This window comes from Shewanella sp. SM71 (assembly GCF_025653905.1).
Taxonomy (GTDB): domain Bacteria; phylum Pseudomonadota; class Gammaproteobacteria; order Enterobacterales; family Shewanellaceae; genus Shewanella; species Shewanella oncorhynchi.
This window is the reverse complement of record NZ_JAKKRW010000006.1, coordinates 57,672-115,342: the sequence shown is the minus strand read 5'-3', so window position 1 is coordinate 115,342 and position 57,671 is coordinate 57,672. Positions and strand designations below refer to the sequence as shown.

General features: G+C 46.1%; 49 protein-coding genes and 12 tRNA genes (2 of these 61 cut by a window edge). 28 read left to right on the top strand and 33 right to left on the bottom strand.

Features of this window, described 5'->3' with window-relative positions; all coding sequences use genetic code 11:
- The 12 genes from L5L97_RS07755 to L5L97_RS07700 form a co-directional block, all read right to left on the bottom strand.
- Positions 1–870 carry the 5' portion of a sigma-54-dependent transcriptional regulator gene (locus L5L97_RS07755; protein ID WP_028761092.1) on the bottom strand. The gene continues 510 nt to the left of window position 1, outside the view, so 870 of the gene's 1,380 nt are visible here — the first part of the coding sequence; its start codon is at positions 868–870; the stop codon falls past the left edge of the window.
- A gap of 4 nt (positions 871–874) precedes the next feature.
- Positions 875–2,671, bottom strand: coding sequence for an ATP-binding protein (locus tag L5L97_RS07750; protein WP_028761091.1), 1,797 nt, complete (start codon positions 2,669–2,671; stop codon positions 875–877).
- Positions 2,672–2,800: 129 nt separating this feature from the next.
- Positions 2,801–4,198 carry a TRAP transporter large permease gene (locus L5L97_RS07745; protein ID WP_028761090.1) on the bottom strand — a complete coding sequence of 466 codons (1,398 nt, stop codon included), beginning with the start codon at positions 4,196–4,198 and terminating at the stop codon, positions 2,801–2,803.
- Positions 4,198–4,854 (bottom strand): TRAP transporter small permease, encoded by a 657-nt coding sequence (locus L5L97_RS07740; protein WP_173497702.1) that lies wholly within the window; start codon positions 4,852–4,854, stop codon positions 4,198–4,200. The genes L5L97_RS07745 and L5L97_RS07740 overlap by 1 nt, the downstream gene beginning before the upstream one ends.
- A gap of 59 nt (positions 4,855–4,913) precedes the next feature.
- Positions 4,914–5,933: a TRAP transporter substrate-binding protein gene (locus L5L97_RS07735; protein ID WP_173497703.1), complete on the bottom strand. Its 1,020-nt coding sequence runs from the start codon at positions 5,931–5,933 to the stop codon at positions 4,914–4,916.
- A 467-nt stretch (positions 5,934–6,400) separates the two neighbouring features.
- Positions 6,401–6,631: a hypothetical protein gene (locus tag L5L97_RS07730; RefSeq protein ID WP_105252063.1), complete on the bottom strand. Its 231-nt coding sequence runs from the start codon at positions 6,629–6,631 to the stop codon at positions 6,401–6,403.
- A 166-nt stretch (positions 6,632–6,797) separates the two neighbouring features.
- Positions 6,798–6,873: transfer RNA gene (locus L5L97_RS07725), tRNA-Val, on the bottom strand.
- A gap of 28 nt (positions 6,874–6,901) precedes the next feature.
- Positions 6,902–6,977: transfer RNA gene (locus tag L5L97_RS07720), tRNA-Val, on the bottom strand.
- Positions 6,978–7,005: 28 nt separating this feature from the next.
- A tRNA-Val gene (locus tag L5L97_RS07715) sits at positions 7,006–7,081 on the bottom strand.
- 48 nt (positions 7,082–7,129) lie between these two features.
- A tRNA-Val gene (locus L5L97_RS07710) sits at positions 7,130–7,205 on the bottom strand.
- A gap of 37 nt (positions 7,206–7,242) precedes the next feature.
- A tRNA-Val gene (locus L5L97_RS07705) sits at positions 7,243–7,318 on the bottom strand.
- 44 nt (positions 7,319–7,362) lie between these two features.
- Positions 7,363–7,438 (bottom strand) — tRNA-Val (locus tag L5L97_RS07700).
- 608 nt (positions 7,439–8,046) lie between these two features.
- On the opposite strand from L5L97_RS07700, the gene gltX reads away from it, so the two are divergent.
- From gltX to L5L97_RS07665, 7 genes are all read left to right on the top strand, one after another.
- Positions 8,047–9,456, top strand: a complete 1,410-nt coding sequence (gene gltX, locus L5L97_RS07695) for a glutamate--tRNA ligase (RefSeq protein ID WP_105252064.1) — start codon at positions 8,047–8,049, stop codon at positions 9,454–9,456.
- 105 nt (positions 9,457–9,561) lie between these two features.
- Positions 9,562–9,637 (top strand) — tRNA-Ala (locus tag L5L97_RS07690).
- A 63-nt stretch (positions 9,638–9,700) separates the two neighbouring features.
- Positions 9,701–9,776, top strand: a tRNA-Glu gene (locus tag L5L97_RS07685).
- Between the two features lie 104 nt (positions 9,777–9,880).
- Positions 9,881–9,956 (top strand) — tRNA-Ala (locus tag L5L97_RS07680).
- Positions 9,957–10,086: 130 nt separating this feature from the next.
- A tRNA-Glu gene (locus tag L5L97_RS07675) sits at positions 10,087–10,162 on the top strand.
- A 118-nt stretch (positions 10,163–10,280) separates the two neighbouring features.
- Positions 10,281–10,356 (top strand) — tRNA-Glu (locus L5L97_RS07670).
- Between the two features lie 131 nt (positions 10,357–10,487).
- Positions 10,488–10,563, top strand: a tRNA-Glu gene (locus L5L97_RS07665).
- A gap of 576 nt (positions 10,564–11,139) precedes the next feature.
- Here L5L97_RS07665 and L5L97_RS07660 read toward each other — a convergent pair.
- Entirely contained in the window at positions 11,140–12,969 is a 1,830-nt protein-coding gene (locus L5L97_RS07660; protein WP_263181584.1) for an ABC transporter ATP-binding protein, read from the bottom strand.
- Between the two features lie 435 nt (positions 12,970–13,404).
- Between L5L97_RS07660 and L5L97_RS07655 the strand changes: the two genes are divergently transcribed.
- The 7 genes from L5L97_RS07655 to L5L97_RS07625 all read left to right on the top strand — a co-directional run bounded on the left by L5L97_RS07655 (position 13,405) and on the right by L5L97_RS07625 (position 20,668).
- Positions 13,405–15,096, top strand: a complete 1,692-nt coding sequence (locus tag L5L97_RS07655) for a DNA-3-methyladenine glycosylase 2 family protein (protein WP_263181583.1) — start codon at positions 13,405–13,407, stop codon at positions 15,094–15,096.
- A gap of 103 nt (positions 15,097–15,199) precedes the next feature.
- On the top strand, positions 15,200–15,757 hold the full coding sequence (locus tag L5L97_RS07650; protein WP_263181582.1) for a methylated-DNA--[protein]-cysteine S-methyltransferase: 558 nt from the start codon (positions 15,200–15,202) through the stop codon (positions 15,755–15,757).
- Positions 15,758–15,804: 47 nt separating this feature from the next.
- Positions 15,805–17,088, top strand: coding sequence for a DEAD/DEAH box helicase (locus tag L5L97_RS07645; protein WP_212601601.1), 1,284 nt, complete (start codon positions 15,805–15,807; stop codon positions 17,086–17,088).
- 72 nt (positions 17,089–17,160) lie between these two features.
- Positions 17,161–17,631: a dual specificity protein phosphatase family protein gene (locus L5L97_RS07640; protein WP_028761083.1), complete on the top strand. Its 471-nt coding sequence runs from the start codon at positions 17,161–17,163 to the stop codon at positions 17,629–17,631.
- A gap of 139 nt (positions 17,632–17,770) precedes the next feature.
- On the top strand, positions 17,771–18,670 hold the full coding sequence (locus L5L97_RS07635) for a chemotaxis protein CheV (protein ID WP_028761082.1): 900 nt from the start codon (positions 17,771–17,773) through the stop codon (positions 18,668–18,670).
- A gap of 171 nt (positions 18,671–18,841) precedes the next feature.
- Entirely contained in the window at positions 18,842–20,068 is a 1,227-nt protein-coding gene (sstT, locus tag L5L97_RS07630) for a serine/threonine transporter SstT (RefSeq protein ID WP_212601602.1), read from the top strand.
- 75 nt (positions 20,069–20,143) lie between these two features.
- Complete coding sequence (locus tag L5L97_RS07625) at positions 20,144–20,668, top strand: CIA30 family protein (protein ID WP_263181580.1); 525 nt, start codon at positions 20,144–20,146, stop codon at positions 20,666–20,668.
- Positions 20,669–20,856: 188 nt separating this feature from the next.
- On the opposite strand, the gene L5L97_RS07620 is transcribed toward L5L97_RS07625, so the two are convergent.
- Entirely contained in the window at positions 20,857–22,236 is a 1,380-nt protein-coding gene (locus tag L5L97_RS07620) for a Gfo/Idh/MocA family oxidoreductase (RefSeq protein ID WP_263181579.1), read from the bottom strand.
- Between the two features lie 591 nt (positions 22,237–22,827).
- On the opposite strand from L5L97_RS07620, the gene L5L97_RS07615 reads away from it, so the two are divergent.
- The 3 genes from L5L97_RS07615 (at position 22,828) to L5L97_RS07605 (ending at position 24,758) form a co-directional block, all read left to right on the top strand.
- Entirely contained in the window at positions 22,828–23,322 is a 495-nt protein-coding gene (locus tag L5L97_RS07615) for a DUF4279 domain-containing protein (protein WP_263181578.1), read from the top strand.
- A 143-nt stretch (positions 23,323–23,465) separates the two neighbouring features.
- The gene (locus L5L97_RS07610; RefSeq protein ID WP_263181577.1) at positions 23,466–23,933 is read left to right on the top strand and encodes a DUF3617 domain-containing protein; all 468 of its coding nucleotides are present in this window, start codon (positions 23,466–23,468) and stop codon (positions 23,931–23,933) included.
- A 384-nt stretch (positions 23,934–24,317) separates the two neighbouring features.
- Positions 24,318–24,758, top strand: a complete 441-nt coding sequence (locus L5L97_RS07605) for a hypothetical protein (RefSeq protein ID WP_131523165.1) — start codon at positions 24,318–24,320, stop codon at positions 24,756–24,758.
- A gap of 98 nt (positions 24,759–24,856) precedes the next feature.
- On the opposite strand, the gene L5L97_RS07600 is transcribed toward L5L97_RS07605, so the two are convergent.
- Both L5L97_RS07600 and L5L97_RS07595 read right to left on the bottom strand, forming a co-directional pair.
- Positions 24,857–25,528, bottom strand: coding sequence for an RluA family pseudouridine synthase (locus L5L97_RS07600; protein ID WP_028761077.1), 672 nt, complete (start codon positions 25,526–25,528; stop codon positions 24,857–24,859).
- A 75-nt stretch (positions 25,529–25,603) separates the two neighbouring features.
- Positions 25,604–26,227 (bottom strand): acyl carrier protein phosphodiesterase, encoded by a 624-nt coding sequence (locus L5L97_RS07595; RefSeq protein WP_263177475.1) that lies wholly within the window; start codon positions 26,225–26,227, stop codon positions 25,604–25,606.
- 207 nt (positions 26,228–26,434) lie between these two features.
- On the opposite strand from L5L97_RS07595, the gene L5L97_RS07590 reads away from it, so the two are divergent.
- The 10 genes from L5L97_RS07590 (at position 26,435) to L5L97_RS07545 (ending at position 34,912) form a co-directional block, all read left to right on the top strand.
- Positions 26,435–26,644 carry a hypothetical protein gene (locus L5L97_RS07590; protein WP_105252070.1) on the top strand — a complete coding sequence of 70 codons (210 nt, stop codon included), beginning with the start codon at positions 26,435–26,437 and terminating at the stop codon, positions 26,642–26,644.
- Between the two features lie 62 nt (positions 26,645–26,706).
- The gene (queA, locus tag L5L97_RS07585; protein ID WP_168824289.1) at positions 26,707–27,744 is read left to right on the top strand and encodes a tRNA preQ1(34) S-adenosylmethionine ribosyltransferase-isomerase QueA; all 1,038 of its coding nucleotides are present in this window, start codon (positions 26,707–26,709) and stop codon (positions 27,742–27,744) included.
- 161 nt (positions 27,745–27,905) lie between these two features.
- Entirely contained in the window at positions 27,906–29,030 is a 1,125-nt protein-coding gene (gene tgt, locus L5L97_RS07580; protein WP_006082277.1) for a tRNA guanosine(34) transglycosylase Tgt, read from the top strand.
- A gap of 27 nt (positions 29,031–29,057) precedes the next feature.
- Positions 29,058–29,390 carry a preprotein translocase subunit YajC gene (gene yajC, locus L5L97_RS07575; protein WP_007649452.1) on the top strand — a complete coding sequence of 111 codons (333 nt, stop codon included), beginning with the start codon at positions 29,058–29,060 and terminating at the stop codon, positions 29,388–29,390.
- Between the two features lie 17 nt (positions 29,391–29,407).
- Entirely contained in the window at positions 29,408–31,258 is a 1,851-nt protein-coding gene (gene secD, locus L5L97_RS07570) for a protein translocase subunit SecD (RefSeq protein ID WP_028761073.1), read from the top strand.
- Between the two features lie 12 nt (positions 31,259–31,270).
- Positions 31,271–32,218 (top strand): protein translocase subunit SecF, encoded by a 948-nt coding sequence (gene secF, locus L5L97_RS07565; protein WP_028761072.1) that lies wholly within the window; start codon positions 31,271–31,273, stop codon positions 32,216–32,218.
- Between the two features lie 235 nt (positions 32,219–32,453).
- Positions 32,454–32,771 (top strand): DUF2007 domain-containing protein, encoded by a 318-nt coding sequence (locus L5L97_RS07560; protein ID WP_028761071.1) that lies wholly within the window; start codon positions 32,454–32,456, stop codon positions 32,769–32,771.
- Positions 32,772–32,899: 128 nt separating this feature from the next.
- On the top strand, positions 32,900–33,259 hold the full coding sequence (locus L5L97_RS07555; protein ID WP_131523169.1) for a rhodanese-like domain-containing protein: 360 nt from the start codon (positions 32,900–32,902) through the stop codon (positions 33,257–33,259).
- Between the two features lie 19 nt (positions 33,260–33,278).
- Entirely contained in the window at positions 33,279–34,190 is a 912-nt protein-coding gene (locus L5L97_RS07550) for a bifunctional precorrin-2 dehydrogenase/sirohydrochlorin ferrochelatase (protein WP_263181576.1), read from the top strand.
- Between the two features lie 176 nt (positions 34,191–34,366).
- Positions 34,367–34,912, top strand: a complete 546-nt coding sequence (locus L5L97_RS07545) for a YaeQ family protein (protein ID WP_028761068.1) — start codon at positions 34,367–34,369, stop codon at positions 34,910–34,912.
- 83 nt (positions 34,913–34,995) lie between these two features.
- On the opposite strand, the gene L5L97_RS07540 is transcribed toward L5L97_RS07545, so the two are convergent.
- The 17 genes from L5L97_RS07540 to L5L97_RS07460 form a co-directional block, all read right to left on the bottom strand.
- Positions 34,996–37,452 (bottom strand): S8 family serine peptidase, encoded by a 2,457-nt coding sequence (locus L5L97_RS07540; RefSeq protein WP_263181574.1) that lies wholly within the window; start codon positions 37,450–37,452, stop codon positions 34,996–34,998.
- 721 nt (positions 37,453–38,173) lie between these two features.
- Positions 38,174–38,590 carry a rhodanese-like domain-containing protein gene (locus L5L97_RS07535; protein ID WP_263181573.1) on the bottom strand — a complete coding sequence of 139 codons (417 nt, stop codon included), beginning with the start codon at positions 38,588–38,590 and terminating at the stop codon, positions 38,174–38,176.
- Positions 38,591–38,705: 115 nt separating this feature from the next.
- Positions 38,706–38,918: a DUF2892 domain-containing protein gene (locus tag L5L97_RS07530; protein WP_105252075.1), complete on the bottom strand. Its 213-nt coding sequence runs from the start codon at positions 38,916–38,918 to the stop codon at positions 38,706–38,708.
- Between the two features lie 43 nt (positions 38,919–38,961).
- The gene (locus tag L5L97_RS07525) at positions 38,962–42,204 is read right to left on the bottom strand and encodes an efflux RND transporter permease subunit (protein ID WP_263181572.1); all 3,243 of its coding nucleotides are present in this window, start codon (positions 42,202–42,204) and stop codon (positions 38,962–38,964) included.
- A gap of 36 nt (positions 42,205–42,240) precedes the next feature.
- Positions 42,241–43,254, bottom strand: coding sequence for an efflux RND transporter periplasmic adaptor subunit (locus L5L97_RS07520; RefSeq protein WP_263181570.1), 1,014 nt, complete (start codon positions 43,252–43,254; stop codon positions 42,241–42,243).
- 176 nt (positions 43,255–43,430) lie between these two features.
- Entirely contained in the window at positions 43,431–44,147 is a 717-nt protein-coding gene (locus L5L97_RS07515) for an SIMPL domain-containing protein (protein WP_263181569.1), read from the bottom strand.
- 143 nt (positions 44,148–44,290) lie between these two features.
- Positions 44,291–44,677, bottom strand: a complete 387-nt coding sequence (locus L5L97_RS07510; RefSeq protein ID WP_263181568.1) for a VOC family protein — start codon at positions 44,675–44,677, stop codon at positions 44,291–44,293.
- 103 nt (positions 44,678–44,780) lie between these two features.
- A complete protein-coding gene (locus L5L97_RS07505) occupies positions 44,781–46,076 on the bottom strand; it encodes an OmpP1/FadL family transporter (protein WP_263181567.1) in 1,296 nt (431 codons plus the stop codon).
- 353 nt (positions 46,077–46,429) lie between these two features.
- On the bottom strand, positions 46,430–47,881 hold the full coding sequence (gene putP, locus L5L97_RS07500; protein WP_105253092.1) for a sodium/proline symporter PutP: 1,452 nt from the start codon (positions 47,879–47,881) through the stop codon (positions 46,430–46,432).
- Between the two features lie 157 nt (positions 47,882–48,038).
- Positions 48,039–48,743 carry a DUF3379 domain-containing protein gene (locus L5L97_RS07495; RefSeq protein WP_263181566.1) on the bottom strand — a complete coding sequence of 235 codons (705 nt, stop codon included), beginning with the start codon at positions 48,741–48,743 and terminating at the stop codon, positions 48,039–48,041.
- The gene (locus L5L97_RS07490; protein ID WP_173244017.1) at positions 48,736–49,299 is read right to left on the bottom strand and encodes a sigma-70 family RNA polymerase sigma factor; all 564 of its coding nucleotides are present in this window, start codon (positions 49,297–49,299) and stop codon (positions 48,736–48,738) included. Before L5L97_RS07490 ends, L5L97_RS07495 begins: the two co-directional genes overlap by 8 nt.
- A gap of 72 nt (positions 49,300–49,371) precedes the next feature.
- Positions 49,372–51,093 (bottom strand): BatD family protein, encoded by a 1,722-nt coding sequence (locus tag L5L97_RS07485; RefSeq protein WP_263181565.1) that lies wholly within the window; start codon positions 51,091–51,093, stop codon positions 49,372–49,374.
- Positions 51,087–53,105: a VWA domain-containing protein gene (locus L5L97_RS07480; RefSeq protein WP_263181564.1), complete on the bottom strand. Its 2,019-nt coding sequence runs from the start codon at positions 53,103–53,105 to the stop codon at positions 51,087–51,089. The genes L5L97_RS07485 and L5L97_RS07480 overlap by 7 nt, the downstream gene beginning before the upstream one ends.
- Positions 53,105–54,124: a vWA domain-containing protein gene (locus L5L97_RS07475; protein ID WP_131525283.1), complete on the bottom strand. Its 1,020-nt coding sequence runs from the start codon at positions 54,122–54,124 to the stop codon at positions 53,105–53,107. The genes L5L97_RS07480 and L5L97_RS07475 overlap by 1 nt, the downstream gene beginning before the upstream one ends.
- A complete protein-coding gene (locus tag L5L97_RS07470) occupies positions 54,118–54,762 on the bottom strand; it encodes a DUF4381 domain-containing protein (RefSeq protein WP_263181563.1) in 645 nt (214 codons plus the stop codon). Before L5L97_RS07470 ends, L5L97_RS07475 begins: the two co-directional genes overlap by 7 nt.
- A 2-nt stretch (positions 54,763–54,764) precedes the next feature.
- Positions 54,765–55,718, bottom strand: coding sequence for a DUF58 domain-containing protein (locus L5L97_RS07465; protein ID WP_263181562.1), 954 nt, complete (start codon positions 55,716–55,718; stop codon positions 54,765–54,767).
- Positions 55,719–55,742: 24 nt separating this feature from the next.
- The gene (locus tag L5L97_RS07460; RefSeq protein ID WP_028761051.1) at positions 55,743–56,699 is read right to left on the bottom strand and encodes an AAA family ATPase; all 957 of its coding nucleotides are present in this window, start codon (positions 56,697–56,699) and stop codon (positions 55,743–55,745) included.
- Between the two features lie 262 nt (positions 56,700–56,961).
- On the opposite strand from L5L97_RS07460, the gene fadI reads away from it, so the two are divergent.
- On the top strand, positions 56,962–57,671 hold the 5' portion of the coding sequence (fadI, locus tag L5L97_RS07455) for an acetyl-CoA C-acyltransferase FadI (protein ID WP_263181561.1). 601 nt of this gene lie beyond the right edge of the window; only the first 710 of its 1,311 coding nucleotides appear in the window; it begins with the start codon at positions 56,962–56,964; its stop codon lies off the right edge, out of view.

Genomic DNA, 57,671 nt, shown 5'->3' with positions numbered 1-57,671 from the left:
AGCCGCTATCACGCGAATATCTAAGTTGATGCTCTTGTTAGAACCTAAACGTTCAACCTTACGATCTTCAAGCACTCGCAGCAGTTTTACTTGCAGAGACAGTGGCGTACTTTCAATTTCATCTAAAAATAACGTGCCACCATTGGCATATTCAAATTTGCCAATGCGCATCTTATCGACGCCAGTAAAGGCCCCCGCTTCGGCGCCAAAGAGTTCACTTTCAATCAGGTTTTCGGGGATTGCACCACAGTTTATGGCGACAAAGTTGGCTTGGCTGCGGCTGCTGTGGTCGTGTAAATAGCGGGCGACAAGTTCTTTACCTGTACCTGTTTCGCCTTCAATTAACACATCCGCAGGCGTATCTATCACTTGCGTTATGATGTGGCGCATACGGTTGATGCCGACACTGTTGCCCAAAATACGAGGGCCCGGTACGCTTTGGCTTTCGAGATCCTTTTTAAGCTTGCGGTTCTCTAAGGTCAGACTGCGTTTTTCTAAGGCGCGTTTAACCACATCGAGTATATGTTCGTTATTAAAGGGTTTTTCGAGGAAGTCGTAGGCGCCTTGTTTTAACGCATTTACTGCCATGGCAATATCACCAAAACCAGTGAGTAGGACAACGGGGAGATCGGGATCTTGCAGACGGATTTGTTGCATTAAGCTGATGCCGTCTAATTGTGGCATGTTGACATCCGATATCACCATTCCCGCCCAATCTTTATGCAGCAACTTAGCGATACCTTTGGGTTCTGTGGTGGCGAGCGCCTTAATGCCCTCCAGTTCAAATAGTTGCACGAGAACTGTGCCTATGTGCGGCTCATCGTCGATGATGAGAACAGAATAATCTTGAATTGAATTGGGCACACTCATAAAACTAACGTTCCTCGAGCAAGTAAATAGGTAAAATAATCTGGAAAATAGCGCCACCCTCTTCGGCATTGGCAACGTTAATTTGGCCTTGCATGGATTCGATAATACGTTGTGAAATCGATAAGCCTAGCCCCAATCCGTGCCGTTCGTTGGTGGTAAAGTAGGGTTCGAAGATTTTCTCCATTTGGCTTTCACGTACACCCGGGCCTGAATCTTGGATGCTGATGCAAAACTTATCTTCACTGGTCACGCGGATAACCAATTGGCGTTTAACCGATTGTTGCATAGCGACAATGGCGTTGCTCATAATGTTGACAAACACTTGTTGTAATCTAACCTTATCGCCCCAAACCTGATAGTTGCCGTTGGGTAATTGCACATCGAGTTCAACACCCTGTTTATCAATTGCAGGTTGAACTATGGTCAGGGCTTGCTTGATACAGCGGCCAATATCGGTTGCGCTATCAGCGCCTTGGCTCTTGCGGGTAAAGCTTTTAAATTGCCCAACAATATCGGCTAATCTATCGGTAAGTTCAATAATAATCTTGATATTATCCAGTGCCTTATCTTGCATATCACGTGCGAGAAAAGTTTGGGTATTTTGGGCATAGCTGCGAAGTGCCGCGAGTGGTTGATTGAGTTCATGGTTAATACTGGCGGATAAACTGCCGATCACTGTCAGTTTTGCCGCTTGGATCAGCTCGTCTTGAGTATCTTTGAGCTGATTGTTGGCTTGCTGTAAGTCCTGAGTGCGTTCTTCAACTCGCTGTTCTAACAGGCTTTGCGCTAGTTGCATTCGGTGTAGATTGCGACGGCGCTCGGCGTTAAATAGGATGCTGAGTGCCAGCAAAAGATAAATACTAGCTGACAGTAACATCAGCGCGGGCAAAGAGGTCAGTAAAGGTTTGATTGGCGCTAAGATGTGTACTCGCCAGCCTGCCTTAGCCATTGATTGGTGGATGTCCATGTATTGTTCATGGTCTGTACCCGTTTGCAGTTGGTATAGCATAGCTTGACTACCACTTTCATAGGGCGGCTTCATCAACAACTCTCCTATGGGACGTTCTGCATAGCGTTTTGAGGCATTAAGGGCATATTGCTTGGCTTGGGTAAGCGGGGTTAGTGATTTTAACCGCCATTCATCGATACTGGAAATAAAGACGATATCTTCAGGATCACTGATAAGGAACTGATACTGACCCGCAATCGCGATACTGGTACTTTGTTGCTCTATGTCGGCAATATTAACTTTGACTATGATGGCTCCAAGTATGCCTTTACCACCTTGTTGATAAATAGGGTAAGAGAAATAAAATCCGCGCTTATCTGAGCTGGTACCCACTGCATAATAACGGCCTAGATTGCCCGAGATAGCATCTGTGTAATAGGGTCTAAAGGAGTAGTCCTTGCCAATAAAGGAAAAACTTTGTTGCCAGTTACTGGCGGCAATGGCGATACCTAAGGCATCAATCAGATAGATATCGGATGCTTCGGTGACATGCTGAATTTCTTCGAGATATAAATTAAGCTCTTGGACTTTATCAGGATTCTGCTGGTCGTTCAGGACATTGGCGAGCATTGGGTTAGTCGAGAGCACGTGGGGAATACTTTCGTAGCGCGATAGTGCACCATCGAGAAAACTGACTAATTCCTTTAGTTGTTTCTCCGATTGCTTTTGGATCTCGATTTTACCTTGATGCAAATGCACCCAGTAGGTCAGTTTGAGGGTTGCAAATAGGCCTGCAAGTAACACAACGGTCAGAAAGAGGCGTTTCTTGGCCTTAGGCGTCATGGGCAACATGGTGGTTATCCTGATAAAGCAACGGGATCAATAACTGATACTGCGCATAATAAAACAAAGCGAGCCTGACTAGGCTCGCTTAAAATCTATCTGTAATCAAGGGGTAATCTCACAACCTTGAATTGCAGACTAATATCCACGCATCGAATCCAACCATTCAGGTAAGAAGAGTGAAATCTGTGGTACATAAGTAATCAGGGCTAAGAAGGCTAGCATCACGAGTAACCAAGGCAGAACCGACTGAATCACCCAACCAATACTGCGCCCCGTGATCCCCGCGGTGACAAAGAGATTGAGTCCCACCGGCGGCGTTAGCATACCGATCTCCATGTTCACGACCATTATGATACCTAAGTGGATAGGATCTATGCCTAATTGCGTTGCAATAGGGAACAGAATTGGCGCCATAATGAGTACAATTGCCGATGGCTCCATAAAGTTACCGGCAGCAAGCAACAGTAAGTTAACGATGATCAGGAATCCCCAGGCGGGTAAACCCATGCTAACAATATACTCAGCAATAATGTGAGGGATACGTTCTGTGGTTAATACATGCGCAAATAGCATAGCGTTAGCTATGATAAACAGCAGCATGATACTGACCTTGGCACCATCGCGCACAACATGACGTATGTCTTTGTCGATAGGCGTTTTAATCAGTCCTAAGAACATATGGCCTAAGTTACGCGCAGTTGCTTTGGCTAAGTTTTCACCTTGATTACGCCATGCCACGTCTTTTAATGGCCCGATATCACGGTAGCCAAATACCGCAATAAGGTAAGCATATACACAAGCCACAGCTGATGCTTCGGTTGGGCTAGCGACGCCACCATAGATAGAGCCTAATACGATAAAGATGAGTGCTAATCCACCCATAGCCTTGGCACTTGAAATCCCCAGTTGTTTAACGCCAGGAAAAGGACGTGAGGGCAAGTTTTTAAAGCGGGCAACGATATAAATGACGATCATCAATATAAATCCCATCATTAAACCTGGGATTAAGCCTGCCATAAACATTTTTGCAGCCGACACTTCAGTTGCTGCGGCATACACTAACATGACGATTGAAGGTGGGATCAAAATCCCGAGAGTGCCAGAGGTCGTGATCACGCCTGCAGCAAATTTTTCGGGATAACCTGCTTTTACCATGCCGACTATGACGATAGAACCAATTGCCGCAACAGTCGCAGGAGATGATCCAGAAACTGCAGCAAACAGCATACATGCCATAACGGATGCCATTGCTAATCCACCACGGACATGTCCAATACTGTCCATGGCAAAATCGATAATCCGTCTAGCAACACCACCCGTTGATAGGAAGGCGGATGACAGAATAAAGAAGGGGATTGCGAGTAAAGTGTAATGCTCTGATGAAGACTCATACAGCTTGAGTGCAACTGAAGCTAAGGAGTCATTCGAGAACAATAAAATCGTCAGCATGCTGGAAAAACCTAATGCGATAGCGATAGGCATACCGAGAAACATACATACGAATAGGGCGGTAAATAGGGTTGCAATAGCCATTATTTAGCCTCCTTTTGGTCAGAGACTGGATCTACTTTAGCGTTTTTAGCGCTCTCATCGATTAAATGCATACTTTCTTTCGCTTCATCGGCAAATTGGAAGCCTGAGACTTGGTCACGCAGAATGGCGATAAAGAGTTCGACGAAACGCCAAGTCAACATAAAAAAGCCAATGATTAAAATACTTTGAGATAACCAAATCGGTATTGCGCCATCTTCAATATCGATTTTTAAAGTGTTCCAAGCAAAATCTGGATCGAGGCTTTTTAATATAAATTGTGGGAAATGTATGTCTTCCATAGGCAAACCGATTTGATACATCTGGCTTAAGTAATCCCAACTGCCTTTTAAAAAGAGTCCGCAATAGACGATACAAACAAAGGCGGTAATAAGAGATACTATCTTTTTAGCCTTTGGCGCTAAATTTTTAACAAACGCATCGACACCAATATGGGCACCGACTTTAACCCCATAGGACATACCAAATAACACAAACCAACCGCAAAAGGTTAATGTAAGTTCTTGGATCCAAAGAAAACCCGTGTTGAAGAAGAAGCGAGCGACGACTTCTGAAAACACTAACAGCGTCATCAGAGTGATCAATAAATTGAGCACACCTTCTTCAATATAACCAAATATTCGCGATATCACAGCCATAATCCCCTCGCTGAAATGGTCGCCTAAGCTCGGTTGAGCTTAGGCGACTATCATCATTATTATTTATTTGCAGCTACAGCAGCATCAATCACATCTTTACCGATTTGATCTTCAAACTTAGCCCAAACAGGTTTCATTACCTCAACCCATTTTTGACGTTCAGCAGGAGACAGAGTCACTAACTGTGAACGTTTAGAATCAAGGATTAACTTTTTGTCTTCATTGTCTTTTTCAGCGGCAATCTTGTTACCTAATGCGATAGATTCGTCTAAAGCTTCTTTGATGATCTTACGTTTGTCAGCAGGTAGACCTTTCCAGAAAGTGTCAGAGGTCACGACCATATAGTCGAGAACACCGTGATTACTTTCAGTGATTTGGCTTTGCACTTCATAGAACTTTTGTGAATAAGTATTTGACCAAGTGTTTTCTTGACCATCGATAGCGCGGGTTTGAAGTAGGGTAAATACTTCAGAGAAAGGTTTTTTCACAGGGATTGCACCAACAGCATCAAACTGGGCTGCTAGAACATCAGATGCCATAACGCGGAATTTTAAGCCTTTTGCATCAGCAGGATTTTTAAGTGGTGTATTAGAGGAGAACTGTTTCATACCATTGTGTAAATAACCCAGACCGACAATCCCTTTACGGCTCATGGAGTTCAGTAATGTTTGACCAGCTTCACCTTGTTGGAAACGGTTCACGGCATCCATATCATTGAATAGGAAAGGTAAATCGAATATTTGTAGACGTTTAGTGTAGCGCTCAAACTTTGAGAGTGAAGGCGCGACAAATTGTACGTCGTTTAACAGCAGTGCCGCTAGTTCGTTGTTATCCCCAAATAACTGTGAGCTAGGAAATACACTGACTTTGTATTCACCTGGTAAACGTTGTTCAACGAGTTCTTTAAATTTAAGTGCCATTTGGCCTTTAGGTGTGTTTTCTGCCACTACGTGTGAAAACTTAATTTCAATCGGTTCTGCAAATACGTTAAAACTGGTCGCAAATACGGAGGCAACAGCGAGCATTTTGACTAAGGTTTTGAGTGGACGGGTCAATCCAGTTTGTTGATTCAATATCATCTTGAGTTCCTTTTTCTGTTGTTAGGATTTGTCCTCAGTCTTGGTTAGTTTGTTACCAAGTTTGAGTAGGAATACAGCCTTGATTTCCCTGAGGTCTGTCTTACTAAAGGCAAATACCACGCCAACTTACACTGGCTTCTGTAAGTGTTTGGTTACTAAAGTGTAGTTCATTTGATATTTGTCACACTTTTAGTTTGGTGGGTGAGATCTCGCTCACAGTGATTTTGTGTTTGGGTGGAAACCCACCCATAGTGAAGTTCGGCCCCAAATTGACGGCTCTTGTCGTTGCAGATAAATTAAACAAACTTAGTTATTTTGAGATCAAAAAAAGCCGTAAAAGTATGCGATATAACGACAAATATTGTGGTGGGTTGCTTTAGGAGAAGAAGTGTAGGTGAGATGTGAAGTCTATGGAGGTTAAGTCGATAGCTATCGTAGTCAATCAAGACACAATTCATTTGATGCTGTTAGTCATCCTCTAAAAGAATACGTTTAAGGATAGCATCGCTAGGTAACAAGGCTAAATGGCCTTGTTCATCAAAGTACCAACCGGTAATAAAGCCTTTTTGGCGCATGCTGACGAGATTATGCATGACTTCCCGCGCTTCTTTTAGAGCCGTTTGCTCATCGCAGGCGTGGGTATGCTTTAAATAAGTGGCAATATTGGCAAGAGAAGCGGATTGACTGACGCTGGCCATAATGTTGATCTCCAAAAATGCTAAAGCAGAATGAAATCAGGCTGAGTGTCGATAGTCTTAGTATTTAACGAAGTATAAAATGCCGAACAGCATAATTTATCACTCGCTGATTGAGATCAAGCATAGTTGAGTAAGCGCGTGGGTAAAGTTTATTGGGGGAGATTTATGGTGGTCGCTACTGGGCTCGAACCAGTGACCCCCTCCTTGTAAGGGAGGTGCTCTCCCAGCTGAGCTAAGCGACCTGGGATATAACGTGTGTGTTGCAGAATATGGTGGTCGCTACTGGGCTCGAACCAGTGACCCCCTCCTTGTAAGGGAGGTGCTCTCCCAGCTGAGCTAAGCGACCTGGGATATAACATGTGTGTTTCAGAATATGGTGGTCGCTACTGGGCTCGAACCAGTGACCCCCTCCTTGTAAGGGAGGTGCTCTCCCAGCTGAGCTAAGCGACCTGGGCATTCTTAAATTACACATTTTTTAAGTCATTCTTCACTAAATAATGGTGGTCGCTACTGGGCTCGAACCAGTGACCCCCTCCTTGTAAGGGAGGTGCTCTCCCAGCTGAGCTAAGCGACCTGGGAATGACTTTTACACATTAATACATTAAGTTATATGGTGGTCGCTACTGGGCTCGAACCAGTGACCCCCTCCTTGTAAGGGAGGTGCTCTCCCAGCTGAGCTAAGCGACCTGGGATATAACATTTTGTATGCCATAATTTCTTTGTAGAAAATATGGTGGTCGATACTGGGCTCGAACCAGTGACCCCCTCCTTGTAAGGGAGGTGCTCTCCCAGCTGAGCTAATCGACCTCGCTGTGTGGAGCCGTATTATAGGGAGGTTCGATCTAGTGTCAACGCTTTTTAGTGAAAAAAGCATTGGTCGCGCTATTTTTGTCCACATTGGCTTAATGCTAATCACGCCGCCGATCAAAGTGTTATTTAATTCGCCAGTCAATGGTACGTAATTTGGACGCTCGCGATTAAATACGAGTTGAACTCATCCCATTCACCGGACTTTTTTGTGGTAAAAGTGCTGAGGAAGTGAGTGATTTATAAAAATTAGCGCACTAACAGCATGAGTGCATTGATAGTGTATAGATGCGCGTGTTCGATGGCGCAGATATTTATAGTCGAAGGAATATAGGTGTAGAGATTTAGGGGTTGGAATATAAAGCCTGAAAAATCTTCTCAAGTGTTAGCATTCATCAATGGTGGTGATAGCAATAGTGCCACCTTTATATATCGCTTTATATTGGCTTCCCTATAAAAGGGAGGGATTCGCGACACGATTTAACCAGATAAGTGATACTGTGAAGCTTGTCCCATTTGCAGCGCCTGCTTTGACTGTTAGAATAAGCCCACTTTTTTTATCGTGATTGTCTTTATCTAGACGACTTTATATAGGTTAGTGTCCCATTATGACAACTAAGACGCGTTTTGCCCCTAGTCCTACCGGTTTCTTGCATGTTGGTGGTGCCCGTACTGCACTTTATTCTTGGTTACAAGCCCGTGCCAATAACGGTGAGTTTGTATTACGTATTGAAGACACTGATATTGAGCGTTCGACTCAAGCCGCTTGCGATGCGATTTTAGAAGGCATGAACTGGCTAGGTTTGACATGGGACGAGGGCCCATATTACCAAACTAAGCGTTTTGACCGTTATAACGAAATCATTGCTCAAATGTTAGAAAAGGGCACAGCGTATAAATGTTACTGTTCACGTGAGCGAATCGATGCCTTAAGAGAATCACAGGCCGCTAACGGTGAAGCACAAAAGTATGATGGTTGCTGTCGCGACTTACCCGCTCGCGAGACTGATGAACCATTTGTGGTGCGTTTTAAAAATCCAATCGGTGGTTCAGTGGTATTTGATGACCATGTTCGTGGTCGGATTGAATTTTCTAACGATGCATTAGATGACTTGATCATCGCCCGTACCGACGGCGTGCCAACTTATAACTTCTGTGTGGTGGTTGACGATTGGGATATGGGGATCACTTGTGTGGTGCGTGGTGAAGATCATATCAACAATACCCCGCGTCAAATCAACATTCTTAAAGCATTAGGGGCGCCGATCCCAGAATATGCACACGTATCTATGATTCTAGGTGATGACGGCGCTAAGTTGTCCAAGCGCCATGGCGCTGTTAGCGTAATGCAGTACCGTGACGATGGCTATTTACCAGAAGCACTGCTGAACTATTTAGTGCGTTTAGGTTGGTCACATGGCGACCAAGAGATTTTCTCATTAGAAGAAATGAAGCAATTCTTTAAGTTGAGTGACATCAACAAAGCCGCTTCTGCTTTTAATACCGATAAACTGGTGTGGTTGAACCAACATTATATAAAGAGCCTAGATCCAGAATATGTGGCAACACACTTACAATGGCACATGGACGATCAAAAAATTGATCTGTCAAATGGCCCAGCATTAGCTGAAGTGGTCACTGCATTAGCTGAGCGCGCTAAGACTCTAAAAGAGTTAGCCGCATCTAGCCGCTATTTCTATGAAGATTTTGCTGAGTTTGATGAAGCACAGGCGAAAAAGCATTTACGCGGTGTTGCGTTAGAGCCATTGCAACTGGTGCAACAGAAATTATCAGCATTAACTGAGTGGACAGCTGAAGCTATTCATCAGGCAATTGAAGATACTGCGACTGAATTAGATGTGGGTATGGGTAAGGTCGGTATGCCTTTACGTGTTGCAGTAACAGGGGCAGGGCAGTCTCCAGGCTTAGATATCACACTATTTTTAATTGGAAGAAGCCGTTCTGAGCAAAGAATATCCAAAGCGATTGAATTTGTAGCAGATAGAATAAATTCCTAAAAAAACGAGTTGACACTTTTAGGTGCGCTGCATAGAATGCGCCACGCAGTTGAGACACAGTCGAGCAAATGCTTGCAGTGCACTTAAATGTAGTTCGATAGGTTTGGGGTTATAGCTCAGCTGGGAGAGCGCTTGCATGGCATGCAAGAGGTCCACGGTTCGATCCCGTGTAGCTCCACCAAACTTACCGTAGATGTTAAACGTGAACCTTTTCTAGTGAAAAGTTCAAATTAATATGTCCAGGGTCCCCTTCGTCTAGAGGCCTAGGACACCGCCCTTTCACGGCGGTAACAGGGGTTCGAATCCCCTAGGGGATACCAAATATTGGTTCCTAGCAAATAACTAACGTGTTGTTTGGTAAGAACAAAATCTAAATTTCTGCTGATACATATACTGCTAAAGTTAGCTGTGTTGACAAAAATTTGGGGCTATAGCTCAGCTGGGAGAGCGCTTGCATGGCATGCAAGAGGTCCACGGTTCGATCCCGTGTAGCTCCACCAATTTACTGCCTTATTAAGCAGAAACGAAAGTTTAAATTAATACACCCAAGGCACACTTCGCTACTTAGAAGAGTGCCTATGAGACCGTAGATGTTAAACGGGAACGTTAAGTTCAAATTAATATGTCCGGGTCCCCTTCGTCTAGAGGCCTAGGACACCGCCCTTTCACGGCGGTAACAGGGGTTCGAATCCCCTAGGGGATACCACATTTTGGTTCCTAGCAAATAACTAACGTGTTGTTTGGTAAGAACAAGGCATTTRCTTCCTAGCCTACTGAAGTGAATGTGTTACAAAGCTCGGTTACGAGTTAAAWCATAAGTCCGGGTCCCCTTCGTCTAGAGGCCTAGGACACCGCCCTTTCACGGCGGTAACAGGGGTTCGAATCCCCTAGGGGATACCATCTATATTTTATAGAGAGTKGTTCCTAGCAAATAACTAACGWGTTGTTTGGTAAGAACRAGRCATTTRCTTCCTAGCCTACTGAAGTGAATGTGTTACAAAGCTCGGTTACGAGTTAAAWCATAAGTCCGGGTCCCCTTCGTCTAGAGGCCTAGGACACCGCCCTTTCACGGCGGTAACAGGGGTTCGAATCCCCTAGGGGATACCAATTTTAATCAAGGTTTATCGAAACTTTGGTTAAAGACAATAAACCACCTCAAGGTGGTTTTTTTGTGTCTAAATTTTGAGTATTAAATTGAGATCTCCCCGATTCATTTATGAGTCATACGCCCCGAGTTATTTGCCGAATTTACCCAACAATTCAAACCATCCACATTAAGATAAATAATGCTTCGAGAGGCTTACTTAGTGTGGTGAAGTCATTCTGTTCAATCGTGTGATAAAGATTATCGAAGCGTTTTCCTGCTTAACCTTGCGCTAACCCATGGCCCAAACTCACCTTTCAGATTGTTCAGTGTGTTGGTACTTTGAATGCAGCTACTTTCAATACTGATAAGTTGAATCGTTAATCGCGATTTATCTCATGCTTCCAATCGTTCAACGAGTAAAGTTTGAAGTGAACTGTTCTTACGGTAGCTATTGTAATAGCTGAATAGCGTATCGTTGCGGTGAATATGCGGGCGAGTGTAAGAGTGAAGCTTTGTAGAAGTAGGCGGAAACTTATTTGAGATAAAAAAGGCGACACTCACTGCTGAGTGTCGCCTTTCGTCATCTTACCTTTGGCTTAGTCTACACCTAAGAATCCACCGGTTTGGTGGGCCCATAATTGAGCATAAATACCGCCTGCGGCGATGAGTTCATGGTGCGTGCCTTGCTCAACGACTCGGCCTTGATCTAATACAATTAACCTGTCCATCGCGGCAATAGTAGAAAGTCGATGGGCAATCGCGATCACTGTCTTGCCTTGCATTAATTCATACAAACTTTCTTGGATTGCAGCTTCGACTTCGGAATCTAGCGCAGATGTGGCTTCATCAAGCAGTAAAATGGGCGCATTTTTCAATAAAACCCGCGCGATGGCGATACGCTGTCTTTGGCCACCAGAGAGTTTTACGCCGCGTTCACCCACTTGGGCATCTAAGCCATGATTACCGTTAGGATCACTGAGTTCCTGAATAAAGTCATAGGCTTGAGCTTGTTTAATCGCGCGATCAAGTTGCTCTTCACTGGCACTGGGATTGCCGTAAAGAATATTCTCGCGGATGGTGCGGTGCAAGAGGGAGGTATCTTGGGTCACCATGCCAATTTGCGAACGCAGTGAATCTTGCATAACCATCTTGATGTCTTGGTCGTCAATATTAATCTGACCTTTTTCAACATCGTAGAATCGCATTAGTAGATTCACTAGGGTCGATTTACCCGCGCCAGAACGCCCCACTAAGCCAACTTTTTCACCTGCTTTAATATTCAAATTCAGATCTTCAATCACGCCAGTCTGCTCACCGTAATGGAAACACACTTGGTTGAAATCAATCTTGCCATGATTGACGACCAGCGCCTTGGCGTTTGGCTCATCTTGGATGATCGTTGTTTTCGATAAGGTGTTCATTCCATCGGTAACCGTGCCGATATTTTCGAATAACGAACTGATTTCCCACATTATCCACTGTGACATGCCGTTTAAGCGCAGCGCTAAACTGACCGCAATGGCGATGGCGCCGACCGTGATTGCGCTATCGGTCCATAGGGCTATCGATACTGCTGCAATACTAAAGGCCAACAGATAGTTGATGATTTGCACGCTTACGCTGATGCCCGTCACTAAGCGCATTTGGCGATAAACCGTGTCTAAAAATATCCGCATACTGGATTTGGCGTATTCGGCTTCTTTCTGTGTGTGAGCGAATAGCTTCACTGTGGTGATGTTGGTATAGCTGTCGACGATACGGCCTGTCATGGTTGAGCGCGCATCGGCTTGCTCGGTAGAGACACTTTTTAGTCTAGGCACAAAGTACCATTGCAGACCAACATATAGTGCAAGCCAGACGAGCATAGGTATGACTAAGCGCAGATCAGCGCTGGCAATCATCACCAGCATAGAGGTGAAATACACTAAAATGTATACCAACACATCGAGCAATTTCATCACAGTTTCGCGCACGGCTAAGGATGTTTGCATCACTTTCGTGGCGATTCTGCCCGCAAAATCATCTTGATAAAACGATACACTTTGTTTCAGCAAATAACGGTGGGCGAGCCAGCGGATCGACATAGGATAATTGCCGAGCAAGGTTTGATGCATGATAAGCGCATGCAGTAATACCAATATTGGCATCACAATTATCACCATTCCTCCCATCAGCATTAAGGTCGTGCCTTCGTCTTGGAATAAGGTTTCGGGATTTTTTTTCACCAGCCAATCTACTAATTGGCCCATGAATCCGAACAGTGACACTTCAAGCATGGCCAGCATGGCGGTCAGCACTGACATTAAGATCAGCGGCAGTTCGTAGCCCTTAGTGTAGTGGCGACAAAAAGCATAAACCCCTGCGGGTGGTTTAGTGGGTTCATCATCGGGTAGGGCTTCAACCCAGGATTCAAATCGTTTAAACATGAATTAACTCTATGGTGAGATAAAAAATAGTCGGCTCTAGCATATACCCAAACAACCTGAAGATGCAGGATTCAGCGGGAATTTAACGCACTTTAGGCAAGGCGGTTATTTGCAGACCTAGTGGACTAAGTTCAAAATAACCAACACAGCATAAAGTGCGTTAAAACCCGCCGGGACGGAGCGCCTAGGGCACTTCACTTCCGTGTTGCATCAATTCAAAAGGTGGCCGACATTCTGTCATTGATACGCCTTGAATTGAAGCACCCTAGGCGCTCTGAAACTCGTATCTTCAGGTCGCTTGGGTATATAAGATTTCATGCCCTAAAAGCATTGAAATGATTGAGTTCCGTTTTCCGCTAGTGCTATATGCTAGTTTTACGTAAAGTAATGAACAAGAAATTAATTGTGAGCGAATATTGTTGGGCGTGATGAAAAATGAGTACAGATAGAGCGTCTGAGAGTGCAAATAAGCGTGATGAAATAGATTTGGTGCATTCGCTGGAGTCCAGTTCGGGGCAACTTTCTGCGTCCATTTGCCGTGAAGCGAGGATGAGCCGCGATCCGAGGTTTGATGGTAAGTTTTTTGTGGGCGTATTAACGACGGGCATTTATTGCCGAACTGTGTGTCCTGCTGTGGCACCAAAAGAGCAAAATGTGCGTTATTTTGATTCGGCCATTAAAGCCGCGCAGGCGGGATTACGCCCATGTTTACGTTGTCGGCCCGACAGTGCGCCGGGATCGAATCCTTGGAAGGGGACTGGCACAACGTTAGCGAGGGCCATTAGCTTAATCGAAGCGGGCGCCTTAGCGGGAAAATCATCGGGAGAGCCAGCTTCGACAGTAACACAATTGGCTGACCGATTAGGGATCAGCAGTCGTTATCTCAATAAGCTCTTTACCGAAGGCTTTGGCACTTCGCCAAAACAATATGCCTTATATCGGCAATTACTATTTGCTAAACAATTATTGCACCAAACCCAATTACCTATCACTCAAGTCGCGATGGCGGCGGGTTTCAATAGTATTCGCCGTTTCAATGAGGCGTTTAAGCAAACCTTGCAATTGACGCCGACCCAGTTAAGAAAAAGTGCATTAACTAAAGTCGCAAAGGAGTCCATGATTGAGCCATCAACAGGATTAGGTGAGATTGATACTATGGGTGAATTTGTGCCGCACTATGGATTAACCTTGTATCAGTATTATCGGCCGCCATTGGATTGGGCATCACAGCTGGCGTTTTATCGCTTACGTGCGGTAACAGGGATGGAATGGTTCACGCCGCAAATGAGTCATCCACAAGCGAGCAATGTCGTTGGCGATGAGGCGTCCGTGGTCGATGAGGCCAAAGCTGGCGATAATGGGCTCGAATATGGTCGCTGTTTTGCCCTAGGTAAGATGCGCGGCACAGTGCACATTATCCATGAGCCTAAGCTAAATCGCTTCAAACTCGCGATAATGTTGACCGAAGATTCCCCTGTCGATGAGCTGCAATTGCTAGTCACTGAAGTGCGGCGCATGTTAGACCTCGATGCGGATATGCTGCTGATTGAACAAGGCTTAAGTGCGCTACCAAGTTTAGGATTAACACCGTTTTCGGGATTACGCATTCCCGGTGCAGGCTCCTTATTTGAGGCGGCCTGCCGTGCGATTTTAGGCCAGCAAGTGACGGTAGTGCAGGCGACTAAGCTACTTAATCAATTGGTTGAAGCCTATGGCGAGCGCTTTAGTCTCAATGGTTGCGAGTATCGTTTATTTCCTACACCCGAGGCCATTCGTGAGGCGAGTCTAACAGAGCTAAAAATGCCCGGCGCTCGTAAATTAGCCCTCAATGCGCTCGCGGCGTTTATCTGCGATCATCCTGAGGCGAGTGTCGATGATTGGCTCAGCGTTAAGGGCATAGGTCCTTGGACAATCGCGTATGCTAAGCTCCGCGGTTTGGGCGATCCCAATGTGTTTTTGGATACCGATTTGATTGTTAAAAAGCATTTGCTGGCCTTGTATGGCAAGACCCATAGGCTGGATGAAGCCGCTGTGGGTACAGTCAACTACCCGAAGCTGTGTCAGCAGCTGAGTCAAGAAATCGCGCCTTGGGGCAGTTATTTAACTTTTCAGCTTTGGCATCAATAACCATCAAGCCGCCTCACATTTAACTGCTAGTTTAAAAAGATGATTTAGCGTTAAGTTAAGAGCCAATTTAGAACCAAATTTAGAGCAAACAAAGAGACAGATTATGAAACATGCGATTCGTCAATTGAGCCAAGCGCCGAGTATTGCTGCGTATCAGCCTTGTGCCGTAGATACTTTTATGAGTCCTGCCGGAATATTGCAGTTAAATGCCAATGCCTATGGGCTGAGTCATTTAACGGTTGTCGGCTCGGATCGCACTGAGATTGCGCTTGCTAAGGTGAGTGAGGATGCCCTCAATCAAGCTAAGGCGCATATTCGTGAAACTCAGGCGCAGCTTGCGGATTACTTTGCGGGTGAGCGCGTTGAATTTGATTTAAAGCTCGCGCCCAATGGCACTGAATTTCAGCGTGAAGTTTGGCAAGCTTTGCTCAATGTCGATTATGGTCAGAGCTGCAGCTATGGGCAGATTGCCGAGCAAATTGGTCGGCCTAAGGCGGTGCGCGCCGTGGGCGCTGCCAATGGTGCCAATCCCATTGCGATTATCGTGCCTTGCCATAGAGTGATAGGCAAAAATGGCAAGTTAACGGGTTACGCCTATGGGCTTGCGATGAAACAGCAGTTATTAACGCTGGAAACTGCCAAGCATTGCCTCGATATTTAAGCTAGAATAGCCGCCTATTAAGATATTGGTGAGCAGTTAAACTTTCTATGACTCAGGCTTCTTCCTCTGCGGCAAGCTTTGCCCAACTCGGCATTATTGCACCCTTGCTAAATCGATTAACCGAATTAGCGTATGTTTCGCCTACATCAGTACAGGCGGCGACGATTCCCGCTGTGCTTGCGGGGCGCGATGTGTTAGCCGGTGCTAATACGGGCTCGGGTAAAACGGCAGCCTTTGCCGTGCCGCTGTTGCAACAACTTGTTGACGCAAAAACAGAGGATAAGACAGGCGCTTATGTTCGTTGTTTGGTCTTAGTCCCAACCCGTGAATTAGCACAACAAGTCGCTGACAGCTTTTTATCCTATGCCTCACATCTTAATGGCAAGCTAAAAATTGTCGCTGCGTTTGGCGGTGTGTCGGTGAATGCGCAAATGCAGAGTCTACGCTCTGGCGCCGACGTACTCGTAGCAACGCCGGGTCGTTTGTTAGATCTGTTGTCCAGTAATGCCATCAAACTCAATCGTGTCAGCGCCTTAGTGCTCGATGAAGCTGACCGCATGTTAAGCCTTGGTTTTACTGAAGAATTAGCTCAAGTGCTCGACGCTTTGCCCGTCAAGAAACAAACCTTATTATTCTCTGCGACATTCCCTGAAGAAGTCCGTGAGTTAACGGCAAAACTGCTTAATAATCCACTTGAATATCAATTGCAAAGTGAGCAAGAAAGCACGATTCATCAACGGGTGATTACAGTTAATCGTCCGATGAAAACCGCATTATTGGCGCATCTGATTAAAGAACATCAGTGGTCACAGGCGTTGATCTTCGTGAGTGCCAAAAATACCTGTAATCACTTAGCGCAAAAGCTGTCTAAACGTGGGATCACTGCCGAAGTATTCCATGGCGATAAAGCCCAAGGTGCGCGTATGCGGGTGCTCGATGGCTTTAAAAATGGCGAGATCAGTGTGTTAATTGCGACCGATATTGCCGCCCGTGGTATCGATATCGATAAACTGCCTGTGGTGATCAACTTTGATTTACCAAGGAGCCCTGCAGATTATATGCATCGTATTGGCCGTAGTGGCCGCGCCGGTGAAGCAGGCTTAGCCGTGACCTTGATTTCCCATGAGGATTATCACCACTTTGGCGTGATAGAGAAAAAGAACAAACTTAAGTTAGTGCGTGAGCAAATTGTCGGTTTTGAAGCCGATGATGAAATGCCAGCCGAACTGTTAGAACAAGCTAAACCTGTCGCCAAGCCTGAAGGTATGGGTAAAAAAAAACGTAAACAGTTACCGCCTGCCAATGCTGAATTTTGGGGTAAAAAATCTTAAGTCGTTGGAAACAAGCTATTCTTAGCTTATCTCTGGCGTTCCTTGTCATCTCACTTGTCGTAGGTAAGGTTTATGCAACACTTATTCTGGTTAGTTGAAGGTAAAGTCGCAGGGCGCAGTGGCCCTAATAAAGATCCTTGGGATTTACAAGCGCTCAAGGAGGCTGGTATTGGTGCCATTCTGTCGGTCAATGGGGGCGAAGGCTGCGAGCCGAGTGCGTTTAAGCAGCTTGATTTACGTTATGAATGTATTCCCTTTTCGCGCAATGTGCCGCCCCAAGATGGGGATGTGGCGATTTGTGTCGCTCAGTTGCCCAAGGCACTCGCCTTTATTCAGCAATGTGAAGCCGATGAGCTGCCTGTCGTGATCCATTGTCGCTCGGGCAAGGATCGCACCAGTCTCATCATGGCCTATTACTTGATGGTCAATGGTGCTGCGCCATTACATGCGGTGAGCCAAGTTCGTAATATTCGCGATATCGCTTTTACTGCCGAAGGTTGGGATCAATTTGCCTTTGATGTCTTGTATGCATTACAAGACTAAGCATTTGTCGGCGATTGGCGTCGAACCTATTAATAAATAGGTAATAATAGTTTCATTCGTTTGACCTTAGTCATCAAAATTTTACTGTGTTAAGGTTAAGCTATCCGAAGGTTGTTTTTAGTGAGTTATTTATCTAATTATGAAAAGTAAGGCAAGTCAGTCACAGGGATTACTACTGTTTCGGTTATCACAGACTCAAGTGTTTGCCTTAGGCACGTTGAAAGTGCGTGAGCTGGTGCCGTACACACAGCTAAGCAAAATTCCCCAATCTCATCCGACGATTCTTGGTGCTTCAACGATTCGTGGCCATACTATTCCTATCATAGATATGGCGGCTGCGATTGGTTATCGGCCGATAGCCCCTGAAGAGCGGGAAAAATGCTACATCATCATCACTGACTGTCAGCGGATGATCATTGGCTTTTTAGTGCGTGGTATCGATAAGATTATCGAATGTAATTGGCGCGATATTGAGGCACCTTCTGCCAATTTGGGCAAGAATGCTTACTTGACTGGCGTGACTCGTTTTGAGGACCAGTTAGTACAATTGCTCGATGTTGAGTTATTGCTGTCGAAAATTTTCCCGAATAACCCACAGGCAAATCGGGCAATCTTGACCGATGTGCAGCGTGAGAAACTCAAACCCATGAATATCCTGTTAGTGGATGATTCTAAGGTGGCACGTAAGCAGTTATCCGATGCCCTTGATATGATCAACATCCCTTATCGAGTGACCGCCGACGGTAAAGAAGCCTTAGTCATGATGGAACAAGCGGCACTAGAGCATCATCCCATAGATATTCTGGTGAGTGATATCGAGATGCCGGGACTAGATGGTTACGAACTGGCATTTGAGGTGCGTGATAATCCACTGACTGCCAAGGCCTACATCATTTTACACACGTCTTTATCCAGCGAAATAAGCGTGAGTCAGGCCCACCAAGTGGGGGCAAATGAAGCGCTGACTAAGTTCGATGCCCACGAGTTGATTGATGCCATGTTGCGTGGTGCCGATTTAGCCATGAAGCAGCGCCAATAAGGCGCTTGTTAGTTTTTTGTATGCTTTTTGCGGGACAAGGGTAATTTAGTTAGCTTATTTCCCCGCAAAACTAGACAAGTCTAGTCACATCCTATAAAAACCTTATTGGCCTCATTTCCGAAGGTGCGCGTTGGGGATCTCAACCGAAATATAATAACGACAGGTTAAACCATGAAACAAGAATCATCATTATTAGCTAAGTTGGCTAATGGCAGTCTCGTATTACAAATCTTATTAGGGATTATCGCTGGTGTGGTGTTAGCGAGTTTTTCACCCGATAGCGCAAAAGATATCGCCTTCTTAGGCAGTTTATTCGTTGGAGCATTAAAAGCGATTGCTCCAATACTGGTATTTATCTTAGTAGCATCGTCGATTGCCAATCAAAAGAAAAATACGCAAACCAATATGCGCCCAATTGTGATCCTGTATTTATTGGGTACCTTTGCCGCGGCGTTAACTGCTGTGATTTTAAGCTCTATTTTCCCCACGACTTTAGTTTTGGTTGCTGGTGTGGAAGGTACAACTCCTCCACAAGGTATTGGTGAAGTGATCAATACCTTATTATTTAAATTGGTTGATAATCCAGTGAATGCGTTAATGACGGGCAACTATATTGGTATTCTTGCTTGGGGTGTGGGTTTAGGTTTAGCCTTACATCATGCTAGCGATTCGACTAAGCAAGTATTTGCCGACATGAGCCACGGCATTTCGCAAATGGTGCATTTCATTATTCGTTTAGCACCTATTGGTATCTTTGGTTTAGTTGCTGCGACGTTTGCTGAAACCGGTTTTGCCGCAATTGCGGGTTATGCGCAGTTATTGGCAGTGTTATTAGGTGCGATGGCCATTATTGCCTTAATCGTTAATCCTTTAATTGTTTACGTGAAGATTAAACGCAATCCCTATCCGTTGGTATTTCGTTGTTTGCGTGAAAGTGGCGTGACGGCATTTTTTACCCGCTCGAGTGCGGCGAATATTCCGGTGAATATGGCGCTGTGTGAAAAATTAAATCTGCATGAAGACACTTATTCAGTCTCTATTCCCTTAGGTGCCACCATCAATATGGGCGGCGCGGCGATCACTATTACGGTATTGACCTTAGCTGCGGCGCATACCTTAGGCATTCAAGTCGATTTACTCACCGCATTGTTATTGAGCGTTGTAGCCGCTATTTCGGCTTGCGGCGCCTCGGGTGTAGCGGGTGGTTCATTACTGTTGATCCCACTGGCTTGTAGCTTGTTTGGTATTTCTAATGATGTCGCCATGCAAGTAGTCGCTGTCGGCTTTATTATTGGTGTGGTTCAAGATGCTGCCGAAACCGCATTGAACAGCTCTACTGACGTTATCTTTACCGCTGCTGCTTGTGAAGCCGCTGAGAATAAAGCTAAACTGAGTTAACGAGTGCTGTTATTTGTATTGAAAAGTATTATGGAAGCAGTCACTTAGGTGGCTGCTTTTTTTATGGGAGTCGTTATGATCTTTTTTGATTTTAAAGTGCTAGATGCCGCAAAGCCTTGGTATGGAATAAATGACACTGTGATGGGCGGTTTGTCCCGCAGTAAGATGACGGTGTCACCTTTAGGCTATGGTGAGTTTAGTGGCCATGTGTCGCTGGCAAATGGCGGCGGGTTTGCTTCAGTGCGTTGTGAGTTTAGCCCTATAGATGTCAGTGGATTTACTGGGATCTATGTCGAACTCGATGGCGACCGACCTAAAGATTATAAAGTGAATCTAAAGGATGTCGACACACCCCAAAGCACGGTTTATCAAGCGCCTATGCCCGCGCCAAGCCATCAAACGTTTGGTGTGAGTGGCGCTAGAGTTTTGAATTGGCAGCGGATAGAAATTCCCTTTAGTGACTTCTTGCCCCAATGTCGGGGTAAACCGATTTCCCGAGTGGCAATAGATTTAAGCCAAGTCAGTAGTCTAGGGCTAGTTATTGGTGCCCAGCAGAGTGGTGATTTTTCTTTGAAAATCAAAGAAATTGGCTACTATTAGTGTTTATAGGTGGTTTCTTATCATGAGTTTGTTGCCCCTAATTGCTTGTTCCTTATTGCTATTGATGGTGTGGGTATCTCTAAGCTTCATTTAAGAAAAGAAAAGAAAAGAAAAGAAAAAGGATAAGGCAGAGGCACTTATCCTTATGGTGAACCGATCAAAATGATGAGTTTAGCGAAAGCCGCTGCTTAAGCGCCGACAATCCCTAAGGGTTTGGCCGTTTGCCATGCGCCGCGGGTAAAATCTGGGAAGGTGACTGAATTACTGCGGTCATTGAGTGAATGTTCACTTAAGATATTCACCACCGACCAAGACGCGCCATCGTACACATCCTGATCTAAGGCCTCGCCATTGCGCAGGCAATAAATCATGCGCCATAACATCACAAAATCCATGCCGCCGTGGCCGCCGTTAATCTCAGCCTCTTTGCCTATGCGTTGCCACAGAGGGTGATCATATTTGTCATACCACTTTTGCATGTCCATATCCCACTCGTGGTAACTTTGACCAAAGCCACCATTTTCGACGGCGATACGATTCGGGAAACCCGCAAACACGCCATTTGTCCCTTGGATTAAATTGTGGCGACTGTAAGGTCTTGGGCTCGTCGTGTCATGCTGCACCATGATGGTCCGGCCCTTAACGGTCTTAATCAGACTGGTATTGATATCCCCATTGATGTACTTGAGCTGATTACGCTCATGATCGGCGGGGAATTCACGTTTAGCATAGAGCGCACGGCCAAGAGCGGGCGAACTCATCGAGGTTAGATAATCAAATCTATCACCGCGGTTGATGTTCATATACTGGGAAACTGGCCCTAAACCGTGGGTCGGGTACAAGTTACCGTTGCGCTTGGTATGCCAATAAGTCCGCCATGAGCCCGTCTTATGGTCTATTTCCCTCATCTGCCAACGTAGCTCGTGGATATAAGCGGCTTCACCGTGGAGCAACTCACCAAACACACCTTGGCGTACCATGTTGAGAACCATAAGTTCTTCACGGCCGTAGTTAACGTTTTCCATCATCATGCAGTTTTTCTGAGTGCGTTCGGCGGTATCCACAATTTGCCAGCATTCCTCTACTGTGAGTGCTAACGGTACTTCGACAAAGGCATGTTTACCGCTTTCCATCGTCTCTATCGCCATAGGTGCGTGCCATTCCCATGGAGTAGAAATTATCACAATATCAATATCATCGCGGCTTAAGAGATCGTGATAGCTCAGGTCATTACCAGTATAGACAGCCGGTTTTGGCCGATTCTGTTTAACGATATGATCCACGGCTCTGTCCAGCACCGCTGGGTGAGTATCACAAATAGCTTTAAGTTCAACGCCTTCTAAATGACAGAATTGCTCGACATGGCTAAAGCCACGCTCGCCAACACCGATAAAGCCAACTCGAACCACGTCCATTTTGGGTACTATGAGTCCGATAACGGATTTACCCGCTTGCGGTTTAGGGGCGACACTACTGGCGTTGGCGTTGAGGGCAATATTTGCTGTGACGAGTCCGGCGGTAGCGGCACCCGCTGCCTTAAGAAAGTGACGACGATGAATGTTATGCATAGTGCTTCCTGCTTTATTTTTGTTTTGTAGGGATATTGAAATATCACTTGGTCTTATTTGTGCGGTAATTCACTTATGGGTTATATCAGAAACCCTATTAAAATTGGCAATAAAAGATGTAACAAGCTCCTATAAGTCCATTTGATATATGAAATGCGCACGTTATGGGGTTATGTAAAAATTTTAAAAAAAACAATTTCTTGAGTTATTTTTGTTGCGAGTTCATCAATATGATCAAACCAAACTAAAAAACGAAAGTGGGCAATATATGGAGCATATTCATACCAAAGGATTGAGTTCTAGATTTGTAGAAATAACGCTACACCCCCTTGTGCTTAACTCTTCAACAAGAGTCGTAGAAACTGGAAGAGATACAATTGTATCTAAATTGCTTGTTTGTGAGTGCTTTCTGTCAATACACGTGCGTGTTATTTCAAACATCTAAATCTAAAAATATTTAAAATTAAACACTTACAGGTTACCGTTTTAGGATAATTGGTCTGGAAAACGCGCATGCGTGTCTTTCTGATGGATTTTTGTATATGAAAAGCGGTAGAAAGCTGATAACTTCTAGTTAATACAGATAGTTAAGTGTGTGCGTTTTTATTTTTCTATGGACGCCAACGCTACGCTGCATTGGCGCTTTTTAGCTCAGCATTAGGGCCTTTTATGGGTGCATTTGAATATTCACAAGCCACTCTTCGGATCTTCGGGGATGATTTGATACCTGAAGACGTATCAAATTTACTTGGTGGTACAGCAACTAAAAGTAAAAAGAAAGGTGATGAAGATGTCAGCAAAACCAGTGGAAAAGTGCGGATTGCCAAAACGGGTAGCTGGCATTTTCAGGCTAAAAAGAGAGAGCCAGAAGACCTAAACGCGCAGATTGAAGCAATTTTATCCCAGCTAACAAGTGACTTAGCGATATGGGAAAAACTTTACCAAAGCTACAAAGTTGACATGTTCTGCGGCTTGTTTATGGGCAACTGGAATGATGGTTTGAGCTTGTCACCTGAAATCATGCTGGCACTTGGTCAACGTAGAATTGTTTTAAGTTTAGATGTTTATAGTGGGTCGGACGATTAAGATGGTTGTCGCCCCTAAAAACAAATGTTAAAGCCAGCAAAATTGCTGGCTGCGACCTCAACCCGCAGCACGACTTTGCGTGCTAAATTTGGGCGCTAGGCACTAAAACCTTACTTGTTTTTCATTAATTAAAGGAATAATAAATGACCCACCTAATTACTAAAGTGATGTTAACTGGACTCATAGTGGCATCAACTCATCTTCACGCTGAAAACTATGACTTCAAACCGGGTTTATGGGAAACCACTTGGAAATCCGAAATAGTAGAAATAGACGCACCTCCTGAAATGGAGAAAATGATGCGGAGCATGGCCAAAAGGCATGATTACACGGAAACTGAATGCATAAATGACATCGCCTCTGCACTTGATTTAGAGCCTGAAGAAAATGAAGGCGAAGAATGCCAAACCAACAGCAATTGGATCAGTGCTAACAAGATGGTGTTTGAAACATCATGCACTAGCCCTGATGGTGCATCTAAAGCAGTGGGTGAAATGCGTTTCAATGGGAAAACGTTCACTTCTAAGCTTGAAGTGACAACCTCTGAAGAGTCAATGAAAATCAAGTCGAAACTCGTTGGCAATGGAAAATATATTGGCGCTTGTGACTAAGTGCCATACAAACTCTTCAACTTGACGCATAACGGTTAGCAAGGATGTTATGAGGGCAGTTAGTAATATAGAGGGGATTTATTGGACTTTTGCTGACATTGCCAGTTGGTCTGTTTGGCTGCCGTTCTCATTTTATCGACGTCTATACAGCGCGGTGTTTTTATTCAGCTCGCTAGATAAGTCTTTTAGCTGCCTTTACTTTAGCGATAAGTAAATAGTGATAAAGATCGCGTTTTTATTTTTAGATTGAGCTACACTGCCGATTAATTAGTCAAAGGTATTTATCTTTTATATTTTAAACATTTAGCAAATTTAAATTAACCAAAAAATTACATTTGACGGGCGATTTGAAGTAATTTGCTGCTGTGGGGAGTAAAGAGTTAAATGGGTTCTATGCTTAATGTACTACCACAACTGACATTCACTTTAGGTGATTGGGTATTGCATAAGGATATCAGGATGTCTGGGATTGAAAAACGCCGTCGCCTTCATTGGCGGGAGACAGATATGCAAAATCGTGAAATTATAGGTCGTTGGTTAGATGGGCGTCCTTTATTGGGTGACAAAATTACCCTCTATAAAGAAGACGATAAATATTTTTTAGAAACTTGGTTTAGCGATGGCTGCCATAGTTTAGATGAAGTCTATATGACGCAAACTCCTGAGGGCCATAAGCTGGAAGATGTTGGCGGCAATTTCTTTGGTGAATTTTTTATCGTGACATCGTCGCAGCAATTACAATTTTGTAATGAGCAGGGCTGTTATTTCCAAGCAGAAAAATTAGCGGCTGATGTCGATTTTGGTCAAGGTATACGCGTCGCTTAAACGACGACAGTCGAATCTGTAAATAACTAAGGTCGCACGATAGCTAAGAGCTAAGTCGCGACCTTTTGCTTTTATGGAATTGTAGCGAGTGGCTTAAGTTATTCAGTAAATGGATGTTTACTGCTAAAAAACAGCGGTTTACCCGAATAGGGATGGGTCAAACTTAAGCTTTGTGCATGTAAACATAAACGCGGTTTGGCCTTGATAACCTCGGCATCACCATAAAACTCATCACCCAAAATCGCATGGCCTAGGGCAAGCATATGCACACGCAATTGATGGGTGCGGCCTGTTTCTGGCGAAAGCTCGACTAAGGTGCTGTTTTCTCGGCGCTCTAATACACGGTAGTGAGTGAGGGCGCTTTTGCCGCCAGTCTCTCCCGCCTGTAGCGTTTTTTGATAGGGCGGATGTTCAGTGTCTGGCACTATCGCGAGGTCAATAATCCCCTGATCTTGCAGCACATGTCCCATCACTTCGGCAATATAGACTTTCTTACTCTGTCTATCTTGAAACTGTGTTTTTAAATGCGACTCCGCTTTTTTATTACGGGCGAACACCATAATGCCCGAGGTCGCGCAGTCGAGCCTATGCACTAAAATCGTTTCTGGATAAAGGGCTTGTAAGCGGGTTAACGCGCAATCGAAGGTGTGAGCCGCTCGACCCGGATTAGATAATAATCCCGAAGGTTTATTGATTATAATCAGATCTCTATCTTTATAGCGTATGTCTAGCCAAGGAACTGCTGGGGGCTGGTAATCAAATATCTGCATCTTGTCCTCATTTTTGCGCGGCCATACTAGCAAAATTTACGCAGGCACACAGCATAATCTCATGCTTGCTTATTCTTAGAGGGGTGAGGGCAAATATTCTGTAGGTGTCTTACGGCTCCAAATACGGGTATAAGCCATCAGCTGCGGATAAAAAGTGCGGAACGCGGTTTCGATTTCTATCTGCATTTTATTGACGACTTTATGGGCATCTTTAAACAGTGCGGCTTGCGGATGCTGTTTGGCCACCTGTGCTAAGGCTTGTTGTAATCCTTTTTCGGTGGTGTAGCTGCCTAGCCAATCGGCGCTGCGCATTGTGGGCAAGAGTGTACATAATGCCTCTGGATGGTATGGATCAACGCCTTGCGTGGCGAAAGCATCTAACGCGTCATAGGCCTTGCTGCTGAATTCATCCAAGGGTTGGTGGTGATATTCTTCCCAATAGTAAGCTAAATAGTGATCGAAACTCACCGCCATGAGTTCTGCTGCTATGCTTCTTAAGGGCGCAGGGAAAGCTTCCATTAATTCAATCGTCAATTCATGGCTGGCGCAGAGGGTATTAATCTCTTGGTTTAGCCATAAAGCTTGGCGTAACTCCATTGGGGCTTGCGCAATTGGCGCTTGAATATAGTTACCTGCTACGTTGGCAGCAAGGTGGGTTTTACTGATGTCGGCGAGATGTAAGTGTGTAAGAAAGTTCATTATTTGTGCTTGGTTAACCACGTCGGTTCACGGTATCATGCACAAGCGCGCTTAGGAAAGCGCCGAAGCTAAAAATGCAGTATTTTTTCACTTTTTATTGATAATAACATTTGATTCGCCGTGAATAATTATGGCTGACTTCAACGTTGACATAGTAATCGATAAGGGAAAGTGAAATAAAATCAATAACCTTTTTTAGGATCATGGATGATGTGGAACTGGTTCACCAAAATGCTTGGTAAAGACGAGCAGCAGAAGCGCAAAAAAGTGCTAATAGAAATCCCCTTTGAACAACACCGTTTCAGCATGGATGACTTTAGTCGCTCGCGGCTAAAATTCGATGCCGATGATAATCAGCCCCAAGATGGCATCAATCCAGTGGAACCCGAGCAAGAAGTGGACACTGGCAATAAGTAATCTTGATCTTATTGGCCTCTAACCATAGACTAGCCGCCGTTCTAAGCTATCTAGAGGCCAATATGCGCGTTGCAGACTTTTCTTTCGATCTCCCCGATGAGCTGATCGCTCGTTATCCTATGGCGCAGCGTAATGCATCCCGTCTGTTAACCTTAGACGGCAACTCTGGCGCGTTAGGCGACAAACAGTTTACCGATTTGCTGGGGATGATTAATCCCGGTGATTTAATGGTGTTCAACAATACCCGAGTGATCCCCGCGCGCATGTTTGGTCAAAAGGCCAGTGGTGGCAAGTTAGAAATTTTAGTTGAGCGTATGCTCGATGATAAGTGCATCCTCGCCCATGTTCGCAGCTCTAAATCCCCGAAAGTGGATTCGTTAATCCATCTCGACGGTGGCTATCAAATGAAGATGGTCGCCCGCCACGATACCTTGTTTGAACTTGAGTTGTTATCAGAGTTAACCATCTTAGAAGTGCTTGAAGCAGTAGGGCACATGCCTTTGCCTCCTTATATCGATAGACCCGATGAAGATGCCGACAAAGAGCGCTATCAAACTGTGTATAACCAAAACCCTGGTGCAGTTGCCGCGCCAACGGCGGGTTTGCATTTTGACGATGCCATGCTCGATGCATTAAAAGCCAAGGGCGTGAATGTCGCGTTTGTGACCTTGCATGTGGGCGCGGGAACATTTCAGCCAGTGCGTGTCGATACTATTCTTGAACACAAGATGCATTCCGAGTGGGCGAATGTGCCGCAGGATGTGGTTGATTTAATCGCGCAAACCAAAGCTGCGGGTAAACGTGTGGTGGCCGTAGGGACGACGTCAGTGCGCTCTTTAGAAAGTGCGGCACGCGCAAGCCTTGGCGAGCTCAAAGCTTTTAGCGGCGATACCGATATCTTTATTTACCCAGGTTATGAATTCCAAGTGGTCGATGCTATGGTGACAAATTTTCATCTACCTGAATCAACTTTGATCATGTTAGTTAGTGCTTTTGCTGGTTTTGATCATGTTATGGCGGCGTATCAACATGCTATCACGCAAAAATATCGCTTCTTTAGCTATGGCGATGCGATGTTTGTGACGAAAAAAGCCCACTAGACCAAGATTTTGTTTTAAAATAGCCGCCCAAAGTGAGATGGTGCGGCAATTTTTTTCGTTAAAAGATTGAACCTTTTAACGCTGTCCCCATCTCTATTGTTAATCAAAATGGCATTAGCCATTAAAAATGTAGTCAGACTGTTTATCTGGCGAGGTGAATTATGAAATTTGAATTAGACACTACCGACGGGCGTGCGCGCCGTGGTCGGTTAATTTTTGATCGTGGCACAGTAGAAACCCCCGCTTTTATGCCGGTAGGAACCTACGGCACAGTGAAAGGCATGACACCAGAAGAAGTACGTGCCACTGGCGCGGATATTTTGCTCGGTAACACTTTCCATTTATGGTTGCGCCCAGGCGAAGAGATCATGCGTAAGCACGGTGACTTGCATGACTTTATGAACTGGCAGCGTCCTATTTTAACGGACTCGGGCGGTTTCCAAGTGTTTAGTCTTGGCGATATACGTAAGATCACCGAAGAAGGTGTGCATTTCCGTTCGCCCATTAATGGTGAAAAAATCTTCTTAGATCCTGAAAAATCAATGCAAATTCAAGATGCATTGGGCAGTGATGTGGTGATGATTTTTGACGAATGTACGCCATATCCCGCAACTGAAGATGAAGCGCGCAAGTCAATGCAGATGTCTTTGCGTTGGGCGAGACGTTCGCGTGATGAATTTGACCGTTTAGAGAACCCTAACTCACTCTTCGGTATTATTCAGGGCGGTGTGTATGAAGATTTACGCGACGAAAGCTTAAAAGGCTTAGTCGATATTGGTTTCGACGGTTATGCCGTCGGTGGTTTGGCCGTCGGTGAGCCTAAAGCAGATATGCATCGCATTCTTGAGCATATTTGCCCGCAAATTCCTGCAGACAAACCTCGCTATCTGATGGGGGTCGGTAAACCAGAAGATTTAGTTGAAGGTGTACGTCGTGGTGTTGACATGTTTGACTGTGTGATGCCAACCCGTAATGCCCGCAACGGTCATCTGTTTACGAGTGAAGGTGTGATCAAAATACGCAATGCGCGTCATAGAGATGACACGTCACCACTTGATACTAAGTGTGATTGTTATACCTGTAAAAATTATTCACGGGCGTATCTTTACCACTTAGATCGTTGTAATGAGATTCTGGGTGCGCGTTTAAACACCATTCACAACTTGAGATACTATCAAATGTTAATGGAAGGTTTGCGCGGTGCGATTGAGACGGGTACATTAGACGCCTTTGTGGCGGACTTCTATACCAGTCAAGGTCGCGAAGTACCAGAGTTAGTCGATTGATTTTTTGCTAATAAGAAGAGAAAAACTATGTTTATTTCAAATGCATATGCAAGCGCTGCTGGCGCACCACAAGGTGGCGGCACGATGGAACTGATTTTCATGCTGGCGATTTTCGGCCTGATTTTCTATTTCATGATTTTCCGTCCGCAATCAAAACGCGTTAAAGAGCACAAAAATCTGATGTCTTCATTAGGCAAAGGCGATGAAGTGTTAACCAGTGGTGGGATTTTAGGCAAGATTGCAAAAATCAGCGACGAAAGCGATTACGTGTTACTGAGCTTGAACGACACAACACAAATCACGATCAAAAAAGACTATATTGCAGCTGTATTGCCTAAGGGCTCTATCCAGTCGTTGTAAGCCAAGAGGGCTCAGGCGTGTTAAATAAATACCCAATGTGGAAAAACATTATGGTGATGCTCGTCATCGCCATAGGTTGTTTCTATGCCGTACCTAACCTTTTTGGTGAAGATCACGCGGTGCAAGTGGTGGCGACTCGAGGTGCTGAAGTAACAGCATCTACCCAAGCCAGTGTGAACGAGCTGTTAGCCAGTAAGAGCATTGCGGTAAAGCGCTCTGAGCTTGAAAAAGGTCAGTTGTTGGTCCGTTTGCAAAATGCGGATCAACAGCTACTGGCTAAAGAACTGATTGCTGACAGCTTAGGTGATAAGTTTACTGTGGCACTTAACTTAGCGCCTGCGACGCCTAAGTGGCTCGAGTCCATGGGCGGTAGCCCAATGAAGCTTGGTCTTGACCTTCGCGGTGGTGTGCATTTCCTCATGGAAGTGGACATGGGCGAAGCGATTCGTAAGATGGAAGAAGCTAAAGTCGCTGATTTCCGTTCACAATTACGTGAAGAAACCATTCGTTATGCTGGTATTCGTGTTAATGCCACTGGAATTGAAATCAAGTTCCGTGATGCTGAAAACTTAGCGACTGCCGAGCGTTTTCTTAAGACTCGCAATCAAGATATGGTGTTCACCGATGCTAGCCGTGGCGAAGATTTCGCGCTGCAAGCTGTGATGAGTGAAGCTTATCTAAAGCAGATTAAAGAAGAAGCACTGCAACAAAACATTACTACCATTCGTAACCGTGTTAACGAGTTAGGTGTGGCTGAGCCTGTAGTACAACGTCAAGGCGCCGAGCGCATTATCGTTGAGCTGCCAGGTGTGCAAGATACGGCTCGTGCTAAGGAAATCTTAGGTGCAACCGCATCAATTGAATTCCACATGGTGGATGACAAAGCCGATCCGAATGCTGCGCAATCAGGCCGTGTACCTGCGGGTTCTGAAGTGTATCAGCGCCGCGAAGGTGGCACTGTGATATTGAAGAAAGAAGTGATGTTGACGGGTGATCATATCACTGGCGCACAACCTAGCTTTGACCAGTACAGTCGTCCTCAGGTCAGTATCAACCTCGACGCTAAAGGCGGTACCATTTTCTCTGACGTGACCAAAGACAACATAGGCAAGCCTATGGCGACTTTGTTCATCGAGTATAAAGACAGTGGTGAACGCAATGCCGATGGCAGCGTTAAGATGCTGAAAATTGAAGAAGTAATTTCGGTTGCTACTATTCAAGCACGTTTAGGCCGTAACTTTGTGATCACTGGCTTAAGTCATGGTGAAGCACAAAACCTTGCGCTATTACTGCGTGCGGGTGCCTTGATTGCTCCTGTATCAATTGTTGAAGAACGTACCATTGGTCCAAGCTTAGGTGCTGAAAACATTCAAAGCGGTGTGCAAGCTATGGTATGGGGTATGGCAGTTGTCTTACTCTTTATGTTGGTTTACTACCGTAGCTTTGGGCTTATTGCTAACCTGGCTTTAACCGCAAACTTAGTCATGGTCGTGGGCGTTATGTCTATGATCCCTGGCGCTGTGTTAACCCTACCCGGTATTGCCGGTATGGTGTTGACGGTCGGTATGGCGGTTGACGGCAACGTGCTGATTTATGAGCGTATTCGTGAAGAGCTTCGTGCAGGACGTAGCGTACAGCAGGCAATCCATGAAGGTTATGGTAATGCTTTCTCAACTATCGCCGATGCGAACATCACCACCTTCATCACTGCGCTCATTTTGTTTGCCGTAGGTACTGGTGCGATTAAAGGCTTCGCTGTGACCTTAATGATAGGTATTGCGACTTCTATGTTTACCGCCATCGTGGGTACTCGCTCAATCGTTAACGCGATTTGGGGTGGTAAGCGCGTGAAGACTCTGTCTATCTAAGGGGAAGTGACAATGATTGAAGTTTTATCCTTAAAACATACAGTAAACTTCCTCCGCCATGCACTGCCTATTAGCATTATGTCGGCAGTGTTAGTGCTGGGCTCGCTGGTATCGCTCGCAACTAATGGCGTTAACTGGGGTCTTGATTTCACTGGCGGTACTGTTGTTGAAATGGAGTTTACTCAGCCGGTTGATTTGAATGCGCTGCGTGTGCAACTGACGACGCCAGATTCCGAAGGTGCGATCGTGCAAAACTTCGGTTCTAGCCGTGACGTACTTGTACGTTTACAGGTGAAAGAAGGCGTTAAGAGTGATGTGCAGGTTAAGTCTATCATGGAAGCCGCGCAGAAAGTTGACCCACAAGTGCAGCAGAAGCGTGTTGAGTTTGTTGGCCCACAAGTGGGTAAAGAACTGGCAGAGCAAGGTGCATTGGCGGTATTAGTTGCGCTGATTTGTATCATGATCTATGTGTCGTTTCGTTTCGAATGGCGCTTAGCGTTTGGTTCTGTAGCGGCACTGGCGCACGATGTCATCGTGACCTTAGGGGTGTTTTCGTTATTTCAATTGGAATTTGACTTGACCGTATTGGCGGGCTTGTTGACTGTGGTGGGTTACTCACTTAACGATACTATCGTGGTATTTGACCGTATCCGTGAGAACTTCCTTAAGCTGCGTAAGAGCGATCCTGAAGAAATAGTTAACATTTCAATCAGTCAAACTATGAGCCGTACCATTATTACAACGGGCACGACTTTGGTGACTGTTGTGGCCTTGTTCCTTAAGGGCGGCACTATGATCCATGGCTTTGCGACTGCATTGCTGTTGGGGATTTTTGTGGGTACTTATTCCTCTATCTATGTGGCGAGCTTCTTGGCCGTTAAACTGGGTATCAATCGTGAACACATGATGCCAGTTGAGATTGAGAAAGAAGGCGCAGATCAACCTCCTATGATGCCTTAAAGGTTAATTTGGAGTTAAAAAGCCACCGACGAGGTGGCTTTTTTTGCATCAATTTTTTGAGGCGTATCTGACATTCTGCTAGCAAACTCACAAAGTTATAGTCAGTTATGCTGTAAAAAGTGAATGTTAATTTATTTAACAACTGATGTAAAAATCAGCGCTCGACAGCCTCGGCTATTTAGCAGTAGGATGTCGGCAACCCATATTCTAGAGAGTTGTAGCCGTAGGATGTCGCATGGAAGAACGTAAAGTGTTAGTTGCTGGTGGTAATTTATTGCAGGCCCACACATGGAAAGGTTTATTGGAGGCCTGTGGCATTCATGTTGAACTCAGAGGTGAAGCGTTATTAGGCGGCATTGGTGAACTCCCTACTGGGATGCAAAACGTCGAGTTATGGGTAGGTGAGTCCCAATACGCGTCGGCACAAGTTCAATTGAATGCGTTGGATGTTGAAAGTCCGCAATGGCAGTGTGTGCAATGCCATGAGACTAATGAAGGCAGTTTTGAGCTTTGCTGGCAATGTAGCTCAGAGCGCAGCGAGAGCCACAACTAGTCTTTCACTGGCAACTTTCTCAGCTTTGCGGTGAGGCTGAAAGATTGCGTCTGCAGGATGAGAAGATTACACTTTGCTGATAAGCTGACATTCATTATGTCATTCAATATCTTATCTAGGAGTTAGTGATGCAGCATCCCAATGCATTTTCCGCCCTTGTTGACGCTATTCTGCCTAATATCACCGAAGTGACAATCGAAGCTTATCAGGCCGATGACCGCTGGCACCTTGTTGATGTGCGTGAGGATCGTGAGTGGCTGCAAGATCATTTACCCCAAGCGAAACATTTAAGCCGGGGTATTTTAGAGCGTGATATCGAAGCGCGTTTCCCCGATAAAAATACACCCATATTACTCTACTGCGCGGGTGGTGCGCGCTCCGCCTTGGCTGCCCATAATCTGCAACTTATGGGTTACACCCACGTTGCATCTATGATTGGTGGCTATAAGGGCTGGGTACAGCGTCAACTGCCAGTCGTGCAGGACTAAGCGTTCAGGATCTCATCTAATGCAATATTTTCCCTTGTTTGTCGATACGGTTAATTTGAATGTTCTACTGGTGGGGGCGGGCGATGTGGCGAGCCGTAAGTTAGCACTGCTGACACGTACTGAAGCCAATATCCACGTGGTAGCGCCAGAGGTGAACCCTGAAGTGCAACGTTATGCAGATGCTGGCCGCATTTTGTTATCCCAGCGTGAAGTTGTCCATGCCGACGTTCAAAATTATGATTTGGTGTATTTAGCTACGGCAAACGACAGTCTTAATGCAGAGTTAGCGACCTTAGCTACCGCGCGTGGTATCTGGGTTAATGCCGTTGATAATCCGGCCTTTTGCCGCTTTATCACTCCTTCTATTGTTGATCGAGGTCGTTTAGTGGTCGCGATCAGCACTGCGGGCGCTGCACCGGTATTTGCACGCACGATTCGCTCGCGTTTAGAATCTAGCCTACCGCAGTCACTCAAACCGTTATTCGATTTTGTCGCTGATAGACGCGTCGAAGTACAAGATAAACTCGATTCAACCTCGAAACGCCGCTTATTTTGGGAGCGTTTTTTCGATACCAATGGCGACCGTTTCGATAGTCGTACCACTGAGCATTACCATAATGCGTTTAATAACTTAGTCAGCCGCGGCGAAATCCTTTTGTTGGATGATACAACCTCTGTGGACTTACTGCCGCTCGCCGCCATGCCGCTATTGCAGCGCCTCGATTGTATATACAGCCAAGGTGATTTAAGCGTTGAACTCGCTGAACTTGTTCGCCGCGACGCAGATCGCGGTTTTTTACCCGCTTTCAGTGAGTTGAGTCAACAGTATGAGCTGGGTACGCGCATGCTACTGGTAGCGGATACGCAAAAAATCAGCTTGTTGAAAGCCCATTTCCCCATGGCTAAACATCTGCGACCCGGTGCGATTTAATTTCTTACCGATTCAGCCTTGGGTTCGATTTAACCTTTTGTTCGATTGCACTTTATGTTCGATTTCATGGGCGTATTCTATTGTTCGTTTGAGCTAATGCCGAGTCTCAGGTAGACTCGGCAGCCTTATTTTAGGATTTCGCTGTTTCAGGATTTCACTCTGCATTTAGGATGACTATGGCCCTCAAGGCGACCGTGTTTAAAGTCAATTTACAGATAGCCGATATGGATCGGAATTATTACCAAGACCATCAATTGACGCTTGCACAGCATCCTTCCGAAACCGATGGCCGCATGATGGTGCGTTTACTCGCGTTTATTGTGAATGCCAGCGAAACTTTAAGTTTTAGTAAAGGTCTGTGCGTCGATGACGAGCCAGAGCTATGGGACAAAACCCTATCCGGTGAAATTGAGTTGTGGGTTGAGTTTGGTCAGGCCGATGAAAAATGGCTGCGAAAGGCCAGCGGCCGTGCCAAAGTCGTGCAGCTCTTTACCTATGGTGGCCGCAGTGTACCGATTTGGTGGAAACAGAATCAGCAGGCGTTAGAGCGTTATCAGAATTTAAAAGTGTGGAATATTGCCGAAGAGTCCGTCACGGCGATGGAAGCCTTTGTTGGGCGCAATATGGCATTGCAAGTTTCGATTAGTGAAGGCCAAATTTGGTTATCGGATAATGAAACCAGCGTGTTGATTGAGCCTGAAATTCTCAAAGATATTGAATAACATGTTTTGTAAAAAAAGAGCCTGCAATTGCAGGCTCTTTCCGTTTATCACTTTTAAGTATCAGTAAGAGTATCGATTTTGATTTATTTGAAGCTCAGTTCCCAGCTATCGATATAACCAACATCACCACGGCCACTGTCTACGGCTTTTAACTTCCATACGCCGTTCGAATTAGCACCTGTCATATCTGCGGTATAGCTCTTATTGATATTGTCTGCACCAAGACCTGTGTTGTTATGCAGGGTAACCGTTTTTCCTGAAGGGCTGATCAGCTGCACTTTTAAGTCACCAATGTAAGGGTGGACTATGTTCACGACTGCAGTCACAGTACCTGAATCACCTGTGCGAGTAACCGTGATTGGGCTAGTGATCCCCGCCGCTTTGTTATCAGGAATATTATAGTTATCAGTATTGGTATAGCTCGTTGGCGTACCGCCGCCATTAGACGCTGTGTAGTTCGCCGTTAACGACACACCAGTGAAAGCCGAATCGCCTTTCACCATGGCATAGTAAGTGCCTGATTGTACGTTGGTGATTGGACAAGACTCACTATTGCCACTTTTATACGGACGGCAATCGTAATTAGTGGTGGTTGGCGCCGCGCCATATTGCACATACAAGTCCGCATCACCTGTGCCACCGTTCATCACAAAGCCTAGGTTAGTTGCACCTGCTGGAACTTCAAATGAAAAATGTAATTCTTCACCTGTTGCGCCTGCTAAACCTGTTTTCGCCACACCGTTCACGAGAACACTATCGCCCGGTTCGGTTGGATCGACAGGACCCGTTGGACCAGTACAAGATGCGTCTAGGAAGGCTTTTGCTGCAACTGCATTAACTAAACCATAGCCATAGTAGTTGTCACGACCCGCAGTACCAAGATCTTCTGCAGTCATTTTCAATGCGTTACGGACTTGCACCGCACTACATTCTGGGTGGTAGCTCCACACTAAGGTCGCAACACCTGACACATGCGGTGTCGCCATTGATGTACCGTTGTAGTACTCGTAATCTTTATTGCCTTGGTTGCTGACAGTGACTGTGGCGCCCAGTTGATTGCGCAATGCTAAGCCTGTTGCACGATCAACAGATACAGAAACCATATTGATTTCGTTGTTAGCATCGACAAGGAAGGGGTTTTGTAAGCCGGGTAATGCCGCGTTACTGTAAACAATCGTCGCACTGGCCCCCGCATTCTTACAGGCTTTAGCTGCGTTAATTTCAGGGTAGCTAGTGCCTTGATTACCAACACGTTCCACTAAACAAATCTTATTGGTCATGTTGCCGCAGTTGAAGCTTGTGCCGCTAACGGTACATTCTGCCAAAGTTGCAGTGCTGGTACCGTTAAATGGTGCGGGGACATAGCTGCCACCAGAGGATATCAGGCGATTGTGCGGCACGACACCTGAGTCAAAGTAAGACTGATTGCCGATAGTGATATCGGCTAAACGGCCTTCGCCACGGGTAACAGTCGATAGAACGGCTTCACCAGGGCCTGATATTTCCACTTGGTTGGTGTATTGGGAGAATGCTGAGTGGTCTTTATGGCTATCCACAGAGGCGACAGACATGACGCCATCGTAGGATGCTGGGTAGCTGTGAGTGCTATTCCCATCGTTACCCGCAGCAGCAATCAGGAGAACACCATTATTATAGTGGGCGGCCAGAGCGTTACGTTCAGTGGTGCTAGAACCTGAACCACCTAAACTCATAGTGACAACATTGGCGCCGTTGGTGACACAAGTGTCTACGGCAGCGACTAAGGATGAAGAGTAGCCCCAGCCAGATTCATTAAACACTTTGATCACATGAATATTGGCATTTTGATTTGGCATAACGCCGATCACGCCATCATTGTTGGCTATCGCCGCAATCGTCCCCGCAACGTGGGTACCGTGGGCGTTATTATTGCCCGGCTCAAACCAGTTACCCGTGCCTGAGTTATTGGTCCCTGTGACATTGTTGCCACCTAAGTCGCTGTGACTACGGTCGTAGCCTGAGTCGATAATACAAATAGTGCGGTTGCCCGCTTGGCTGTCGCTTAGCTGGGTTGCTCCTACAAAAGTTTGGCCCCAAGGCGTACTTTCACTTAGAAAGCGGCGTGGCATATCTTCTTCGACATATTCCACATCAGCACGGGTTTTTAAGGCATTGATCCCTTTGGCATCGAGTTTCACCGAGTAGCTGTTACTGCGGCCGATACGCTTCATTTCCTTCGCTTGTACTTTATTTAATGCGGTATGTTGGGCACTGATTTCAGCCATTTGTGGCTGATAATTCATTGTGGTTGGTAGCGTATCTGTTGTCGCGTCATTGAGTGATTGCAGATCACTCGTTGATTGCACACTATTGGCTGACATGATGGCCGCGGCATCAGTGTTTTTAAACTTCACAATGTAACGCTTTGGCAGTGGGGAGGTTTGTGCTTGTAATGCTGTGGCAAAACCTGGGGCTTGTGGTGCTGCTTGTACACCGGCTGAGATCGCAATAGCTAAGCTTGAAAGGCTTAACGCTATTTTAGTGGTTCTGTTGATTGTCATGTTCTTCTTCCATGGTCAATTTAGTGTTAATCATTATTATTTTATGTTTCATAAGAATAACTACGACTCAGATGCTACTCGGTTAGTGAATTTATCTGCGACCACAGGATTTGTAAATATTTTGTTAACAGCATGGCGGTTGGTAAGTGTTTAGATTTAATAGGCATTTATAATGCATATAAATTCAACTTGTAACTAGTTGTAACCAAGTTTTATTAAAATATTTGTTTTTTTATGTGATAAACGTGAATAAGTGAATACGAATTTACTACTTCATATACGGGTTTTTGATTGATTTTACCGTTATCAATGCATTGAAATTTATATATATATTTTTTTGTAATTAAAAATAACAAAAACAAACTTTAAGTTTTCATCATAATGAGAAGATTTTCTCAAGTGATTGATTATGCGAAATTGTTGCAAAAGGCTGTCAATAGGGTGGCGGTTGCCAATTGATTGACTTTACTTAGGCTGTTTGGGAATACGGGGGTTACTTATTTTATAGAACTACTAAAAAATCCTGTGCTCTTTCGTCCACAATGAATCTGATAAAAACTTATTAATCCACCCCTGCTTAATTTCGATATTCTATTTAGACAATAAAAAAGCGCCCTAGGGCGCTTTTAGCCGTTAAACCTTGAATGACTAGAGTTAGGTGACAGTATTTAAGTGATTTATCCTTACTTTCCCACACTAGAGCCAATTTGATGGTAGTAAATTACTTAGCGGGTGTTTTTTGTGCCTCAACTAAGCTAGAGTAACCGCCACCATTATAGGTTTGGGTGTATCCGGCAGCGACTAAGGCTTCGGTCGCAATACTGCTACGACGGCCGCTGCGGCAATACAAGACGACGGGAGCATCTTTGGCGATGCCACGCTTAGCAAACTCCTCTGTCACTTGCTCAAAGGGAATATTGACCGCATTCGCTAAATGACCTTCGGCAAATTCTTCAGGCGTTCTAACATCGAGCACCATAGCGCCTGCGGCAATTTTATCCCATGCGATTGCAGGATCTTGGTCGGCGGCGCTGGCTATCATGGGCATTAGCAGCAGTGGCATGAGTACCAGTGATTGCAAGCTTAATAGGGCTAAGCGCATTAGACTTTGGCCACTGGTTACGAGGTTGTGGGTCACTTTATCTCTCCTTGACGGCTTTTCGGCACGCTTGTATTAGTCAAGCGTGTACTTGCTCACCTATCTCTTATCTCTTATCTCTTATCTTAACTCTTAAGTAGTGACTGTATGTGGCTTAGCTTTGTTTAGCAATTTCAGCCTCTGATTTTACACCCAATTTTCGTAAAACCATGGCGGCAGGACAAAAACCGGTAAAAGCACTTTGGAATAGGTTAGCGCCAACAAATGCGGTTAACCACAGAAAGTTGTGGTGCACATAGGCGGTTAACACCAGTGACAGTAACACCATCAATCCGGCAAAAGCCATAATACTGCGTTCTAATGACATACCTTACTCCTTGAAGCCATCTTGGTGATGGCCTTTGTTGTGGTTAGTTTTGTGTTTGTATCTGAACAGTATTCATACGGTTTTTCATGGCCGTGTAGTACAGCACAGGGATGACAACTAAGGTCAGTATGGTCGAGATAAAAATACCAAAGATCAGACTGATCGCTAAGCCATTGAAAATCGGATCATCAAGAATAAACAATGCCCCTATCATGGCTGCAAATGCAGTCAGCATGATAGGTTTAGCTCGCACGGCGCCAGAGTGGATCACTGCCCGCTCAAAGGGCACGCCGGATGCGGTTTCTTGATTAATAAAATCGACCAATAATATCGAGTTACGCACAATAATCCCCGCCAGCGCTATCATGCCTATCATGGACGTCGCGGTGAATTGTGCTCCGAGCAGGGCATGTCCAGGCATTACGCCAATCACAGTCAGTGGAATTGGCGCCATGATGATAAGCGGCACCAGATACGATCTAAACTGCGCGACCACCAATAAATAAATCGCAATCATACCGACCGCATAGGCGATACCCATGTCTCTAAAGGTTTCGTAGGTGATCTTCCATTCGCCATCCCAGAGCACGGCGACTGAGTCTAACCCTGTGGGTTGGTGAATATAATGCTGATCAAACCCTAAGCCATCGACGCCATCGATTTTGCCCGCCATATCGAACATGCCGTAGAGCGGGCTGTCCAGTGGTCCCGACATATCGGCGACAACCATGATCATAGGGATCATATTCTTATGGATAATCGGTGCATCGATTTTGCCGCGTTTGATGGTTACCAGCTCAGACACAGGCACGGATTGCCCCGTTTGGCTCAGTAACTTCATATTCAGCACTTGATCTAAATCGACTTTCGCGCCTTCGTTTAATTGCAGGCGGATCGGTATCGGTTGTTTTTGCTGGGCTTGATGTAAATAACTCACATCTTTGCCGCCAACGGAGGTGGCAATCAAGTCGACAATATTGCTGTAGGGCACGGCCATCAGGCTGGCTTTACTGCGGTCGATCATCACTTGCCATTTTTGCTGGGCAGCGGGCAAGAAAATATCGATATCGACCACATCTTTGGTTTCATGGAACAGCGCCTGCATCTCGTAAGCGGCTTGCTCGCGGATTGCGGGGCTTGGGCCATACACTTCAGCAACCAGCGGCGACCACACCGGCGGCCCAGGTGGCACTTCAACCACTTTGATATTGGCTTGATATTGCTCGCCAATTTGCTGCAGTTCGTCTCGCACCGATACCGCTATGCTGTGGCTGTCGCGCTTGCGGTGTTTCTTATCCACTAGGTTCACTTGGATGTCGCCAAGCTCTTGGCTGTGACGCAGGAAATAGTGGCGCACTAAGCCGTTAAAGTTCATTGGCGCGTTAGTGCCCGCATACAATTGCAGATGCTCGACCTCAGGGACGGTTGTTAGGTAGCGACTCAAATCCTGCAATACTCTTTGTGTTTGCTCTACGGGAGTGCCTTCTGGCATGTCCACCATCACTTGAAACTCTGACTTATTATCGAAGGGCAGCATTTTAAGCACCACGAGCTGACCCACGGGGAGCGCGACGGCGATGCCGATTAACACAAATACGCCGGCAGCCAGTCCCACTCTTGCCTTACGGGCATTTTTACCCAGCAGGAAAGGACCAATTAAGTGAGTAAAGAGGCGCACCATCTTAGTTTCAGCTTCATCCTCGTGCGAGGCTTGGGCAGTATCGTGTTGGTCATTATGTTTCAGCAGTTTATGACTGAGCCAAGGAGTGACCACAAATGCCACAACGAGGGAAATTAACATGCCCATACTGGCGTTGATGGGGATCGGGCTCATGTAAGGCCCCATTAAGCCCGATACAAAAGCCATCGGCAGCAAGGCTGCGATAACTGTAAATGTCGCCAGAATCGTCGGGCCACCGACTTCATCGACCGCCACAGGAATAAGCTCGCTGAAGGAATTTTTGCCGAGCGCCATATGCCGGTGGATGTTTTCTACTACGACTATGGCATCGTCGACCAAGATGCCGATGGAGAAAATCAAGGCGAACAAGGACACGCGGTTTAAGGTAAATCCCCACGCCCAAGAGGCGAAAAGGGTGATCGCTAGCGTGATAATAATGGCCACGCCCACGACTAAGGATTCGCGTGCGCCCATGGTTAAAAAGACCAGCACGACTACGGCGCTGGTGGCAAAAATCAGTTTTAAAATAAGGGTGTTAGATTTATCCGCCGCGGTTTCGCCATAGTTACGTGACACTGTGACTTCGACATTTGCCGGGATCAACACATTGTCGACTTTAGCTATCCGCTCAATCACACTGTCGGCGATATCGACGGCATTTTGGCCTGCTTGTTTACCAATTGCGATTGTGACGGCGGGATAAATGTCGGTTTTATCTGCGTGCCAAACGCTCTGTTTAGGGATATCACTTTTTAAGCTGATTTCAGCAATATCCGCCAAATAAATCGGAATATTTTTGCCTTGTTTATCTTGATAGACACTGACGACTAATTGCTTGAGATCGTCGATGGATTGTAAAAACTGCCCAGCTTGGACCTTTATCTCTTGATTGCCTTGCACTAAGGATGCAGGCATAGAGACCATATTATTGTCATTCAGGCTTTGTCTTAACTTATCGTAGGTCAGATTAAAGCTGTTCATCTTGGCGGGATCGATACGTATGTTGGCCACCATATCGTGCTGGCCAACGGTATCGATTTCGCGAGTGCCGTGAATACGCTTAATTTCGGTTTCTAATCCAAGGGCGACATGGGTTAGCTGCTCAGCAGACACTTGCCTGTCCTTTGACCATAAGGTCAAACTGACAATGGGCACATCATCGATGCCGCGGGGTTTAATTAGCGGATCGCCCACGCCAGCGCCCCTTGGCAATTTATCCATATTGGAATAAATCTGGTTGTATAGGCTGACGATGGCATCATTGCGCGCAACGCCGACCTTAAAGATGACGATGATCAGCGCGCCATCGGGTTGGGAGAACGAGTACAGAGTATCTATGCCTTTGATTTCGGAGATCACTTGTTCCGCTGGCAGGGTGACTAAGTTTTCAACTTCCGTGGGTGTCGCACCGGGAAAAGGGATAAACACATCGGCAAAGGTGACATCAATTTGTGGCTCTTCTTCTTTTGGTGTCACCAAAATGGCGAATAAGCCAAGTAAGAGCCCGAGAAGTGCTAATAGCGGCGTGATGGCGCTATTTTGAAAGGCAGCGGCAATTCGTCCGGAAATCCCAAGTGTGGTTTGTGGTACTGGAGCATGTTTCATAAAACAACCTCGACAAAGCTTAAGTCGCTAGGGAATTTATTGCTTCTTGCTGAGCAACACTTGGTAGGCATCAACGGCCACCTTGTCACCCGACTTAAGGCCCGCAAGCACTTCTACTTCGCCATCTAAGGGCTCAGTGACACGGACTTGGGTCAGTACAAAGGCTTCGCCTTGTTTAAGGTAAACACTGCTCAGTTCGTTCATTGTGAGCAGTGCAGAGGTGGGCAGTTGGATTTTTTCCCGATCGCCATTTTTAAAGGAAGCTTTTGCCCAAGTACCGGGTTGAAGATTGGCTTCATTTTCTGGCAGATTAATTCGCACTTGATAACTGTGGCTGACGGGATCGGCGAAACTGAAAATCGTGAGGTCGGTTGAGGTGAACTCGCGCCCATTACTTAAACGGACGAGAAATTCGGGGGAATTTTTAAGTTGGTTAATGTAACGCTGTGGCACTTGAGTAATGGCGCGCATTTGACTCGCGGAAAACCCTGAAAGTAGTGCTTGTCCTGGGCTTACGGTTTCGCCAAGTTCGACAAAACGCTCAGTGACTATGCCACTAAAAGGCGCTGAAACGACAGTGTATTTTAAGGATTCGTTGGCTTTGATGACACGGGCTTGTGCTGCACTGACGGCTTGTTCTGTTGCTTTAGCATTGGCGGTGGCTTCATCCATCGCGCCCTTAGAAATCGCGCCTTGGGGAAATAGCTCTTTATAACGTTTGTATTGTGCCTGAGCTTCGACATTTAAAGCCTTCGCTTTGGCTAGATCAGCCTCAAAGCTTGCCAGTTCAGCGCCTTGCTCTTTACTGGTAATTTCCAGTAGGGCGGCTCCTTCGGGGACGACATCGTTAACATCGTAGTTGAGTTTGACAATACGACCAGAGGTTTGCGCCGATACCGTCGCTGCTTTTACTGCTTCAATGGTGGCGTCTAAGGTGACCCAATTCGGATAGGGTTTATTTAAGACTTCGATGGTTTCGACTGAGGCTGCCTGAGCTTGCGTACTGGAAAGTGCCAGCAGTAAGAAAAAAGCACGAGAAATTGATGTCATAACTTATATCACCCCAGATGTAATTTATGAGAAAATTCTAATGGAGTTGTTTTCAATAGGCAATCAATATTTATTAGAAAAATTTAATGTAGTGTTTTTACCTAATTTAGGAATAAGGAATAAGGCCTATAGCGCCTTATTCCTCGTGCTTCAGATCTTCAAATTAAGCCTAAAATTTAGTCATTTAAATAATAGGTTAGTGTGGAAACGATGCGAATTTGTTTAATGTAAGGCGTGCTGCTGTCGCGGTCTGAAATGGTGAACTGGCCTTGACTCGCACTTTTAATTTTTCCGAGGCGAGAATCCGAATCCTTAGCAAATTTTTCAGCCACTTCGCGGGCATTTTGAGTCGCTTCTTGCACCATGACAGGTTTGACTGAGTTGAGATCGGTAAACAGAAACTCAGTGCGATTATCATAATCTTGGCTGGCAATCGCTATGCCTTCTTTTACTAAGTTAATCATTTGCTTACGGGTGTTCAGCATGAGATCAATCTGTGGGGTATAAACCGATAGGTTCACTTTTGCTGAGTAACGGTATCTGACGTTGGGATCGACATAACCTTGGGCTTGGCGATCTTCTATTGAGGGCAAAGAGACAGTAATTTCGCTGTCGCTAAAGTCTTGTTCCTTTAAAAACGCCACAACACGATCGGTTTTTTGCTGAACCGTCTCATAGAGTTTAGGCAGATTGTTATCGACCTCAGTGAAATTGATTGGCCAAATTGCCACATTGGCTTTGACTTCTTTTTCCGCTAAGCCCTTTACCGTGACAGTGCGTTCCATGGCTTTCATTTGCAATAGTGCTGAGCTTGCTGTCTGTCCTACATAAACAAGCCCCGCGCAAAGGAAACCACCTAACAGCAGGGCAGGAAGGATGTTACTTTTTTCCATAAAAAGAATCTCTTGATTAGATGAACTCAGTCTACGATACCGAATAAACCTCAGTCATGCACTGGGTTTATTCGGAATAGATGCCGCTTAAGGCAGGGGAGATTATGTTGAGAGATGAGTTTGGAAATATCTGTTTAAAGCATTTATTTTTCAGGAGGGATGGCGCTTGGCTGCCATAATTCGACCTTATTGCCATCAGGGTCAATAAACCAGCCAAAGCGGCCAAATTCTGAATTTTCAATACCACCAATCGGTTGACCGCCACCTTGCTCTACTTGTACGAGGGCTTGCTCTAGATCGTCAACGACAAAGTTGAACATAAACCCTTTATCTGAGGGGGCGAAATAGTCCGTGCTATGGGCGAAAGGGGTCCAAACATGGTAGCCAAGAGTTGATTTATCTGTGTGATAAAATGCGGCGCCGCCCCAGTCTTCAATGGGGACTTGAAGATGGGTTTTATACCAAGTTGCCAAGGTAACAGGATCCGCACTTTTAAAGAAAATTCCACCGAGTCCAATGACTTTAGCCATAGCCGTAGCTGCGTTTACAGGAGTATGAATTAACTTTAGGCAATAAATGCTTAAGATACAAAAAAGCCGCAAAAAATGCGGCTTTTGGTGTTAGGAATTTATCTTAGAACTGGTAGCTGTATTGAACTGAGTAGTACATACCACTTGATTCAGTAATAGCATTAACAGGGCCTGCGATTGCGCTGTTTTCGATCAGGTGAACTTCTTCACCTTTAATATAAGCGATACCAAAGTCAACCGTGTTTTGTAGGTTGATATGGTAGCTCATACCCGCTGTGTACCAGTTACGGTCAGAGTCTGGGAATGAAATAGAGCTGATTTCGTCCACAACGCCTTGGTCATGCATATAACCTGCACGAACGGTGAATTGTTCGTTGATTGTGTAAGTACCACCTAGGCTGAATAACCATGAATCTTTCCATTGGTATTCTTTCAGCGCAACATCACCTACGGCTTGAGTCACTCCAACAGCTGGAATGGTTGCAACACCATCTTTAGCTGTGATTTGTTCAAAATTACCCCATTGGGTGTGCTGCGCTGTATAGTGCAGAGCAAACTTAGGGGTGATTTGATGAAAACCTGCAACTTGGAAGATATCCGCTAGCGGTACATCTAAACTATCAAAACTGGTGGCAACAGCCACTTGTCCAACATTTGGTATATTGGTTGATGTAATGGTATTAACATCACCTTTAACATTCACTGTTGGGCTGAAACGGTAGCTGATACCGAAACGATTGTCTTTATCTAACTCAATTGTGGCACCCACAATACCACCAAACGCCCAACCGTCAGCGTCGACGTCAACCAGAGGTGTCGCGCCCATGTTACGGGTTAAACGGCCTTCACCGTAAATGGCATCAATACCAGCACCGATACTGAACATGTCATTAATACGGTATGAAAGGCTGGTGTTAAAGTTAACAGTTGTTACTTCTGTTTCGCCAAGCAGATCATAAGGTGCTTGTGAGCCTGCTGGTAAACTCTTTGAAAGTGAGCTGGCATCGGTACCGGTACCAAAGTTAGAGAAAGCGGCAAAACCTACGGCGAACTTATCGTCGATTGGGTGGATGTAGAAAATATTAGGGATAATTTTAGAGCTACCCGCGTCATCGATGCTGCCTAAGTCTACGCCACCGGCCTTAAAGTTAACGTCTTTAACATCAACAGTAATATCGGCATAAGTTAAGCCGAAGGAGATCGCATCTTTATCGAATAATGCCATAGCAGCAGGGTTACGTGATAACACAGAAGCGTTATCGGCAATAACCGCATCACCCGCAAATGCACGGCCCATACCAGTTGCTGATTGGCTGTTTAGTTGAAAACCTGAAGCTAAGGTTTGTGTGCTTGCTAATGCGACAGAAACGGCAATGAGTGTCTTGTTGAATGTTTTCATTATTATTCTCTCTATTTTTTATAAGTATTGGATTTTTATTCGGTCCTAGTCCGCCGAAAGTATTTAAATCCATTTATTAGTCTCCGGCATCTTATGGATTCAATGTACCCTCAACAAGTCCGACCAGAAGTGAAATATGTTAATTTTCAGTTAATTAAAAGTCTTTAAAACAAGAGTGATACTTTAGTATGCTTGAATGGTCTGGCCAGATGCTTGATATGAAGGGCTTTGGGTGCTGCTATGGGTTTCAATTGAAGTTAACGGTTTGTAATGGTGTGTAGGGTATTTAAAAGGATACAAAATGTAAAAAGCGCACACTTGTGCGCTTTTAAACATATGGAAGCATATCTAGATTAGAGTGCAGACTTAAATTGTTCGAACTCTGTCGTTACTTTTTCACTTGGAGCAGAGAATTTACTGACTAAAATACCCGCAATAGTCGCGAATATAAACCCAGGAAGGATTTCGTAGACTTCAAAAATGCCACCAGTGAGTTGCTTCCAAATCACCACAGTTAATGCACCGACAATAATAGTGGCGATAGCGCCATTACGGCTATATTGCTTCCAAAACAAGGATAACAAGACTACGGGACCAAAGGCCGCACCAAAGCCTGCCCAAGCATAACTCACTAGGCTGAGTACGCTACTTTCAGGATTGAGTGCTATCACACCTGCAATCACAGCGATAGCGAGTACACCTAAACGACCTACCATCATTAGCTCGCGATCATCGGCTTTTGGGCGCAACCATTTACGGTAGAAATCTTCGGTGATGACACTTGAGCAGACTAAGAGTTGTGAGTCGATAGTACTCATGATTGCCGATAAAATAGCGGCGATTAATAGCCCACCAATCCATGGGTTAAACGCCGCTTGAGCTAAATGGATAAATACCGTTTCAGAATTGGCTAATGGCTCTTTGGCGAAATAGAGCGAGCCTGCGATACCTGTGGCTAACGCGCCAATGAGAGATAACACCATCCAGCTCATGGCAATACGGCGTGACAAGGGCAGGGCATCGGCACTGCCTATCGCCATAAAACGCGACAAAATATGTGGCTGACCAAAATAACCTAGGCCCCATGCGAGCAAAGATAACATGCCGATGGCAGTGGTTTTGTCATTGACCAATGCCAACATTGCGGGATCAATCGTTTCAATACCTGCATGGCTTTCGGGGTGAGCGAAAACGGCGAAAGGGACAATCAATAGGGCGATGAGCATTAAACTGCCTTGGAAAAAGTCAGTCCAACACACGGCAAAGAAACCGCCAATAAAGGTGTAACCGACTATGATGGCCGAGCCAATCACGAGGGCTGCGGTGTAATCAAGCCCAAAGACTTTCTCAAACAAAATCGCGCCACCGACCATGCCAGAGGAGGCATAGAAAGTAAAAAACACCAGAATAGTGATTGCGGAAACGAGTTTGAGATAGCCTTGGGTATCGTGGAAACGTTTCTCGAAAAAATCCGGTAAAGTGAGGGCGTTATCGGCGAGTTGGGTATAAATGCGCAGTCGTTTGGCAACAAATAACCAGTTTAGCCAAGCACCAATAATTAATCCTACGCCAATCCAGGCTGCACCTAAGCCGCTTAAGTAAACTGCGCCGGGTAGCCCCAGTAACAGCCAACCTGACATGTCAGATGCACCCACGCTGAGTGCGGTCACTGCGGGGCCCATTTTGCGGCCACCTAAAATATAATCATCAACAGTATCGGTAGCACGGTAAGCCCAAAAACCTATGCCCATCATCAATACTAAGTAACCAACAAATGTGATTAAAATCGGGGTTTCAATCGTCATCTTGCCTTTTCCCATCTTTTTATTATTAAAAGTGGCAAGCATGCTACCAGATGTTTGAACGTGCGCCCATTAGCAGATGTAAGTGTGATTGAAATCTAACCTCCGACAACATGAAAATATCGGAGGTTGATTTTTAAATATCATTTATAACAATAGCTTAAATAAATATATTCTTGATTTCGTCTTTTATATAGCTAAGGTCAGCTTGATCCTCACCTATGAGCAAAATAAATGCATCGGGCGTTTCAAAGCCCATTCCTTGATATTTACCGTCGGCGAAGGTTTTATCCAACACCATACGTTTCTCGAGTGGCACGATAAAGAGTGTCACCTTACTTTGTTCGCCCTGAAGCACTAAGTGCAGGCTTTTTACCCCTTGAAAATCGCAATAAGAGGTGTAATACACTTTGCCCGGTTGTTGGGTAAATTTGGCATTGCCAAAGTCTTTTATCGACGCAAGCTGGGCATTGACTTGACTAAAATTGACATTTTGATCGACATGCAAGGCAATATCTTCATGGTAGACATGGGCCAAGGCATGTTCAGCCAAATCAATAGGCCCTAAGCGTAATAGGCTGAAGCTGATGCCTACCACAAACGCGACCGAGGCTGCCATGGCCACTAAAAAAAACGTTTGCCGGCGCTGTTTATGGTGCTGTTGTAACTGCTGACGCAAAATGAGTTTGTCGGCGAGATCCTCAGCCACATCCACTTTCAATGCGTTGCTCAGTTTGGTATCAAGGTTTTTAAGCTCATTGATTAGGGCTTGGTTTTCTGGCTTGGCATTGATCTGCGCCAGAAAGTCAGCATCTTGATTATGAGGATCTTCATAAGCTTGACGTCTAAATTTAAGCTCATCCATTGGATTGACCTCTCACATCATTCTTCTCAAGTAATTCTTTCAATTGGCTCCTCGCCCGAAATAAACGCGTCATTACGGTGTTGCGATTGAGCTCCATCAGCTCGGCGATTTCATCGCCGCTAAAGCCACCAATGAGCTGGAGTAAGAGTGGTTCGCGGTATTCGATATCCAGCTTGCCAATTTGTCGACGGATCAGATATTGCTCGGTCTGCTCTTCACTGCTATTGGAGATATTGTCTTCCAATGTATCTTGCTCAACGTCGGAATAATCGAACTGTTTACGCTCGAAACGCCGCGCATTTTCACGCCTAAGAATCGTGATCAGCCAAGCTTTCGCCGCTTTATCATCCTTGAGGGAATCCAAAGCGCGCCACGCCCGCAAGAAGGTTTCTTGGGTAATGTCTTCAGCCACGTGCTTATCGCCGCATAACCAATAGGCGTAGCGGAAAATGTCTGCATGTAGCGCCTTGACTAGGCTGTTGTATCGTCGTTGTTTGCTTAGCATGTCAGAAGAGACCGCGGGCTCGACGGATTTCTTGCGCCAGTTAGCAAACATTTTTTATCTTTGGGCTTTTTGGCGGAATATTTAGCATGGTAGCACTCGCTTCTTTGTCATTAACCCCATCATTTATTTAGGATTCAGTGGGCTTAATGGCGCTGATTTTGGGTTTGAATGTTTATGCTCACAGGCCTTAACCGCGTTAAGTAAGGCGGTACATTCGGCGCTTAAGTGGCTATTTGTATTGTTAGAATTCGCACTGCTCGTATTAGCACTGTCAGTATGGTGGCTCTTATCGGCCTTCGCACTGTAGGCTTTGATTTGCAGTTGCTGTATCGCCTGTGCGAGTTGCGGAGACTGCTCGGCAATTTTATCGAGTGTCATAGGCGCTTGCTGTAACTCGCTGAAGTAGCGCTGTAACTGCAACATAATGCGGCTCACATCGCCACTGGCGCAGGCTTGCTCCAATCCTTGTAGCCCAGCAATATTCGCTGATTGTGCTGAACTGATTGAAGAGTTTACTGCAATTGGGGCGGCCGTTTGATTTTTTAAGGCGCGGCGCCAAGCGACTAAGGTGATAATCCAAGCGACTAGAGTGACCAGCCATAGCGCAGCAAAAACAGTGGTTAGCCAAGACCAGCCCTTATCGGCCGCGGAGTTGGTTTCCCATGTTGGTTGAGCTGGCGTATCACTGACAGCACCACCTTCAACGATTATGGTACGTGCGGGCAGCGTTGCAGTTTCTTGACGTTTAAGGCGCGGATTCCACCAAGGCACTTTGATTTCGGGCAAGGTAAAGGTGCCTGCTTTGCTGGGAACGATTGCCGAAGTAATACTGTACTGCGAAACAATTTGTGCATCGCGCACAAAGGTCTGCCGCTGGGGTTTTTCTGGGTATGATTTAAGCTCATCGGGCAGAGTTTGCACTATATCAGGCAGACTATTTTCATCGGCATTGGAAGCCAACAGCGTAATAGTGCGGGTGATAGGGCTACCGACGGTAAACTTTTTAATATCCTCAGGGAAGTTTTCTTTTAGCGCCACTAAATCGGCAACCAGCCATTGGCCTTGGAAACTTGTTGGTGCGGGATTCACTTGAACTGTCAGTGAGGGCGCGCCTGCTTGCATTGGGCGGCTTTCATTAAAGCCAAACATGCCGCCACGGCGTTGGGACTCTACCAGCACATCGCCAGCAAAGGTTGCACCTTTGATATTCACTTGGCCGGGCAAATCGGGAATGATGCCATAGGTGCGTTCAATCACGCGGTAACGTCGGCCATCGACTATCTCTGAACCATCCCTATCTTCACCGATTTGTTTGATCTGTGCGCCTTCGATCACTGGTGCACTCAATACGCCCCTTTGTAATTCCACCGCCAGATAGAGCTTCACCTTGTAGGTAATGAGCTGCCCAACATAGGCTTCGTCGGTCGAGACTTTGGCGTCAATGAACAGATTGTTCATTTGCGCGGGCTGGCTACCAGTTTCGACCACTTTGAGTGGAATAGGCGATGAGCTGACGCCGTCAATACTAAAGGCTGGAATGGTTAACTGGCCTTGTTGTTTTGGCGCGAGCAGTACTTGCCAGCGGGTTTCTTTGACCGCATCGAAGTTCATGATTTGCGTGCTGCGGCTCACGCTAGTACGGCCGACAATAAAATCTTTCAGTAGTGCGGATGTGTCTAGCTTGCCGGTATCGACTTCGTCATCGACACTGATGTTGAGCACAAAGTATTCGCCCTCCATCACTGGGTTGCGATCGACCGAGGCCTCAATTTTGCTAAGTGCAAAGGCGGGATGAGCCACTCCGATGGCAAGGAGTAGCAGGATAAAAAATTGTCTCGTCACCACTGTTCGTTATCCTTTGATATTTGGCCATTTTGACGGCGTTTTTGATATTCCAACTGCATCTTGTTGCGCAGTAACACTTGCGGGTCTTCACTCACGCCCCTCAGTGCTCGCTGCATTTCTGCGGGCAGTGGCTCGCTATTGGTTGGCGGTGCCTCGACCGATTCACTCATAGCAGCCTCTTGCTTATCTTGCGCATTTTGCTCTGGAGCTTCTTTGGCGGCAACGCTTTGCTTTTCTTGCTCAGCTGACTTTTGCTCTTCAGCATCTGCTTTAGCCTGCGCTTGCATCTTAGCTTCATTTTCTACAGGTGAATTGTCTACCGGCTCATTTTCCTGCGTATCCTGCTCGCCATTTTGCTGCTTGGCTTCATCCTGCTGATCCTGAGCATTGCCATTTTGCTTATCTTGCTCAGATTGTTGCTCATCCGTTTTTTGCTGTTCAGGGCTTTGATCCGCGTCGGCATTGTCCTGTTGATCCTGAGGCTCTTGCCCTGCTTGATCTTGTTTATTTTTCTGAGCTCTATCTTGGTCAGATTGCTGTTTATCCTGCGATTTTTGGTCACCGGATTGTTGGTCGCCAGACTGCTGATCACCTTGTTGATCTTGGTTCTTATCCTGTTGCTCGTTTTTACCTTGCTGTTGTTGCTGTTCCTGCAATAACTTTTCAGCAAGTTCAAGGTTGGCCTTCGCCGCAGGGAAATCAGCTTGTTTCTCAAGCGCGGCTTGATAGCGCTCCTTGGCCTTATCGGGTTTACCGAGTTGCATCAACGCATTGCCTTGATTGTAGAGGCCTTGGGCTGAGCTATCTTGCTCGAAGGTTTTCAGTGCTTGCGCAAAATCACCGGCTTTGTATTGGGCGCTGCCACGCCATTGGGGCGACTCAAACTGCTTAGCGGCGTTTGCGTAATCTTGGGATTGATAGGCCTGCATCGCTTGTTGATCTGTGGTTTTCCACACATTGTCCCACACACTGGCATGGGCTGGTTGAGGCACAGCCGCGAGCAGTAAGCTGCCAGCAAGAGTGACAAATCCAACACTGGCCACGATTCCTTGTCTAAAGCTGAAAAGGGCGGGTAGCAGTAATAATAAGGCGAGGTAAGGACCGAGATCCTGCCAAGTTTCACCATCAAGATCTGTGGCTTTCGCATCGCCAGCATCGCTTAACCATTGCTGTAATTGGGCGAGATCATTACCGTCGGTGCGATTCTGGATCAGAACGCCTTTGTTATTCACGGCCAGTTTTTGTAGCAGAGCGAAATCAGTGCTGGCCACAACGACTTCGTTGCTGCTGTCGCGTTGTAATTGTCCATCGGATAGACGAATTGGCGCGCCTTGGCTGGTACCAAAAGCGACGACGGCGAGGCGATATTGGGTGCCACTTAATGCCGAGTTAGCCTCATCAAACTGGGCAGCAGTTATGCCATCTGTCATCAGGATAATATCACCGCGAATATGCCCACCCTGAGCCAGTAGCGTTTTGGCTTGGGTCAAGCCTGCCGCTAAGTTTGAGCCACGAACGGGCATGATCTCAGGACTTAACGTCGGCAGTAAATTGAGTAGCGTGCCGGTATCGCGCGTTAACGGGCTGATAGTAAAGGCATCGCCGGCAAAGGCGACTAAACCTGTTTCACCTTCTTTAAGATTACGCAGGAGATCCGTTGCCCTAAATTTGGCTTGGGTTAACCGATTCGGCGCAAGATCGGTGGCGAACATAGATACGGACATGTCCATCACCAGTACGCGGCCTTGCTCGGCGGCAAACACAGGTAAGGATTGTTTATTAACGGCAGGTCCGGCGAGTGCTAAGGTCGCAATCAACCAAGTTAAGGCTAATAAATGCAACGGACGGCGGGATTTCTTATTGCCTTGGGTGACCAATATCTTGGCTAAGTGCGGCGCAATATAACGATTCCACGCGCTGTGGCTCTCGTGTTGCCGCCATAAACTCAACAAGGCTAAGGCTAGCGGTACTAGTGCGAGTAGCCATTCGGGACGAATAAAATGTAGGCTCATTATTTGATGTTCCCCTGTGAAGTGGTTGCGACAGAGGGTTTAACGCGGCGCGCTGCAAAGAGTGGCAATTGACCTAAGGCAATCCACAGACTCGTCAGTAATGCCAGTGCCAGCGGCCAGTAGAACAGATCTGCCTGCGGACGATAGCTTAATTGATCGCGACTCACAGGTTCGAGTTTATCGATTTCTTGGTAAATCTGGTCTAGCTCTTGGCTGTTACGGGCGCGAAAATAACGGCCGTGGGTGACGTCAGCGATATGCTTAAGTTGGTTTTCATCCAGATCCATCGAAGGATTAACCCGCTCGCGGCCAAAGAGTGTACGGCGCTCCATTACATCTGCGCCCACACCAACCGTATAAATAGTAACTTTACGATTAGCGGCAATTTGCGCTGCTTGCTCTGGTTCGATATTGCCCGCGTTGTTAGAACCGTCGGTCAATAAAATCAACACTCTATTACTCTCGTCCATTTTATCGAAGCGTTTTACCGCCAGCGCGATGGCTTCACCTATGGCGGTTTGCTTACCGACTAAGCCAATTTGTGCTTCTTTTAAAAATTGCGCGACTGAACGTCTGTCTTGGGTCAGCGGCGCCTGTAAATAGGCGTGATCGGCAAAGAGGATCAAGCCGATACGATCACCTTTGCGGCGCTCGATAAAGTCACTGACGACGTGCTGAATTAAAGTGAAACGATCGACGGTTTTGCCATTCACCACCATGTCTTCAATCTGCATACTGCCGGATAAATCCACCGCCATCATCAAATCGCGGCCTTGGCTTGGCAGTTCGATAGGTTCACCAAGCCATTGAGGACGAGCAATAGCGAGCACTAACAGGCACCACATCAGCCAGTAGCGTTTGCGACTCTGGCGCGTGTTGGCCGCTAAGCTTTGTTTACCTGTTTGGCTTATTCCGGGTAATTGCAGCCGGCCACCATCCACTTGTACTGTGTGTTGGCGCCAAAAAATCAAAGGTAAAGGCAGTAATATCAATAGCCAAGGCCATGCAATTGTTAACATTGTGCCTCCGGTTGTTTGGTGTCAGCTGGCTGGATTGGCGCTTGGCTTTTAGCTTGAGCGTCGCCACTAGCTTGAACGTAGCCCTTAGCTTGAACAAGATTCGGCTCAGGCGCACTCAGTTTTGCTTTCGATGCCAACCAAGCCTGCGCCAGTTGATGCAAATCATTGGCTTCAGCTAAGGTCAATGGCGAAGCCTGATGGCGTTTGGCCAACAAGGCGCCAATACGTTGGCGTTTTGGCGCGGGTAAATAGCTGTCTAACCAAGCCGCCCAAGCTTCACCATCTAACGAGGCTATTGCTTCTCTGCTGAGGTAACTCATGGCGGTGCGCTTTAATAGGCTGTTGACGTCAGAGGCATAGGAAGTCGCTTGTCTATCGAGCTGATTGAGTAACTGTTTAGCGGCTTTTTTCGGTGCGAAGTCACGGGCGCGTTTTCTTAGCCAGATAACTAAGAGTGTGATGAGGGCAATCACAAGAGCTAAAACCAGCCAATAACCGATTGCCCAAGGCCAAGCGCCGATCGGTTCGGGATGAATAATATCCTGCAGTTGTGCAAGGGCTGGGTTTGGCGCCGTAGAAGGCATAGGTACTGTTGCCTGTGGATTTGCTATTTCTGAATTCACTGTTGCTGGATCCATAGTTAACGCAATAATTCCAATTGATGGGCTAGGGGAGCACCCGCATCTATGAGCTGGGTACGTACGCGCAGTTGCTGCATCATGGCGATAAAGTTGTTTTGTTGACGCAACTGAATGTCGAGCCAAGCCTGATAACTGTGGCGGGTAAGCACTAAGTTCTCATTCCCATCCCGTACCGGCAAATTAAAGTTGTGTGGTAACGGCAGTGTACCTTGACGCAGAGGATCGGTAATAAGATAGGCACCCACATCGCAATGACGCTTAAGCTCGGTGAGAGGCGCGATACATTGGGGACTAAAATGGCTGCCATCTGTCACTATCCAAACTAAGGAGCCGGGTTTGGCGATACGTTGTAATCGCTGACAGGCACGCAGGATATGGTCAGGATCGCGCTGGCCAGTGCCAACATGATTGAGCTGATTTTCGTGCACACGGCGCAGGCCTGAGATCAATTGCAATATGCCCTGACGACGGCTGCGGGGTTTGAGCTCTAAATGCTCAGACTCGCATGCGATCAAGGCGCCGAGCCGATCGCCATGGTTAATCGCATTCCAACCTAAGGTGGTCGCAAGGTGTCCTGCTTGCACCGATTGCAGCAATAAACTCGAACCAAAATAGAGGCTTTGGCTCAAGTCGATTAACAATAAAATAGGGCGCTCACGTTCTTCGACAAATAACTTAGTGTGAGTTGTGCCTGTACGAGCGGTAACGCGCCAATCAATGGTGCGCACATCGTCGCCCTGTTGGTAGTGGCGCACCTCGGCAAACTCCATACCGCGGCCTTTGATTAAGCTGCTGCGATGGCCCGCTAAATTAGCGCGGGCACGGCTATAACGCTCAGGCATAGCACGGGCGATATTTTGGCACGCCAGCAGCTCTTGCTCGGTTAAATGCAAGCCATCGGCAAAAAGCGGCAAGCCATCGACTGAGGCTGAGAGTCGCGCTGTGTCACTCATCTTATTTCACCTTTATCTTCACCGTTAAGGTACTGCAACTTGACTTAAGATGTGGTTGATCACGTGATCGCGGCTGACACCTTCGGCCTGTGCTTGGTAGCTAAGTAGCAATCTGTGTCTTAACACGTTCGGTGCGACGGCTTGAATGTCTTCTGGTGAAACAAAGTCTCGCTCGTGCAGCCAAGCACGGGCGCGGGCGCAGCGTTCTAATGAAATAGTTGCGCGCGGGCTGACGCCGTACTCAAGCCACTTAGCTAAGTCTTCGCTGTAACGTAAAGGCTCACGGGTCGCCATCACGATTTCGACTATGTACTTTTCGAGCGGCTCGGCAAGATAGATTTCCATGGCTTCGTCACGGGCGGCAAACACATCTGCTTGTGCAATCGGCTCAGTGGTTGGCAATTCGTGGGTGAGCGCTTCTTTGCGGGATTGACGCAGAATTTCGATTTCAGTCTCGCCGCTCGGGTAATCAAGGTTTAAGTGCATCAGAAAACGGTCAAGCTGTGCTTCTGGCAGCGGGTAAGTGCCTTCGTTCTCTAATGGATTTTGGGTGGCCATCACTAAAAACAGCGGCGGTAGCTTATAGCTGTGCTTACCAACTGTGACTTGACCTTCGGCCATGGCTTCTAATAAGGCTGACTGAACTTTGGCTGGGGCGCGGTTAATTTCGTCCGCCAGGATTAAATTGTGGAAAATCGGTCCGGCTTCAAATTCGAAGGTGCCAGTTTGCGAGCGATAGATATCTGTGCCAGTTAAGTCGGCGGGCAGCAGATCTGGGGTAAATTGAATGCGGTGAAAATCGCCCTCAACCCCGTCACATAAGGCTTTCACTGCACGGGTCTTTGCCAGTCCCGGAGGTCCTTCAACTAATAAGTGGCCATTGGCAATTAAGGCAATGAGCAGATTTTCGGTCAATACTGGCTGCCCTAAAACAACCTTATTTAGGTAAGTGCGTAATGCGTGGAAGCGACTCAAAGGCATGATGCTACTCGTTTTATTATGTTGAAAATACGTGTGTGGGCTATAGACAACAGCTATGGTAAAGAATTCCCTTAGGGTTTGGCTAGTGTTAAAAAAACAAACAGGTGTTTAAAACTTGCTGACAAGAAGTTAGAATCAGATCACACTTTAATGGTCAGACCTGTTATTGGGCGTTTTTCGCCGTAAAACAATGGGTCAAACACGGAAATAGCTAGCGCCGCCTGAAATCTCTCAGCGATTGCGCACATAAAGAGGGTGACAAATGAGTGATAGACAACAGGTTACGAACGCCAAGGGTGAACGTATCGCCATTGTAGCGGGTTTAAGAACGCCCTTTGCAAAGCAAGCCACGGCATTCCACGGTGTATCGGCGCTCGATATGGGTAAAATGGTGGTCAATGAATTATTGGCGCGCTCTGAACTCGATCCTAAGCTGATTGAGCAATTAGTGTATGGACAAGTGGTGCAAATGCCTGCGGCGCCAAACATCGCCCGTGAAATCGTACTCGGTACTGGCATGAATGTGTCGACCGATGCCTATAGTGTCACTCGCGCCTGTGCAACTAGCTTTCAATCTACTGTCAACGTGGCCGAATCTATCATGACGGGCAATATTGACATCGGTATTGCGGGCGGCGCCGACTCTTCCTCTGTATTGCCAATCGGAGTGTCGAAAAAATTAGCCCATGCGTTAGTCGATTTGAATAAAGCTCGAACGTTTGGGCAAAAATTACAAATTTTCCGTCGTTTAGGCATTAAAGATTTATTACCTGTGCCGCCTGCGGTCGCCGAGTACTCAACGGGCTTGTCCATGGGACAAACCGCTGAGCAGATGGCAAAAACCTATAATATTAGCCGCGCCGATCAAGATGCTTTAGCGCACCGCTCGCACACCTTAGCGAGTGAAACTTGGGCTTCGGGCTATCTTCGTGACGAAGTGATGGTTGCCCATGTGCCGCCGTATAAACAGTT

Bases quoted from the DNA above. Each gene is read 5' to 3' on its own strand.
- L5L97_RS07750 (WP_028761091.1), bottom strand. From the start codon at position 2,671: ATGTTGCCCATGACGCCTAAGGCCAAGAAACGCCTCTTTCTGACCGTT.
- L5L97_RS07510 (WP_263181568.1), bottom strand. From the start codon at position 44,677: ATGGCTAAAGTCATTGGACTCGGTGGAATTTTCTTTAAAAGTGCGGAT.
- L5L97_RS07735 (WP_173497703.1), bottom strand. From the start codon at position 5,933: ATGATATTGAATCAACAAACTGGATTGACCCGTCCACTCAAAACCTTA.
- L5L97_RS07475 (WP_131525283.1), bottom strand. From the start codon at position 54,124: ATGTTAACAATTGCATGGCCTTGGCTATTGATATTACTGCCTTTACCT.
- L5L97_RS07595 (WP_263177475.1), bottom strand. From the start codon at position 26,227: ATGAACTTTCTTACACACTTACATCTCGCCGACATCAGTAAAACCCAC.
- gltX (WP_105252064.1), top strand. From the start codon at position 8,047: ATGACAACTAAGACGCGTTTTGCCCCTAGTCCTACCGGTTTCTTGCAT.
- L5L97_RS07740 (WP_173497702.1), bottom strand. From the start codon at position 4,854: ATGGCTGTGATATCGCGAATATTTGGTTATATTGAAGAAGGTGTGCTC.
- L5L97_RS07545 (WP_028761068.1), top strand. From the start codon at position 34,367: ATGGCCCTCAAGGCGACCGTGTTTAAAGTCAATTTACAGATAGCCGAT.
- L5L97_RS07495 (WP_263181566.1), bottom strand. From the start codon at position 48,743: ATGGATGAGCTTAAATTTAGACGTCAAGCTTATGAAGATCCTCATAAT.
- L5L97_RS07540 (WP_263181574.1), bottom strand. From the start codon at position 37,452: ATGACAATCAACAGAACCACTAAAATAGCGTTAAGCCTTTCAAGCTTA.
- secF (WP_028761072.1), top strand. From the start codon at position 31,271: ATGATTGAAGTTTTATCCTTAAAACATACAGTAAACTTCCTCCGCCAT.
- L5L97_RS07555 (WP_131523169.1), top strand. From the start codon at position 32,900: ATGCAGCATCCCAATGCATTTTCCGCCCTTGTTGACGCTATTCTGCCT.
- L5L97_RS07505 (WP_263181567.1), bottom strand. From the start codon at position 46,076: ATGAAAACATTCAACAAGACACTCATTGCCGTTTCTGTCGCATTAGCA.
- L5L97_RS07730 (WP_105252063.1), bottom strand. From the start codon at position 6,631: ATGGCCAGCGTCAGTCAATCCGCTTCTCTTGCCAATATTGCCACTTAT.
- L5L97_RS07550 (WP_263181576.1), top strand. From the start codon at position 33,279: ATGCAATATTTTCCCTTGTTTGTCGATACGGTTAATTTGAATGTTCTA.
- L5L97_RS07600 (WP_028761077.1), bottom strand. From the start codon at position 25,528: ATGCAGATATTTGATTACCAGCCCCCAGCAGTTCCTTGGCTAGACATA.
- L5L97_RS07465 (WP_263181562.1), bottom strand. From the start codon at position 55,718: ATGAGTGACACAGCGCGACTCTCAGCCTCAGTCGATGGCTTGCCGCTT.
- L5L97_RS07560 (WP_028761071.1), top strand. From the start codon at position 32,454: ATGGAAGAACGTAAAGTGTTAGTTGCTGGTGGTAATTTATTGCAGGCC.
- L5L97_RS07625 (WP_263181580.1), top strand. From the start codon at position 20,144: ATGATCTTTTTTGATTTTAAAGTGCTAGATGCCGCAAAGCCTTGGTAT.
- L5L97_RS07590 (WP_105252070.1), top strand. From the start codon at position 26,435: ATGATGTGGAACTGGTTCACCAAAATGCTTGGTAAAGACGAGCAGCAG.
- L5L97_RS07635 (WP_028761082.1), top strand. From the start codon at position 17,771: ATGAAAAGTAAGGCAAGTCAGTCACAGGGATTACTACTGTTTCGGTTA.
- L5L97_RS07470 (WP_263181563.1), bottom strand. From the start codon at position 54,762: ATGGATCCAGCAACAGTGAATTCAGAAATAGCAAATCCACAGGCAACA.
- L5L97_RS07530 (WP_105252075.1), bottom strand. From the start codon at position 38,918: ATGTCATTAGAACGCAGTATTATGGCTTTTGCCGGATTGATGGTGTTA.
- L5L97_RS07640 (WP_028761083.1), top strand. From the start codon at position 17,161: ATGCAACACTTATTCTGGTTAGTTGAAGGTAAAGTCGCAGGGCGCAGT.
- L5L97_RS07515 (WP_263181569.1), bottom strand. From the start codon at position 44,147: ATGGAAAAAAGTAACATCCTTCCTGCCCTGCTGTTAGGTGGTTTCCTT.
- L5L97_RS07645 (WP_212601601.1), top strand. From the start codon at position 15,805: ATGACTCAGGCTTCTTCCTCTGCGGCAAGCTTTGCCCAACTCGGCATT.
- L5L97_RS07745 (WP_028761090.1), bottom strand. From the start codon at position 4,198: ATGGCTATTGCAACCCTATTTACCGCCCTATTCGTATGTATGTTTCTC.
- L5L97_RS07605 (WP_131523165.1), top strand. From the start codon at position 24,318: ATGGGTTCTATGCTTAATGTACTACCACAACTGACATTCACTTTAGGT.
- L5L97_RS07460 (WP_028761051.1), bottom strand. From the start codon at position 56,699: ATGCCTTTGAGTCGCTTCCACGCATTACGCACTTACCTAAATAAGGTT.
- L5L97_RS07525 (WP_263181572.1), bottom strand. From the start codon at position 42,204: ATGAAACATGCTCCAGTACCACAAACCACACTTGGGATTTCCGGACGA.
- queA (WP_168824289.1), top strand. From the start codon at position 26,707: ATGCGCGTTGCAGACTTTTCTTTCGATCTCCCCGATGAGCTGATCGCT.
- L5L97_RS07620 (WP_263181579.1), bottom strand. From the start codon at position 22,236: ATGCATAACATTCATCGTCGTCACTTTCTTAAGGCAGCGGGTGCCGCT.
- L5L97_RS07520 (WP_263181570.1), bottom strand. From the start codon at position 43,254: ATGACATCAATTTCTCGTGCTTTTTTCTTACTGCTGGCACTTTCCAGT.
- yajC (WP_007649452.1), top strand. From the start codon at position 29,058: ATGTTTATTTCAAATGCATATGCAAGCGCTGCTGGCGCACCACAAGGT.
- sstT (WP_212601602.1), top strand. From the start codon at position 18,842: ATGAAACAAGAATCATCATTATTAGCTAAGTTGGCTAATGGCAGTCTC.
- L5L97_RS07610 (WP_263181577.1), top strand. From the start codon at position 23,466: ATGACCCACCTAATTACTAAAGTGATGTTAACTGGACTCATAGTGGCA.
- L5L97_RS07490 (WP_173244017.1), bottom strand. From the start codon at position 49,299: ATGTTTGCTAACTGGCGCAAGAAATCCGTCGAGCCCGCGGTCTCTTCT.
- L5L97_RS07660 (WP_263181584.1), bottom strand. From the start codon at position 12,969: ATGTTTAAACGATTTGAATCCTGGGTTGAAGCCCTACCCGATGATGAA.
- putP (WP_105253092.1), bottom strand. From the start codon at position 47,881: ATGACGATTGAAACCCCGATTTTAATCACATTTGTTGGTTACTTAGTA.
- tgt (WP_006082277.1), top strand. From the start codon at position 27,906: ATGAAATTTGAATTAGACACTACCGACGGGCGTGCGCGCCGTGGTCGG.
- L5L97_RS07480 (WP_263181564.1), bottom strand. From the start codon at position 53,105: ATGAGCCTACATTTTATTCGTCCCGAATGGCTACTCGCACTAGTACCG.
- L5L97_RS07650 (WP_263181582.1), top strand. From the start codon at position 15,200: ATGAAACATGCGATTCGTCAATTGAGCCAAGCGCCGAGTATTGCTGCG.
- L5L97_RS07655 (WP_263181583.1), top strand. From the start codon at position 13,405: ATGAGTACAGATAGAGCGTCTGAGAGTGCAAATAAGCGTGATGAAATA.